The organism is Methanohalobium sp., assembly GCF_018609725.1.
Classification (GTDB): Archaea; Halobacteriota; Methanosarcinia; order Methanosarcinales; family Methanosarcinaceae; genus Methanohalobium.
Genome location: NZ_JAHENT010000021.1, coordinates 1 through 44,031 on the forward strand (window position 1 = coordinate 1; position 44,031 = coordinate 44,031).

Annotated in this window: 49 protein-coding genes, 1 tRNA gene and 1 pseudogene; 18 read left to right on the forward strand and 33 right to left on the reverse strand. The window is 37.7% G+C overall.

The annotated features are described in order from the left end of the window. The 10 genes and pseudogenes from QZ276_RS00750 to QZ276_RS00795 all read right to left on the reverse strand — a co-directional run. On the reverse strand, window positions 1–108 hold a 108-nt coding region (locus QZ276_RS00750; protein ID WP_292484465.1), incomplete at its 3' end, for a hypothetical protein. A 22-nt stretch (window positions 109–130) separates the two neighbouring features. Continuing rightward, a complete protein-coding gene (mtbC, locus tag QZ276_RS00755) occupies window positions 131–784 on the reverse strand; it encodes a dimethylamine corrinoid protein MtbC (protein WP_292484374.1) in 654 nt (217 codons plus the stop codon). 173 nt (window positions 785–957) lie between these two features. Next, entirely contained in the window at window positions 958–1,098 is a 141-nt protein-coding gene (locus QZ276_RS00760) for a hypothetical protein (protein ID WP_292484376.1), read from the reverse strand. Continuing rightward, on the reverse strand, window positions 1,099–1,431 hold the full coding sequence (locus tag QZ276_RS00765; RefSeq protein ID WP_292484379.1) for a hypothetical protein: 333 nt from the start codon (window positions 1,429–1,431) through the stop codon (window positions 1,099–1,101). A gap of 13 nt (window positions 1,432–1,444) precedes the next feature. Then, window positions 1,445–2,494: a DMT family transporter gene (locus QZ276_RS00770; RefSeq protein WP_292484381.1), complete on the reverse strand. Its 1,050-nt coding sequence runs from the start codon at window positions 2,492–2,494 to the stop codon at window positions 1,445–1,447. 81 nt (window positions 2,495–2,575) lie between these two features. Beyond that, complete coding sequence (locus tag QZ276_RS00775; protein ID WP_292484384.1) at window positions 2,576–3,229, reverse strand: B12-binding domain-containing protein; 654 nt, start codon at window positions 3,227–3,229, stop codon at window positions 2,576–2,578. 30 nt (window positions 3,230–3,259) lie between these two features. Further along, window positions 3,260–4,747, reverse strand: a pseudogene (gene mttB / locus QZ276_RS00780) ([trimethylamine--corrinoid protein] Co-methyltransferase). Then, window positions 4,711–4,959 carry a hypothetical protein gene (locus QZ276_RS00785; RefSeq protein WP_292484386.1) on the reverse strand — a complete coding sequence of 83 codons (249 nt, stop codon included), beginning with the start codon at window positions 4,957–4,959 and terminating at the stop codon, window positions 4,711–4,713. The pseudogene mttB and the gene QZ276_RS00785 overlap by 37 nt, the downstream one beginning before the upstream one ends. Before the next feature lie 581 nt (window positions 4,960–5,540). After that, window positions 5,541–7,166: a methylamine methyltransferase corrinoid protein reductive activase gene (locus QZ276_RS00790; protein ID WP_292484388.1), complete on the reverse strand. Its 1,626-nt coding sequence runs from the start codon at window positions 7,164–7,166 to the stop codon at window positions 5,541–5,543. Between the two features lie 178 nt (window positions 7,167–7,344). After that, window positions 7,345–7,920, reverse strand: coding sequence for a hypothetical protein (locus QZ276_RS00795; RefSeq protein WP_292484390.1), 576 nt, complete (start codon window positions 7,918–7,920; stop codon window positions 7,345–7,347). 151 nt (window positions 7,921–8,071) lie between these two features. Between QZ276_RS00795 and QZ276_RS00800 the strand changes: the two genes are divergently transcribed. Beyond that, window positions 8,072–8,392, forward strand: coding sequence for a hypothetical protein (locus tag QZ276_RS00800; protein ID WP_292484391.1), 321 nt, complete (start codon window positions 8,072–8,074; stop codon window positions 8,390–8,392). 2 nt (window positions 8,393–8,394) lie between these two features. Here QZ276_RS00800 and QZ276_RS00805 read toward each other — a convergent pair whose 3' ends face one another. Together QZ276_RS00805 and QZ276_RS00810 are read right to left on the reverse strand one after the other, a co-directional pair. Next, window positions 8,395–9,261, reverse strand: coding sequence for an RPA family protein (locus tag QZ276_RS00805; RefSeq protein ID WP_292484393.1), 867 nt, complete (start codon window positions 9,259–9,261; stop codon window positions 8,395–8,397). Further along, entirely contained in the window at window positions 9,254–10,561 is a 1,308-nt protein-coding gene (locus tag QZ276_RS00810; RefSeq protein ID WP_292484395.1) for a Single-stranded DNA binding protein, read from the reverse strand. Before QZ276_RS00810 ends, QZ276_RS00805 begins: the two co-directional genes overlap by 8 nt. A 173-nt stretch (window positions 10,562–10,734) precedes the next feature. On the opposite strand from QZ276_RS00810, the gene QZ276_RS00815 reads away from it, so the two are divergent. Further along, on the forward strand, window positions 10,735–10,983 hold the full coding sequence (locus QZ276_RS00815) for a histone family protein (RefSeq protein WP_292484397.1): 249 nt from the start codon (window positions 10,735–10,737) through the stop codon (window positions 10,981–10,983). Window positions 10,984–11,002: 19 nt separating this feature from the next. Here QZ276_RS00815 and QZ276_RS00820 read toward each other — a convergent pair whose 3' ends face one another. The 12 genes from QZ276_RS00820 to QZ276_RS00875 form a co-directional block, all read right to left on the reverse strand. Then, window positions 11,003–11,269, reverse strand: a complete 267-nt coding sequence (locus QZ276_RS00820) for a 4Fe-4S dicluster domain-containing protein (RefSeq protein ID WP_292484398.1) — start codon at window positions 11,267–11,269, stop codon at window positions 11,003–11,005. 81 nt (window positions 11,270–11,350) lie between these two features. Beyond that, window positions 11,351–11,857 (reverse strand): small multi-drug export protein, encoded by a 507-nt coding sequence (locus tag QZ276_RS00825; RefSeq protein ID WP_292484399.1) that lies wholly within the window; start codon window positions 11,855–11,857, stop codon window positions 11,351–11,353. 1 nt (window position 11,858) lies between these two features. Beyond that, window positions 11,859–12,815: a replication factor C small subunit gene (locus QZ276_RS00830; protein ID WP_292484467.1), complete on the reverse strand. Its 957-nt coding sequence runs from the start codon at window positions 12,813–12,815 to the stop codon at window positions 11,859–11,861. Window positions 12,816–12,872: 57 nt separating this feature from the next. Beyond that, entirely contained in the window at window positions 12,873–13,205 is a 333-nt protein-coding gene (locus QZ276_RS00835) for a DUF4870 domain-containing protein (protein WP_013195357.1), read from the reverse strand. 39 nt (window positions 13,206–13,244) lie between these two features. After that, complete coding sequence (locus QZ276_RS00840) at window positions 13,245–14,117, reverse strand: Fe-S cluster domain-containing protein (RefSeq protein ID WP_292484405.1); 873 nt, start codon at window positions 14,115–14,117, stop codon at window positions 13,245–13,247. An 80-nt stretch (window positions 14,118–14,197) separates the two neighbouring features. Further along, window positions 14,198–14,791 carry an Rnf electron transport complex subunit RnfA gene (rnfA, locus tag QZ276_RS00845; protein WP_292484407.1) on the reverse strand — a complete coding sequence of 198 codons (594 nt, stop codon included), beginning with the start codon at window positions 14,789–14,791 and terminating at the stop codon, window positions 14,198–14,200. 2 nt (window positions 14,792–14,793) lie between these two features. After that, the gene (gene rnfE / locus QZ276_RS00850; RefSeq protein WP_292484408.1) at window positions 14,794–15,405 is read right to left on the reverse strand and encodes an Rnf electron transport complex subunit RnfE; all 612 of its coding nucleotides are present in this window, start codon (window positions 15,403–15,405) and stop codon (window positions 14,794–14,796) included. Between the two features lie 18 nt (window positions 15,406–15,423). Further along, window positions 15,424–15,981 (reverse strand): Rnf electron transport complex subunit RnfG, encoded by a 558-nt coding sequence (rnfG, locus tag QZ276_RS00855; RefSeq protein WP_292484410.1) that lies wholly within the window; start codon window positions 15,979–15,981, stop codon window positions 15,424–15,426. Then, window positions 15,965–16,900 carry an Rnf electron transport complex subunit RnfD gene (gene rnfD / locus QZ276_RS00860; RefSeq protein ID WP_292484412.1) on the reverse strand — a complete coding sequence of 312 codons (936 nt, stop codon included), beginning with the start codon at window positions 16,898–16,900 and terminating at the stop codon, window positions 15,965–15,967. The genes rnfG and rnfD overlap by 17 nt, the downstream gene beginning before the upstream one ends. Before the next feature lie 2 nt (window positions 16,901–16,902). Next, complete coding sequence (locus QZ276_RS00865; RefSeq protein WP_292484414.1) at window positions 16,903–18,264, reverse strand: 4Fe-4S dicluster domain-containing protein; 1,362 nt, start codon at window positions 18,262–18,264, stop codon at window positions 16,903–16,905. Between the two features lie 12 nt (window positions 18,265–18,276). After that, on the reverse strand, window positions 18,277–19,836 hold the full coding sequence (mmcA, locus tag QZ276_RS00870; RefSeq protein WP_292484415.1) for a methanogenesis multiheme c-type cytochrome: 1,560 nt from the start codon (window positions 19,834–19,836) through the stop codon (window positions 18,277–18,279). 11 nt (window positions 19,837–19,847) lie between these two features. Continuing rightward, on the reverse strand, window positions 19,848–20,255 hold the full coding sequence (locus QZ276_RS00875; protein WP_292484417.1) for a hypothetical protein: 408 nt from the start codon (window positions 20,253–20,255) through the stop codon (window positions 19,848–19,850). Window positions 20,256–20,365: 110 nt separating this feature from the next. On the opposite strand from QZ276_RS00875, the gene QZ276_RS00880 reads away from it, so the two are divergent. After that, window positions 20,366–21,391, forward strand: coding sequence for an FAD:protein FMN transferase (locus QZ276_RS00880; protein ID WP_292484419.1), 1,026 nt, complete (start codon window positions 20,366–20,368; stop codon window positions 21,389–21,391). 29 nt (window positions 21,392–21,420) lie between these two features. Here the strand turns inward: QZ276_RS00880 and thpR are convergent, their stop codons facing one another. Next, a complete protein-coding gene (gene thpR / locus QZ276_RS00885) occupies window positions 21,421–21,966 on the reverse strand; it encodes an RNA 2',3'-cyclic phosphodiesterase (protein WP_292484421.1) in 546 nt (181 codons plus the stop codon). A gap of 135 nt (window positions 21,967–22,101) precedes the next feature. Here thpR and QZ276_RS00890 point away from each other — a divergent pair, with 135 nt between their 5' ends. The 3 genes from QZ276_RS00890 to QZ276_RS00900 all read left to right on the forward strand — a co-directional run bounded on the left by QZ276_RS00890 (window position 22,102) and on the right by QZ276_RS00900 (window position 24,489). Then, window positions 22,102–22,986: a diadenylate cyclase gene (locus QZ276_RS00890; protein WP_292484423.1), complete on the forward strand. Its 885-nt coding sequence runs from the start codon at window positions 22,102–22,104 to the stop codon at window positions 22,984–22,986. 117 nt (window positions 22,987–23,103) lie between these two features. After that, complete coding sequence (locus QZ276_RS00895) at window positions 23,104–23,757, forward strand: flavodoxin family protein (RefSeq protein WP_292484425.1); 654 nt, start codon at window positions 23,104–23,106, stop codon at window positions 23,755–23,757. A 75-nt stretch (window positions 23,758–23,832) separates the two neighbouring features. Beyond that, complete coding sequence (locus tag QZ276_RS00900) at window positions 23,833–24,489, forward strand: flavodoxin family protein (RefSeq protein ID WP_292484427.1); 657 nt, start codon at window positions 23,833–23,835, stop codon at window positions 24,487–24,489. A gap of 13 nt (window positions 24,490–24,502) precedes the next feature. Here QZ276_RS00900 and QZ276_RS00905 read toward each other — a convergent pair whose 3' ends face one another. Together QZ276_RS00905 and rqcH are read right to left on the reverse strand one after the other, a co-directional pair. After that, on the reverse strand, window positions 24,503–25,549 hold the full coding sequence (locus QZ276_RS00905) for an mRNA surveillance protein pelota (protein WP_292484429.1): 1,047 nt from the start codon (window positions 25,547–25,549) through the stop codon (window positions 24,503–24,505). A gap of 22 nt (window positions 25,550–25,571) precedes the next feature. Further along, window positions 25,572–27,584, reverse strand: coding sequence for a ribosome rescue protein RqcH (gene rqcH / locus QZ276_RS00910; RefSeq protein WP_292484431.1), 2,013 nt, complete (start codon window positions 27,582–27,584; stop codon window positions 25,572–25,574). Between the two features lie 143 nt (window positions 27,585–27,727). On the opposite strand from rqcH, the gene priS reads away from it, so the two are divergent. The 9 genes from priS to QZ276_RS00955 all read left to right on the forward strand — a co-directional run bounded on the left by priS (window position 27,728) and on the right by QZ276_RS00955 (window position 33,396). After that, the gene (gene priS, locus QZ276_RS00915) at window positions 27,728–28,903 is read left to right on the forward strand and encodes a DNA primase catalytic subunit PriS (protein WP_292484433.1); all 1,176 of its coding nucleotides are present in this window, start codon (window positions 27,728–27,730) and stop codon (window positions 28,901–28,903) included. Next, on the forward strand, window positions 28,881–29,618 hold the full coding sequence (locus QZ276_RS00920) for a hypothetical protein (RefSeq protein ID WP_292484435.1): 738 nt from the start codon (window positions 28,881–28,883) through the stop codon (window positions 29,616–29,618). Before priS ends, QZ276_RS00920 begins: the two co-directional genes overlap by 23 nt. Window positions 29,619–29,648: 30 nt before the next feature. Beyond that, complete coding sequence (locus QZ276_RS00925) at window positions 29,649–29,927, forward strand: 50S ribosomal protein L44e (protein ID WP_292484437.1); 279 nt, start codon at window positions 29,649–29,651, stop codon at window positions 29,925–29,927. A 21-nt stretch (window positions 29,928–29,948) separates the two neighbouring features. Further along, window positions 29,949–30,134 (forward strand): 30S ribosomal protein S27e, encoded by a 186-nt coding sequence (locus tag QZ276_RS00930; protein ID WP_292484438.1) that lies wholly within the window; start codon window positions 29,949–29,951, stop codon window positions 30,132–30,134. A 32-nt stretch (window positions 30,135–30,166) separates the two neighbouring features. Beyond that, window positions 30,167–30,982 (forward strand): translation initiation factor IF-2 subunit alpha, encoded by an 816-nt coding sequence (locus QZ276_RS00935; RefSeq protein WP_292484440.1) that lies wholly within the window; start codon window positions 30,167–30,169, stop codon window positions 30,980–30,982. Between the two features lie 28 nt (window positions 30,983–31,010). Further along, window positions 31,011–31,178: an RNA-protein complex protein Nop10 gene (locus tag QZ276_RS00940; RefSeq protein ID WP_292484442.1), complete on the forward strand. Its 168-nt coding sequence runs from the start codon at window positions 31,011–31,013 to the stop codon at window positions 31,176–31,178. Further along, a complete protein-coding gene (locus QZ276_RS00945) occupies window positions 31,175–31,945 on the forward strand; it encodes a proteasome assembly chaperone family protein (RefSeq protein ID WP_292484444.1) in 771 nt (256 codons plus the stop codon). The genes QZ276_RS00940 and QZ276_RS00945 overlap by 4 nt, the downstream gene beginning before the upstream one ends. A 13-nt stretch (window positions 31,946–31,958) precedes the next feature. Next, entirely contained in the window at window positions 31,959–33,200 is a 1,242-nt protein-coding gene (locus QZ276_RS00950) for a TIGR00375 family protein (RefSeq protein ID WP_292484446.1), read from the forward strand. Window positions 33,201–33,272: 72 nt separating this feature from the next. After that, window positions 33,273–33,396 (forward strand) — tRNA-Ser (locus QZ276_RS00955). 91 nt (window positions 33,397–33,487) lie between these two features. On the opposite strand, the gene arsM is transcribed toward QZ276_RS00955, so the two are convergent. Continuing rightward, window positions 33,488–35,758 (reverse strand): arsenite methyltransferase, encoded by a 2,271-nt coding sequence (arsM, locus tag QZ276_RS00960; protein WP_292484448.1) that lies wholly within the window; start codon window positions 35,756–35,758, stop codon window positions 33,488–33,490. Window positions 35,759–35,859: 101 nt separating this feature from the next. On the opposite strand from arsM, the gene QZ276_RS00965 reads away from it, so the two are divergent. Together QZ276_RS00965 and QZ276_RS00970 are read left to right on the forward strand one after the other, a co-directional pair. Further along, on the forward strand, window positions 35,860–36,756 hold the full coding sequence (locus QZ276_RS00965; RefSeq protein WP_292484450.1) for an RsmB/NOP family class I SAM-dependent RNA methyltransferase: 897 nt from the start codon (window positions 35,860–35,862) through the stop codon (window positions 36,754–36,756). After that, the gene (locus tag QZ276_RS00970; protein ID WP_292484451.1) at window positions 36,731–37,198 is read left to right on the forward strand and encodes a hypothetical protein; all 468 of its coding nucleotides are present in this window, start codon (window positions 36,731–36,733) and stop codon (window positions 37,196–37,198) included. The genes QZ276_RS00965 and QZ276_RS00970 overlap by 26 nt, the downstream gene beginning before the upstream one ends. On the opposite strand, the gene QZ276_RS00975 is transcribed toward QZ276_RS00970, so the two are convergent. From QZ276_RS00975 to QZ276_RS00995, 5 genes are all read right to left on the reverse strand, one after another. Further along, window positions 37,177–38,181, reverse strand: coding sequence for a hypothetical protein (locus tag QZ276_RS00975; protein WP_292484453.1), 1,005 nt, complete (start codon window positions 38,179–38,181; stop codon window positions 37,177–37,179). The two genes, QZ276_RS00970 and QZ276_RS00975, sit on opposite strands and share 22 nt — an antisense overlap. Window positions 38,182–38,200: 19 nt before the next feature. Beyond that, window positions 38,201–39,400, reverse strand: coding sequence for an ABC transporter permease (locus QZ276_RS00980; protein WP_292484455.1), 1,200 nt, complete (start codon window positions 39,398–39,400; stop codon window positions 38,201–38,203). Between the two features lie 85 nt (window positions 39,401–39,485). Continuing rightward, the gene (locus QZ276_RS00985) at window positions 39,486–40,700 is read right to left on the reverse strand and encodes an ABC transporter permease (protein ID WP_292484457.1); all 1,215 of its coding nucleotides are present in this window, start codon (window positions 40,698–40,700) and stop codon (window positions 39,486–39,488) included. A 24-nt stretch (window positions 40,701–40,724) separates the two neighbouring features. Continuing rightward, window positions 40,725–41,960: a COG1361 S-layer family protein gene (locus QZ276_RS00990; protein ID WP_292484459.1), complete on the reverse strand. Its 1,236-nt coding sequence runs from the start codon at window positions 41,958–41,960 to the stop codon at window positions 40,725–40,727. Window positions 41,961–41,972: 12 nt separating this feature from the next. After that, window positions 41,973–42,689 carry an ABC transporter ATP-binding protein gene (locus tag QZ276_RS00995; RefSeq protein ID WP_292484461.1) on the reverse strand — a complete coding sequence of 239 codons (717 nt, stop codon included), beginning with the start codon at window positions 42,687–42,689 and terminating at the stop codon, window positions 41,973–41,975. A 492-nt stretch (window positions 42,690–43,181) separates the two neighbouring features. Here QZ276_RS00995 and QZ276_RS01000 point away from each other — a divergent pair. Then, on the forward strand, window positions 43,182–44,031 hold an 850-nt coding region (locus tag QZ276_RS01000; protein WP_292484463.1), incomplete at its 3' end, for a transposase.

Below are 44,031 nucleotides of genomic sequence, written 5' to 3' on the forward strand. Positions count from 1 at the left end.
AAGTTCAGCAGCATCGTTTGTACCTGCTTCGATGTCTTCCATTATCCTGTCTTTGGAATGGTATTCTGTGGTAGAATCTCCCATTCTTATTCTGTATCCTTTTGCCATTGTTTACAATCCCCCTGTCAATTTATTTGGATGCACCGAGTTTTTCTTTGGTCTTGTTTACTGCTATGCTTGCGTTTTCTGCATAGATGTCGGCACCTATCTTGTCTGCCCATGCCTGGGTTGCTGGTGCTCCACCGACCATAACAACGATATCGTCTCTCATACCGGATTCTTTGAGAAGCTCGATAATGTCCTTCTGTCCCTGAAGTGTTGTGGTCATGAGTGCAGAGATTCCGACTACATCGGCGTTGTATTCTTTTATCTTGTCGATGAAATCCTGTGCAGGTACATCCCTTCCGATGTCATAGACTTCAAATCCGGATGCCTGCAGCATTGTGGACACGATGGATTTACCGATGTCGTGTACATCTCCTTCTACTGTACCATTGATAACTACACCAAGTGGTTTGCCTCTGGATTCCTGAGGCATGTCCTCTTCGAGTGTTTTGACGGCATCTGTCATGGCTTCGGCTGCCATCATTACGTGCGGTAAGAACAGTTTACCTCTCTCAAACCGCATTCCGACTTCGTTCATGCCGGCTGCAAGGCCGTTTTCTATGATGTCTGAAGCCTCGAGGTCGTCTCTGGCTTTGTTTACCGCTTCCAGTACGTTATCCTTCTTGCAGGATATTATAGCATCTGATATTTCTTTTAACAGTTCTTCTCTCTCTGCCATAAAAATCTCCTTTTTTAAACTTTTTTGTAGTATATATAAAATCGGGGTTAGTTAATAATAGGCATTGATTAAATCAACACCTTGTAAACATGAAATTATTTTTTTTATAAAAAGATATGGGAAAGAAGAGAATTTTGGTAATAATATCAAAATTCTCTATACAGATTTTGATGTTAGAGGCGCTTCGCAAATACTCTTGCCTGCCAAAGTGCAATTGCAGCAAACAGTAAAATCACTAACATCCATGTATACTCTGGGAAGGGGAATACTCCATTTTCAAAGTTGCCTATTAATGTTTCCCATTGTGTTGCCATTCAAATCTCTCCTGCTTCTCTTTTCTTTTTAAGTCCTATATCAGGTCCGAGACAGGCATCCTGTGCTCTTGCTTTTCCATAGTCTGTTATGACGTATTTGTGTAGCAATGCACCTTTTAACCAAACGCCTTCATCATCGACTTTTTGCTCTATATCCTGAAGGAAGCCGAAAGCTGCAAGTTCAATAAGGTCGAAGTTGAGAGTCTCCTTCATGAATTTGTTGTTTTCAGCTCCGTATTCTTTAGCGACCTGATTTACAAGATCATTATTCCAGTGTGGCTCTTCATCAGTACATAGTTCGAGGAGCCTGAATTTGAAAGGTCTTTTAGCCATTTGTATCCACCTCTTAACCTCTTAATGTTTCTATTTCCAAAGACTCTTCTGTAAACATTATGAATGCACCTGCAATACACAGGAGACCACCCACAAACACTGTCCATGCTGGTGTAGATCCAAGGAACAGGAACAGGAATATAATCGACATCAAACCGTACAAGTTTGCAACTCCCTGTCCACGTCCTACACCAATTAATGGGAAAGACTTGTACCATGAAACATAACAGAAACCGAATGTGATTCCCGCAAATACCATTACCAACAACGGAATTGGCTGGAATACCTGTATTGCATACTCATACATTGGGAAACCTGCTATTGCAAGTGCCGGGATAATGATTATCCACCAGAGTAGAAGCTCGAATACAAACCTTGCTGTAAGACCGGTATCAGATTCTGAAACTTCAAGTCCTACACCAGCAATTGCACCTTCAAGACCCCATCCAAGGGCTGCCATGGCACCTCCAAGATATCCAAGCCAAGCAACTCCTTCTGCACTCTGAATATCATTGATAAGACCACCACCAAAGATTGTGACACCACCGGCGATAATCACCAGAATACCCACTGCTGCGCGTTTGGTGATTTTCTCACCATACCAGAGGTTAGCTGTGATGGAACCAACTCCTGGGTACAATAGACCGGCTACTGCTGCGAATGCTCCTCCAATAAATGCCATTGCCATAAATGAACCAAAGATTGCAATCGGACCTCCACAGACAGATCCTATAAGGAACCATTTGGAACAAGGTTTAAATTCTCTTAAAGTCCTACCAAGCTCTGGTAACCTGAGAAGTGTTCCGTTCCATACCATAAGGGCAATTATAACTGTTAAAGCGTTAAACGCTGTAACCAACGCTGCGACAATAACTAAAGGACCATCACCAGATATCATACCTGATACTTCTTCCAGCATTCCGGTAAATGGCTCGATAGTCCAGACAACAGTTCCCGGGATATACCATAATCCCCAGAGTACTGCACAGAAGAGGGCCCACATATACCCACTTCTAATTCTGTTTTCATGTTCCTTTATCCTCATTTGCTCTGTATCTACCATATTACTCCTCCATGATATTCCATGTAATAACAAACATAATTAAAATCAGGTGTGCAAATCGCACACCTGTAAATCATTTATTTATTTCACCGCTTCTTTTGCTTTCTTTACAGCATCTGCTGCATTTTCAGCATAGATGTCTGCACCAATTTCATCAGCCCATTTCTGACTGACTGGTGCACCACCAATCATGGTTTTCACATTATCGCGGATGCCTGCTTCCTTGAGCTGTTCTTCAAGGGTGAGCTGTTCGGTCATTGTTGGTGTCATCAGTGCTGATGATGCAACAATGTCAGCATCTACTTCTTTTGCTTTGTTTACATAGGTTTCAATTGCAACATCTCTTCCGAGATCATATAATTCGAAACCTGCAATTTTGAGCATTGTTGCTACAATATCTTTACCTATAGTGTGGATGTCACCTGCAATTGTTCCGATGACAACTCCACCATGTTTCTCTTCAGCACCGCCTCTCTGTTCTTCAAGAACAGGTGTTATAATATCAACTGCTGCAGACATTGCTTCAGAAGCTGCAATTACATGTGGAAGGAACAATGATCCTTCTTCGAATTGGTCTCCTACTTCAGTCATTGCAGCAGTAAAACCATCTTCGATGAGTTTTACAAGGTCTACATTGGAATCTACTCCTTCCTGTGCTACTTCTCTGGCAGCATCCTCGTCAAACTCTTTGATGGCATTCTTTGCTTTTGGTATTAATTCCTCTAAACTCGCCATAAATTCACTCTCCTTTTTTATAAATTATAATTACTGACCCATTACTTCTTTGTCAGCTCTGTCCATGACAGCTTTCATATCCTTCTGGATATCGGAATCGATTGGCTCTACTTCATAGTTCTTCAGGATATCTTCGACTTTTTCATGTGCAACATCGATGATGTCCTTGGAACCATCTTTCTCCCAGTCACCAAACATTCTTCTGTCAACAAACATTGGGTCGGATGGCAGCTCGATCTTCTGTCTGGTATCTTTCAATGCGAGGAAGTTGTTACCGATTCCAACTTTACGGATATTGTCGATATTCATTGTCTCATCGGTGACTTCGATACCTTCCATTGCCTTCTTGGTCATTGATATCATGTCGTTATCGAATAACAACTGTTCAAGTGAGAAGGTCATACCAAGTTCAAGCATACCTGAGCCATACAGGGTGTTTGCACCTGAGAGTGCTGGGAGAAGTGTTGTCATTGTCTTCTCGTGACCTGCCTGGCCATCAGGTACCTTGGAGTCTGCCTATGAGCCTGCTACATAGGATGGGAGACCATAGTAATGACCGAGTTTTCCTACAGCTCCACTAATAAGTCCGAGTTCTGGTGAACCGACAGGTGCTGTTCCTCTCTTCAGGTCAAAGGTTGTGGTAGAACTACCGTACCATACTCTGGCTCCTGGCTGGGTGATCTGGGCAAGTACAATTCCTGAAAGTACCTCAGCATTGTGGGTCACAAGGGTTCCAGCAAGGTCAACTGGTGAAGAACCGCCAGCCATTGCCATACTGAGCACGTTGAGTGGTATTCCGTAGCGTGCTCCTTTCATGATGACCTGACATGCGTTGTCACCAAGCTCTAATGGACTGGTTGGACACAGAAGTGCAGAGAATAGTGGTTTGTTGCGTGCTTCTTCTTCATCTCCACCGTAGAACGCTTTGCAGATGTCGAAGTAGTATTCCATTGAATCTCCGACTGGGTCAATGTGCTGGAAGTGCTTTGCTGTGTTTACAAGTGGTGTGTAGGTCTCATGAACATCCTGTGCTCCTTTTATTGCCCAGTCCCTTGCGGATACTGGCAGTGAGAAGTAGTCGATGTTTTCTGCCCAGTCACATACCTTTGCACAGTCTGCAATATCCTGTTCCACTGAATCTTCGGTTTTGAATTTACCGTGTCCTTCATAACGGCACATTTTGATACCGGTACCAAAGCAGGTCCAGTGTACCTGTCCTTTATGGGACTGTTTGAATGTGTTTTCTTTGGTTCTACCGTAGAGATTGAAGCTTGATGGTGCGAGCTGTAGTGCTCTGTTTACCAGATATTCTGGTATTTTTACAACATGTGTGTTCTCGTCTACATCACAGCCATTCTCTTTGAATAACTGTCTTGCTTCAGGATCTTCTACTCGAATTCCTGGATCCTGGAACAGTTCCATGGTTGCACGGTGGATTTCACCGAGCTCTCCTTCACTGAAAAGTTCCAGATTTACTCCGTTTAATTTATCCTGTCCTGGATAGAAGTGTTTTCCCATTGTATCACTCCTTTATTTTTTGTTGTAGATAGTAGACCTTGGCCTACTTTATAGTGGAATGAAGCCGTGATAGAGCCTATTCCACTTGCAGAGGTTGTACCGACATGGGGTGCACTGGCACTATAAAAACTCCTCAAATAAATATTGACTAATTTGTTTACACCCTTTTGTTCAAAAATGTACATATTAACAGGTGTAAACCATTTATCCATGCCAGATACCCCCAATTGACTGGATAACTGTTTACGGAAACTACGGCTGCAATGATTTTGCAGTTCTGGGAGTATTATATTTTTCGTCGTATTTTTACTATATGACACTAATTTATTAATAATACCTCTTAATCCGGTCCCTATCTAGGAGGGGGATAGTTTGGTTTTATTCCATACAGTTTCGCTCACTCCCATATTGCAAGGTTTTGCAGCAACCGAATATTCCTCAGATAACTTATTGTAGCCCGTATGTACAACCTCCGTAATTTTCAACAGTCCTTGGTGAATTATAAATACATTGTATTTTGCTTCACCTCCTGTTAATTACGTAAGATGGGTTTTTATTACAAAAATATAAATTTATCGGATTTATTTCAGGATGAATAATTAACATTTATACAATTGCTTGCTATAAAATAGGTTTTAACCTGCTAATATAGCAAATAAGTGTCGACATTCAAAAACAAACCAATATATTTAAATATCAGATTTTAAAATGGATTGTTTTAATAAACATGTATAAATAAAAATATTAGATAAATTTATATACTAGTTCTATACCCAAATTTTTTAAAATAATATCACTGTTTTTTAATCTCTACATCTTCATATTTAATTGCATTCACTGGACAAATACCTACACAACGTCTGCAACTTGTACCGAGACACCTTTGAGCATTATAATTTGCTATCAAGCCTTCATCTGTATCAAGAATAGTTATCGCATCTTCAGGACATTCCTCTTCACATTTATGGCAAAATATACATCCATCAGTGATTTCTTCCAGTGTTATTCCTACATTACCAATTGCTTCTAATCCTTCTTCACCCACATTTGCAATATCTTTTTCTGCCCTTTTTTCTATAACAGGGTTCTTGACCATTTCAGGTAATTTGGGCAGATTATAAAAACCTAGCATTTCATTATAGGTTTCTATAGGCATTCCCTGTGTCCAGTACGACAATTCAAATATATAGAAATTTTTGAATGTTTCACTGGTTGCCATCATCATATGGTCAGCTGTTATTGTATGTGCAAATTCTGTAATTTCATCGAGTTTGTTATCATCAAAAACAAGGTCTCTTGCAAGTGATATAGATGTATTACCAAATTGAACAATTCTTTTTCCAAAGTTGGGACAGGTACCCAATCTTCTTGCTTTTTCAGAATCAACGTAAGTACCTGAAGCCCCTGACATGTAGATATTTTCTAAATCTTCATATTTTAGACCTGATTCAACAATCAAAGTAAGATGTGCAGCCCTTATAGCACCTATAGCTTTCCCTGCCTCTTCTATATCATTATTGTTCAATACAAGGTCATCACCAAGTATAATTTTACCATTAGGTAATTGTGGAAGTTTTTCAATTAAACCAGTATCAAGGGCTACTGAAAGTACTGATATCATTCCAGTTCCAGTTATTCCTATGGTTTTAACGCCTGACTCTTCAACTACTTTACCTGTAACAGGTTCTATAAGGTCACCTTTCTTTTCGGACATATTGTCATCAAGAACAGTGAGTCTCCAGTATTCACCTTCAGGGTTTACGTCCGTTATCGCCCCTGGGCTTGCAAGCATACCGCAACCAATTCCCTGACCCTCTATAGCAGGACCTGCTGCAGCGCTTCCAGTAACAATTTTATCGCCTACCTTAAGTGCCATCTCCGCATTTGTACCATAATCGGTTACAAGAGAAGGTTCAGTTTGACTCAAAAACTCGGTTTTAAGCATCATTGCAAGTGCATCAGCTCCTATTTCATGTTTAATCGCTGGAGGAACAATAACATTGCAATTTGGCATATCCAGAATATCTCCAAAAATATAATTAGCAGAGACAACTCTTGAATCTCTTTTTACATGCTCTACCCCCAACCTTGCCTGTTTATTTCTTCCCGCATAGGCAAGGTCACGGATTTCTATATTCTGGAAAAGAGATAATTGTATAGGGTTACCACATATAGCTATTTTTTTGACTTCTGAAAGATTAACATTAAAAGCACTGATGATTCTTTTTACTGCATTAAGAATTATGCCATTTGCTATATCTTCACCAAGTTCAATAGCAAAATCAAGGTGGTCTATGACATTGCCACCAGGCAACGGATGGCCCATTGTAATTACTGTTTTTATTGTTTCTTCCCTATCAAGGTCTATGAGCTGTGCCCTATAACCGCTCGTCCCAAGGTCCAATGCGATTCCATACATATTTATATCTCCAATCATGGTACAATGCTAAATTATTTGAATTACATTTAATACACGTTTCGTTTATTATTTGCCTTTAATAAAAACCTCAAAGAATATATAAATAAATTGTGTATGGTTTTTTACCTACCATACAAAACCAATCCACGGGGTTTATTAATAACAATTAAAAGAGGCTTTAGTTGACATTAAAGCCCAACAAAAATGTCCCCATACCTGATTCACATACTGCTTCTATTCTATCCTTGAGATATTCATCTGTTGGAGGCGATGGTGAACCCAGGACTACATCACTGATTTCAGAAACCTCTTCAACAGTTGGACATTCTTTGGGAGGCATTACTACTACAAGAGGTTTAGAAGTACCTGTCAGAGATGATATTGATGACTTATCATAGATCACAATATTTCCTATTACAAGAGCATCTCCTGTTTCTTCATATTCTTTAAGTTTCTCAGTATCATCCATGTCTTCACCAATTTTTTCACCCTCTTTCATAAGTATCACTTGAGGGCTACAAGGCCATTCAAACTCCTCGTTTGTGATAAACACCATCACAACATCACGATTGATAACCTCTTTTACACCCTGATTGTCACCTTTTCCAAGTCCCATCAGAGTCATATCTTCTGCCTTTTTCTCTTGTTCTTTAATATACTCAAGGTCATCAGCATTAAGGGTAAATACACCACAAACACCCTTCATCTCCATTACTTTATTTTTAACTTTCTCAATTACTTCTTCATTTTCCATATTAATCCTCTATTAGTAGTTAAATAAAATAAATATAAACAATTGTTCTACAAGTTTAAATTAAATGGCTTTGTTTACTTAACAATATCGGATAATTTAACCCGGATAAAAGCTTTATTAAAAAATAACATTCTAATATATAGGAGATAAAATGACAAAACTAACTGTACATTCAAATGTCTGTGATTACATTCACAAAATACATAGTGAACAAAAAGGAAAGAATGTTTTAATCAATATAGATACATCCTGTAAAAAAGTGAAAAACCTTTCAGGCATAGAAGTTCCAAAAATGGAAATATTTAATATCAAAGATAATTTTGTCATGCAAAAATCACAGGAATCAGGATGCTGCGCTACCTGTATTGTCCCTTCAGGTATTATCCATGCCTGCTGGATTGAATCAGGATTCATGGCAGAATCAATGGCCAAAGATGCACGCAATATTTGTATAGAATTTGATGAAGAATAATATCAGGATACAATCTTTATTATCCCAATTTTTGGCTCATAGCATTTACCATTTGACAGCATAGAACTGACCGCATCCTCTACTGTCTGTTCAGAAACACCTTTCTCCTGTGCAAGGTCTATCAATTCTCCATAATCCACACCTTTTCCTTCATCAAGATCTTTCATAATTTCTATCAAAAATTCTTCTATGTCGGGTTCATCTGATGATGTTTCAAAAGATTCAACATCTATTGATTCAAGACAATCCTTAATCGCTGTCTTTAATTCTTCAATATAATCCTCACCAGTATGATAATATCCAAGTGATAGAGTGATACCTTCTGCAAAATCAAAAGGTACATTGTTTTGTACCAGATAATCATACAGGTCTGAACCTTTTAATTCCGTAGAAATAGCCTTTGAATATGTATCGATCCTATCCAATGTTAGTTCAGCAGTATCTACAAGCCACTGGTCGCGAATATATGATTCAACTACATTGATTTCTTCTGGTCGTATTGAAACATAAACATTTCCATCTTCTGGGATATATGCTCTGGCTTTGCCTACAAGTGCTACATAGGCAGGGATTTCAACCGTTGACAAAAAAATTGACGCTTCCGGCTGATATTGACCTGCATATACTACAAATGCCCCTGTTGGATCTACTATCCGAGCCCTCCAGATATTATTATCTGTTCCTATATTATCAACTTCTGTAACAACACCAACCACAAATACTCTATTTACTTTTGTACCAATCGGAGTAATGAGAAAATTGGGTGTGTAAATACTGTTATTATCAACCTGCTTCCCTGGATCTATATTAAGCGTTGAATCATTGAATTCTTTTGCAAATATCCTTTGAGCAACTTCACGCTCAACCATAGTTCACACCTTCCAGACGTTTTAAGAGGTTGTGCACACGGTCATCCAGTGAACCGTCTGGAACCCATACAGATTTGGCAACAAGTGTTGGACCAAAATCTGTGTTTGATGAATTTCCACATACACCCAGATATTTACCTATTAATCTACGACGCATGTCTTCATATACTGCATCCTGAGACAGTGTATTTTGGATTATATCTTCAGCTTCATACATACTGCTACCGTATACTATTTCTGAAAGTTCTCTATTAAGAATTACTGTTATTGCACTGGTACCATCATCCAGTATTGCTTTAATACGCATATCGTGATAACCTTCCACAGTTCCATGTGCACGGCATTTGTTTTTGAAAATTACACGGTTACAGGTTGGACAGCGTGTGATTATTCCCGAACCAGACCTTAATGAAATAATATTACCTTCTATAGATACTTCAAACATACCGTCTTTGTTTAAAATATTTTTAATAGGTACAGGTTTTGATGTGTCAGAAGCTGTTTCATAAGTAAACGGCAGGTTTTCTGTTGAGTCTACAATTTCCAAAGATGTTGATTCATTAATATTTATAGAGGGCACCCCTTTGAATGTCTGCACAAAAGCCCCTTCAAATTGTATAACTTTTCCAATATCCACACCCTCCAGAGGTGTCCATGATGTGAAAGGTAGTTTTCCGGTTTCGTCCGCAAGTACACCTTCTAAAACGGTCGTTTTTCTGTTTTTAACATTTACTTCTCTGTGGTAAAGCTCTACAACAATAGCTATTGAATTAACATAAATATCAGAAAAAGATATATCAAACAATTTCTTTTTGTTTTGTCTGGTTATTTCATCTACAGATGGTAATGATTCATCAGATAGGTAAGTTATTTCTGAGCGGTTACCAATGTTGAGTTGGACACGATTTTGCCATTTACGCGTATATGCATTTTTAATTTTTAAAGCATCACCTATGTTAAGTGACATGTCTTCCCACAATGTAAAATAACATGCACCTGTAGAATCAGCAATAATTCCTGATGAGATGGGTACATTTTCACCTTTTACATTAACAGTCTTGTTCTGGATGTCTATAATGCGGCCGTTGATTTCCAATCCCTTGGAATTAGCCTTCAAATTTCCGATATTTTTTGGATACAATACATTGGATTTATATTTTCTAAGAATAGTACGTTTTGCCTCTTCAACTGGCACCCGGTAACTCAACAGTTTTTCTAATTCGTTTTTTATAAGATTTTCATCTACATTCTCAAGCGCCCTTGTTAATTCGTCTAAATGAGGCGCTAAATTGTTATCCATGAAACGTCACCTTTATTAAACCATGACCCGATATTAATCTACAGTATATCTACTGTACCTACATTTTTATTTATAAATCTGGATTTTACATTAATTTAATGTTATCTGTTATCTTTATACAATAAAGGCAATAAAAAATTATATATATCTATTCCTTGATTTTAGAGATAAAAATGATTGAATATCTATTCAAAGACTATCTGGAGGTGAAACTTTTGACAATTCTACCACTTGCTCCTGTAGAACGCGTAATAAGAAGTGCAGGAGCAGAAAGAGTCAGTGAATCAGCAGGAAATGCCCTTACAGAGATACTGGAAGAATATGGACAGGATATCTCCAAAGAAGCGGTAAAATTGGCAGAACATGCTGGCAGAAAAACTGTAAAAGAAGAAGATATAAAATTAGCAAAAGAAATGTTGTAAATACAGCATTTCTATTTTTTTAAGCTTCTGCAGATTCCAATTTTTTAACTGAAAGTACACCTATAGGACAATGTTTTGGGCAGGTTCCGCACACAATACAGGTTTCTTCATTTATTAATGCCTTGCCGTTAACAACCCTGATGGCAAGATTTTCATCATCCGGGTCAAATTCATCCTTTTTCTCAAGCTTAGCATTTATAGGACACACTGAAAAACAGATGCCACAACCTATACAGTGACTTTCTTCTATTTCCAGAATTTTATTACTCTTTTTCCCTTTTGCCATATTTATTACCTCGGTTATTATGATATATAGTAGTGTTGCCACGTCTTATATACATTACCAGATATGAACGTTTCGAATCATTCAGTTAACAATACCTACTACACCTATACCTGAAAGAATCAGTGATGTTACAATTATCCCTGAAATCAAAACTCCTGATAATATAGCCAGCAACGCATGCCTGAATTTTATACCAAAAACAAATGAAGCAATGCATCCCGTCCATGCACCTGTAACAGGTAATGGTATTGAAACAAACATTACCAGTGCAAGAGTTCCATATTTTTCAAATTTTTCTGAATGACGCTTATGCGTTCTTTCAAACAGCCATGTGAAAAAATAGTCCCATAACCTGAACCTTCGCAAACTATTGGACACCGGACCCAAAAACAGCAATATGGGAACTACTGGAAGCATGTTACCAAGTACTGCCATTAAATATGCCAGTACAGGATTCATTTCATATATTACCAGTGCCACTGGTATCGAACCCCTGAGCTCTGAAAAAGGAAGTGCACTCAAAAAAAATGTCGACATCCAGGGCGGCATTACATTAAAAGCTTCGACCAGAAATTCTCTGAATACCATATTATTCGTACTGGGATAATGTAAAGTGGGCAAGCAGTGCCTCTAACTGTATACGTTCATTAGCTCCTTCAGTGAGCCTGAAATCCGTTTCGCCTATTTTATCGACAAGTTCCACCATCAACTTTTCAGGAATATCCAGATTAAATATCGCCCGATAAATCTGGCCTACTACATCTTCTCCTGAAAGTCCCTGTTCTGACATGAGTTTTTCCATTGTTTTACGAGCCACTTTGAAATTCCCATCAAGTGCTTTTTGTACCAATTCCTCAATTTCTTCAGGATGAGCAGTTGCAGTTATCTTATAAATTGTATCCTTATCAATAACATCATCTATAAGGGCTGACGCCTGTAGAGCATTTATTGCTTTTCTCATGTCACCCTGAGATACATATTTGATGGCTTCAACCCCATCTTCTGAAATCTGTAGCCCTTCCTGTTCTGCTATATATCGAACCCTCTTTTCCACCGCCTCATAAGATAATGAGCGGAATCTGTAAACTGCACATCTGGATTGTATGGGTTCAATTATTTTTGATGAATAATTACATGACAAAATAAAACGGCAATTGTTTGTATAACGCTCCATCGTTCTCCTGAGGGCTGATTGTGCATCAGGTGTTAGTGCATCAGCTTCATCGAGAAAAATGATTTTAAAATCCGCCCCTCCTATAGGAGATGTTTTTGAGAAATCTTTTATTTTTGTCCGCACTACATCAATCCCACGCTCATCAGAAGCGTTAAGTTCTGTAAAATTCTGATGCCATACATCTCCGAATAATTCTTTGGCTATTGCCACCGCAGCAGCAGTTTTTCCGACACCCGGTGGTCCTGAAAACAACAGATGCGGAAGATTATTTGCACTTATATATGACTTTAACCGTTTTATAGCCTCACCCTGACCGACGATGTCATCAAGCTTGAACGGCCTGTATTTTTCTATCCAGATTTCTTCTTTTATAACAAACCCTCCACAACATAACTAAAAAATATGGTAGGTCACAATACTGATTCTATTTTATTTGTAGATGTAATTATAAGCTATATTTCCAACATAGGGCAATCTGAATTTCAAACCACGATATGCCTGAATTGCCAGTATAAGCATAAGGAAAAGTGCCATGAAACCTACAAAATCCGCAAGTAACCATCCTACAAAAGGCAACCATCCTATTAAAAACACTAACAAAGATAGTGGGAGAAATGTCAAAAATGATTGAAGTGCATGAAAACGTACAAACTTATTGTTGTTTTCAATAAGCAAAAAAAGAACTCCTGTTAACCAGAAACCCGGATAACATAAAAGTCCTACAATGTTTTCATTTAATTTTATAGCAGTCCTGTATGTCATTATTATCCTACCCTCTTAATTTTATGATTAAAGAAAAAATTAACCTGCATCTGCTTCTGCTGTTTCTGAAGAGTCGGCACTCTGTTTTGTGCTTTTTTTGGTTTTTTCTCCAGTTTCTTTCATTTCAATTGTACCCTGAGGACATTTTTCAACACATATTCCACAGGCAGTACATTTCTCCTGATCGATTTCAGCAAGGAAATTATTTACCTTTATGGCATCTTCAGGACAATTCTTTTCACATATTTTGCATCCGATACACCCAGTTGTACAAACTGCTTTTACAGCTTTTGGTTTATCATGTGAACGGCAGCGTACATGTACTTTTTCGGATTCCTTACCGAAGACCAATATATCATTGGGACAAGACTCGATACAAAGACCGCAACTTGTACACAGGTTTTTGTTAATATGAGGGAGCCGGTCTTCACCAATTGTTATTGCACCGAAAGGACAGGCTCTTACACAGGTTCCTCTACCCATACACCCATAACTGCAACCTTTTTCACCTTCTGAAAGCATCATTACCGCATTACAGTCCTGGACGCCTACATAATCGAACCTGTTTACACAGTTCACACCACCTTTACATCTAACAACTGGATACTGTTTTTCACCCTGGGAAACCTCCTTTCCAAGTATACCACCTATTTGCTGTGCTAGTTCAAATCCACCTACGGGACAACCATCGATGGGTGCATCTTCACTGACAACTGCTTCAGCAAATGTACTGCATCCTGCATACCCACAGGCACCACAGTTTGCTCCTGGTAGCGCTTCAAGCACTTCCTCTACTAGTGGGTCTGTCTCAACATGAAATATTCTTGAAGCCGCAATTAGCATTATACCAATTGCAAAACCAAGTCCTCCAAGGACTGCAACTGATTGAATTATGACATTAATGAAGTCCATTTATAAGTTCACCTCTATAGGCACGGTAAGATAACAGATTATAATATTAACTATGAAATATATATATCATACGATAGAATTTAACCACCCAAAGGAATTACCTCAAAGTAGTTTACAAATGCCATTGATAACAAGGTAGCAAAGAAAAATGCATGTGGAACTCCCTTAACAGACGAGTGAACATGCACAAAGCTTGAACGCTCCCTTAAACCTGCCATTATAAGCAATACAATTGTAAATCCGATTCCTGCTGCCAACCCAAATGTTACACTCTGTGCAAAATCATAACCAGCTCTGATATTTAAAAGAACTGAACCAAGTACTGCACAATTAGTTGTAATTAAAGGCAAATATATTCCAAGAGACCTGTAAATAGCAGGTGACATTTTTCTTAATACAAACTCTACAAGCTGTACAAGGGAAGCTATCACAACAATGAAGCTAATAATTCTTAAAAACTGCAATCCCATTGGATCAAGCAAGAATGTATAGATAAGGTATGTAGCCACAGATGCCATTGTTACTACAAAAATAACCGCCAATGACATCCCTGCAGAACTCTTGGTATCTTTAGTAACACCGATAAATGGGCATAATCCAAGGAACTGTATCAGGATGAGATTCTGTACAAAAACACCCTGCATCAACACAGATAATATTGATTCTTCTGCCAATTTTATTCACCTCTTTCAAGTTTCTTGGCTTTATAATGATTTACAAACATCATCAAAACACCTATTGTTAGAAATGCACCTGGTGGAAATATCATATAATCTACCGGGTCAATTGGAACACTTATTAATTGATAGCCAAATGTAACAATTTCACCTGTTCCAAGCAGTTCTCTGATAGACCCCATGACACCAAGTGCAACAAGGAAACCTGCTGATATACCCAATGCATCAATAAACGAGTACAAAGTATTATTTCTGCTTGCATAAGCTTCAGCTCTTCCCATGATTACACAATTAACCACAATAAGTGAAAGGAATACTCCAAGTGCAGCAAACATAGATGGGAAATACGCTTCCATTACCATACTGATAATTGTCACAAAAGTTGCAATGGTCATAATAAATATAGGAATTCTTACAACAGCAGGAATCTGTTTTCTAAAAGTTGATATTAGTACATTCGAGCATATCAAAACAAAAGCAGTTGCTGCCGACATACCTATAGCGTTTTCCAGTGTTGTTGTTACTGCTAATGTGGGGCATAAACCAAGCACAAGCCCAAATATAGGGTTGTCTCTGGTTATTCCCCGTAAAAATTCATCCCAAACACCCATAGTATCACCATATTGTTATTAATTTATTTCTTGTTCGATTTGCTCTATTTTATTATTTAAACCAGTAACTACCGCACTTGAGGATACTGTCGCTCCTGATATAGCATCTACATTACCACTGTTTTGTGACAACGCAAGACCGTCCAAAGGCAAATTATTAAACTGGTTTTTAAACTCTGCATTTGTTATTTTGGAACCTTTACCAGGTGTTTCAGCTTGCCTGAGAACTTCCATCCCATACATTTTTTCAAGGTTTGTACCAACAGCCGCTGCCATTTTTATATCATCATCATATCCGGCTTGCTCCGTCACAAACCCATATCCTATAAGATTTCCATCCGAATCATATGCTTGATAGTAAAGAACTTCTTCTTCATTTTCACCTGAATAAACTGGTTCGAATTCTTCAGCCTCTGGCATAAGCTGTGAAAGAGTCTCCTGGGTTTGTCTTTGTTCGGCAATCCTTAATTGTTCTTGAGTGGGTACATAAGTAGCTCCCAGCACCGCTGAAGCCACTGCAGAAATCAATACCAGTTTGGCTATGATTACAATGATTTCCTTATTGAGTCCTTTCATCTTTTAACACCTTTGTATAATAAACATTACCCAACTTATCTGACAGTTTGTTAATTTTTAATCTGAAAAATGAATCTACACCAAAGGGTTTAGGATAGGTATTATTTTCTATAAACGCAGAAAAAGCGTTTGCCAATAATAACCCATAGAATGTTCCTGCTACATAATCCGAAAAGAATCCGTAGATAAATACAAGAACACCTGCTATAAAACCATAAATTATCCTACCGTGTTTGGTAATTGGTGATGTTGCAGTATCAGTAATAAGGAAAAATCCACCAAGTACCAATGCTCCTGTGAAAGCATAGGGTAAATGACCGGCCAGATAAGCCAAAGCAAATATTGTCACAAAAAAGCTTAATGGAACTCTCCACTCTATATATTTTCTCATAACAAGATAAATTCCAGGAATTAATATCAATAGAGGAGATACACCTATTGGATAACCTGCTCCTGTTTCTAGTATCAAATCGGAAAGTACACCTAATTGAGGTACTGAAATCGGTGTCATATAAGACGAATAAGCAAGGCTCAGAAATACCCAGGCTACAAGTACTGGATTAAAAGAGTAAGACCCGATACCTCCGAATATGTGTTTACCAAAACCTACAGCAAAAGCTGCTCCAAGCATCGGCAACCACCATGGTGCCCCTGAAGGAATAACCAACGCTGTTATCATCCCAATAAAAACCACATCTCCATCGCTTACAGTAATCTTCTGGTCAAGGACTCTTAGAATTACAACCTCTATTGCTACTGCTGCTAATATACCTGCTATTAGATGGCTCAACACAGACAATCCAAAAAAGTATATGGAAACAATAACAAGAGGTATAAGTGCAAATATTTTGTACCAGATGAGGTTTTGTACACCAAATGATGTTTTTTTATGTGGGGGCGGTGATACTGTAAATGGCATGTTTATCGACCTCCTCCACATGAACATCCAAGTGTAACATTGGATGATTCTTCTTTTGGCTGATAATCTTCATAGGATCTCCTTATAGCTTCCTTTGCATATTGGTTCAGTTGTAAAAGGTGCCTTTTTGATGGACAAATGGCTGCGCATCGTCCACATTCTATACAATTCATAACATGCATTTCACGGCATTCATCAAAACGACCCTGATCTGCCAGTATAGCCAATCTGCTTGGCACAAGCTCCATGGGACAGATATCCACACACTTTGTGCAGTGAATACATGGATACGTATCATATACTGGAAGTTCATCTTCGGTCTGTATTGTTATACCTGTAGTAGTTTTTATTACAGGTACCTTGTCTGTATACTGGGCAGTACCAGTCATTGTACCATTTGCTATTAGTTTAACCGAGTTTTCTCTATATCCACCAAGATGCTCTATAACATCTTTAAACAAAGTACCAACTTTTACTAACACCTTTTGTGGATTGGCATTACCAACGCCCGAAACTGAGATAACTGTTTCAAAAGAAGGTTTACCCTCATATATTGCATCATATAGAGCTTTTGCCGATTTTACACTGCAGATTGCAATTCCTGCATCATTAGGATGTTTATCAGGTGAAAGTTTGCATCCTGTTGCAAAATAAGTAAAAAGGTTTTGTGTATTCTTTCCGTATATCCTGTCCTGTGAAACTACTACCCTGTCTGAATCCATGTCCTCCAAATAATAATCAATTGTTCTTTTTCCAACAAGAGGACCTACATGTACAGGGTTTCCATCAACAGTTGTCCTTTCAAAAGCATCGATAGATTCTTCATCATCATTAGAAAGTACAATAGCTCCTTTTGATGCTCCTGACGCTTGCATTAAAAGTTTCAACATCTCAAGTAATTGTTCTGGTGAATTAGAAACTGATTTGAAATGACCATACATCCACTCCGAACATGTGGCATTTATGATTACTGTGTGTATCTCATTATTTTCCGGTTGCAGAATAGAATGTATCGGTTCACCAGTATAATCCACCACTCCTGCATCTTTAATACGGGATATTAATTGCGATTGAGTAGGGTTTTCAAGAGGTGAATAATTAATTGATTCCTCACTGTCATTGGGTTTTATAATTATACTTTTGATTTTGGAACCATCTGGATGGTGTGAATCCTGTATAGCTGTTACTTCACCACATACACTGGAATGTACAGGAACATTACTATATGATTTCGCCTCTCCTATTTTCTGACCTGTAATTACAGTATCTCCAACGTCTACTAATGGTTCACAGATTTCACCTGCATGCTGTTTTAATGGGATAACCATTTTTTCTGGTAATATGTTTAATGTTTCAATTTCCAATATAACCACTCCTTAAAAGGCTGGGTCTTGTTCCACTTCATCAGGTCTTTCACCTGGAACGGTCACACTGATATTTATATCCGAGAAGTTGGTTGGTGGGTCGGTCTTTGCAGGATCTTCATCATATCCAAGTGCTGCCCAATCCATTGCAGGTTTTTTATCATGGCAGGTTGTACAGTCTCTGCTTTGGTTGAAATGTATATTATGCAGTGCGTTTGTTCTGGAAACCCCATGACAGTCATCACATTCAAGAGGTTCAGATAATCCTACATCAGAACTGGCTATATTATGGTTTATTGGATAGTACAGGTCTACATGTCTTAACACCGCATTTGGATAATCAGGACCTTCTCCATCACTGCTGAAAGAACGCATTTCTTTTTGAGTAACATTTCCATCACCATTGGAGTCTGCTTGCCTAACATGAGACGGGGATATAGGATCGCCTACCTTTGTACTGTTATTGGGGTTTGCTGCAACTTCCTCATTAGTTCCTGCATCCCACCAGACTCCTGTGACTACATTATAAGTACTCAGTTCTGCATTTTCATCATCCTTATCTGCTACATGTGGGAGCTTATCTGTACTCTGTAATGATTGATTAGTTGTCCACTCAAAGGTAGGTTTGAAATTTGCTTCCCTAATTGTATCTCCCCGGGTTCCGTTTTTCCACGTGAATTCTTTAAGAGGTGCTCCTCCTGACGATTCACCACCCGGCATTTCAGTTACATGGCATGACTTGCAATCGAGGAATTCAAGATGAGCGTCAACTGTTCCACCGTGAGATATCCCTTCATGGCATCCTGATGATTGACAACTCTGTACTTCCGCGCCTACTTCCTGTGCAGCTGGCATGGTACTGCTACCTATCTGATGTTCTATGGTTTCATGACACTCCATACAGCTTTCTTCTGCATGAACATCGCACTCTGAATAATCTTCATCCGCCCAGTTAACACCGGTTTTTACAACCTGATCCGAATGACAGTGTTCCTCACACGAATTCCGTTGTGGAGGTCCATTTATCGGGTCGTGAATCTCTGTAACGATTGGTAGAGGTGTCAAAATATCGAGCATATAACTGCCAACGTAATGAGGTTCCTGACGTAGCTCGTGTTTTGCTTCTTCCCAAGCCGCTTCATTGGCTTTTTCAAAATTACCGTTTCTAATCATTTCAGCCCTTTCATCAAAATTGTATTCACCTGTCTGATCATGGCAAACCATACAATCAAGGTCTACCCCATACTCTTTAAGGGGACCTCCACCTGGGTGCTGGGGTCCAAATTCTTTTACCCATGCTTCTTTGCCTTGTTCAGATAGGTGGAAATTATCCCGTGGATTCCATTTATCCGTATCTGTCTGCACATGGTAAGATTGTTCTGCATCATTTGCCAGAGGGTTTAAATCGGCATTGTAATGGCAACCTCCACATACACTTTCTGACCATCTACCATCAATCATGTAATGTTTATCAAGTACATCACTGCCACTGTATCCTACATAAGCGTAAATACCCGATATAAAAAACATAAACAACGTTATTCCCAGAATAATTGCTTTCAGTTTTTTCATAAAAAACACCGTTATTTTTTACCTGCAGCATCTTCTAATTCTCTTAAAACAATTCCGATGACATTTCTAAGACGCTGTTCATTTAAAATACTTCCATCATCTGCTACGTATTTCGCTAACTCAAATTTTTTAGGAATCTCATAGGTGTTAAGGTCAAAAATCTTATCCAGGATGTTTCTCTTTGCAAATCGACCTAAAAAATTAACACTTAGACGAGTACCCAATACCTGAGCTTTTAATTCTATTTTTTCAAGATTAGAATCAGATTTTACATAAATAATAAGGTCGTATTGCGAACCTATATGTTTTTCAATCCCTCTCCATCCATATTCTTCCATTATTTGATGAATAGCTACAATTAAATGCTTGTGTTTATCAGAACCTTTCGGAGAAACAGTTCCCGGGTTTATACCGCTCATAATTATACATCCGTAACACGGTTATAACAAATATAATTCTTTAAAGGTAAATCATCCATACTTATAATTTTCGAGTTAAATTTAATATTAAACAATCCTCCTAACCAATCATGAACTATAAAATTGTCGCAGTTTTTCTATTAATACTTACTGTATCTATTGTTTCAATTTCCCTCTCAACCAATAATAACCAGACAGTTGTTGAAAATAATGATACATTACAATCGTTCCAAGAATCCAGAAATTTAATGGATACTACAGTTACAATCCATCTAAAGGATAATAATAAAACTCACGCAAAAAAAGTTATTGATGAAGCTTTCAGCGAAATAAATTCTGTTGACAAAATGATGAGTTCGTATAAAAACGATAGCCAACTCAGTAAATTAAATAATAATGGATTTGTTAAAAACGCCAGCCCTGACTTTTTGCACGTAATTAAAAAATCCAAGCAATATTACAACGTAAGCAACGGTGCTTTTGATATTACAGTAAAACCCATACTTAATCTTTGGGAGAAAAAATTCGCCCCCGGAGGACCCCAAAAACCCCCATCTGAAAAAGAAATAAACAAAAACCTAATACTTGTTAATAATTCAAACATTACCATTGAAAACAGCAACATATCCATCAAAAAGGATATGGGTATTGCTCTTGGAGGAGTTGCTAAAGGGTTTGCTGTTGATGAAGCCATTAAATCCCTAAAAAATAATGGTATAGAAAACGGTTTTGTAAACGCTGGTGGGGATGGTAAGTACATAGGCTATAAAAATGAAAATAAACCATGGAAAGTTGGATTAAGAAATCCAAACAAAACAGGTGACGCAATTACAGTAATGAACATAAATAATATGGCTGTTGCTACAAGTGGGAATTATGAACGCTATTATAATAAATCCGCATCGGTTTCCCACATATCAGACCCAAGAACTGGTTACCCTTCAAGCAAAATAATAAGTTCCACTGTTATTGCAGAGACAGCAATGGATGCTGATGCCTATTCAACTGCAGTTTTTGTTCTGGGAGAAGATAAAGGACTTGAAATGATTGAACAACTGGACAACGTAGAGTGTCTTATAATCACATCCAACAGAAATATAATAAGGTCCAGTGGTTTTGATAAATATGAAGAGTAAAATAAATTGTGGATTTATATTTCCACTTATTATTTTAGTTTAACTTCATGAAGGGTTTCATAGACAGGACCCTGAGGGGTTAACGTACTCTTTTTAAGTTTCACAGTATCCACCCACATAGTACCTATCTCTATACCCTCTAATTCTTCAAGTGTTTTTAAAAATAAATCCTTGTCATTTTTGGATAAGTGTTTAACTCTTGCTATTGTGGCATGTGCTGAAAATTTTTTATTATCTTCCTTGAAATTAAAATCTTTCAAAACAGAGTTTACATTATCATGCAGTGTTTTAAAGTCCCCTTCAGCCCCAAGCCATACCACTTTGGGATATTTGGGTTTTGGGAATACTCCTATATTTGCAATTGTAGCATTAAATGGTTCGCAATTGATATTATCCAGTGATTTTGCTATTTCCTGAATCTGGTTATCCTCAACATCACCAAGGAATTTTAAAGTTATATGCACAAGTTCTGGTTTTATCAGTTTCACTTTAAAATCCCTAAATCTGGATTGTACTTCAGCAATTTTTTCGTGATATTCTTCAGGAAGGTCTACAGATATGAAAGCTCTAACCATATAATTTCACCAGTAAATAGATACAATTTCCTATTACATATTATTATGACTATACCTAAGTTTTTATAAATTATGGATTTCATTATACCAAATAGAGAATGGATTAACCAATAACGGAGAATCACGGGCGATTAAATGGTGATTAAAAAAACTATTGTAAAAACGGCTCTCGACCTTGCAGAAAAACTTGAGGCAGAAGCAATAATTGTATCGGGAGACATCGAAATTAAAGACCTTACTACAAGCCTACCTGTATATTTTGCTCATCGAAGACCGAAAAGCATAATTGATTATCTGGTATCGACCAGTTCAGAACAACAGGAACGCGGTAAAGAAATTGCCGACAAAATTACACAAGAAGTAGCTGGTAATACAAAAAATGTGGAAAATGTTGCCGCTATAGAACATCTTCTGGGAGAACTGAAAAGGGGTGTTGTTGTAGGTATTGTTGAGACACGGGACTCAAGCTCGATAATCGTCCATGATTTGAGTGAAAGCCCGCTAATAAAGGCAATGAGGGAATGCGAAGAAAGAGTCTCACCTGAAGTGATGCGTGCTGTACTTACAATAGCCTTTGATATTGCGGCTACCGGTAGAGAAGGGAGTCAAATCGGAACTGCATTTATCATCGGTGATGTAGATGAAGTCAAGTCAAGGTCGCACCAGATGATATTAAACCCTTATGCAGGACATTCTAAACCAAACCGGGACATTTTGAACAAGCAAAACTGGGAATCCATAAAAGAATTCTCCCAGCTTGACGGTGTTTTTGTGGTTTCTGAAGAAGGTATTATAGAAGCAGCCGGCAAATATCTGGATGTTGATGCAAAAGACCTTGTAATAAACAAAGGACTTGGAGGGAGACATGTATCTGCAGCCGCTATTACAAGAGACACTGTCGCTATTGCAATCACTGTATCCGAATCCGGAGGAATTGTCCGTGTATATAAAGACGGAAAGGAAACTCTGTGTATAGAATCCACAAAAAGAGCTTTTAAACAGATGCTTCCTGAACAATAATTTCTTAAAAAATATATTTGGTTATTAAAATATACCGCAACTTTAGTTGATACATTCTTATAACGCTTAACTATATAAACCTAACCAAACCAAACATCACTTAAGGAGTAGATAATAATGAAAGTTCTCGGTGTCTCAGGTTCACCTATCGATGATGGTAATACAGACAGGGCTTTAAAGACTGTCCTGGATACCACAGGGATGGATACTGAATTTGTAAAATTGAAAAATTATGACATCGAACCCTGTAGAGCATGTCTTAAGTGTGTAAATACAAACGTTTGTGTAATCAATGATGACGGTAATACCTTAGCACAAAAAGCAAAGGATGCAGATGCACTGGTTGTTGCAGGATATACACCCTATTCATCACTTGATGCCCGCACAAAATCATTTATCGAGCGGCTTTATCCTCTGCACCATAAATATGGTTTTATGCAGAATAAACCGGGTGGTGCTGTCATAACCTGTGCAATTCCTAAAACATATGAAATGTTGCCTGATTCCTGTAGCAATGGAGAAAATGCTGTTATGTATCATATGATGGGAGAAGGTATGAATTTTGTAGGTTCTTCAAAAGTACTTGGTAATGTTCCATGCTTTAGTTGTGGATATGAAAGTGAATGCGATACAAGCGGGCTAAAAATGATATACGGGCAAGATGCAACACTTGAATCCGTAGGAGTTAATAATTTTGAAGAACAATCAGAAGCCATTGAAAATGCAAAAAATCTGGGAATTAAAATCGCAGAAACCTTAAATTCAGAGTAATCTACAACATATAATTTTGGGAGTGGTTTTTAATATCATGCTTCCAATAATTGAATTAACAGGAGTGAATCAGAAATGAAAGTACTGGGAGTGTCGGGGTCACCGATTGAAAATGGTAATGCAGATAGAGCTCTTCAAACAGCACTTGAAGCAACAGGTATGGAAACTGAATTTGTAAGATTGAGAAATTATAGCATCGAACCCTGTATTGCATGTCTAAAATGTGTAAACACCAATGTTTGCATATTCGAAGACGGAGGCAATGTACTGGCGGAAAAAGCCAAAAATGCTGATGCTTTGATTGTTGCCGGATATACACCCTACTCTACACTGGATTCCCGCTCAAAAGCGTTTATAGAAAGATTATATCCCCTCAGGCACAAATACGGGTTCATGCAGGGCAAACCCGGTGGAGCAGTTATTACATGTGCAGTGCCCGGGTCATGCGAAATGTTGCCTCCTGCATGTGATAACGGTGTCAATGCTGTTATGTATTATATGATGGAAGAGGGTATGAATTTTGTAGGGTCTGCCACAGTGTTGGGGAATCTTCCATGTATAAAATGTGGTTACGGCGATGAATGTGACCTCACCGGTATAAAAATGATGTATGGTACTGAGGCTACTGTGGAATCAGTAGGGGTTAACAGTTTTGAAGACCAGCCCGAAGCAGTTGAGGCCGCCAAAACACTGGGTAAAAATATCGCTGAAGCATTAAAATCAAACGAATAATTCTGTTTGGGATTTATACCTTAAATCTAAGTAGTGCCGCTATTCCACCCAGAGAATCCAGTTTCTTACCGGGCTCAAATTCGGTACTGAAAACAACTACTTTCCCCTGTGCCTGTTCCACAGATTGTAAAAGGGTATCTATATCAATTTCTTCTTTTTCTCTTTCCTGCCTCAGCATTTCATCTGTTATTAAAAGCGTTTCTACCGCGCCAAAATAGATAGCATTTTCCACTTCTTCAATTCCGTATTCTGCTTTGCCATCTGTAGCCATTTCCTTTAAAAGTTCATCCATTAAAGAAGATTCCCTGGCTATCCGGGATTGTTCCATAATCCTATCTACTGCGCCTCTTTTCAGAACTTCCTGATATCCGCTCATACCAATAGATGAAGTATCCTCTATAACCGCACTTGATGCTATCTCGGGTTCTTTATTTTTGAAAAAATCCATGAAATCTTCCTTGGTAAAACCTGGTCCAGCCACAACAATAGCTTCAGAACCAGGAGCTGCATGTTTTAACTGGTCCAGGATGTTTTCAAAAAAGACTTCTCTTAATGTACCCTCACCTTTACCCGATGACTGGGTGATATGAGAATATTGTTCAATTCCATAATGACGTACTAACCCTATGTCCGCATCTCCTTCCTCAATCGCAACAATAACAACTTTCGGTTTCTTGGATGCCGCTTCTGCTTCATCGATTCTTTCAAGCTGGTCTTTTTTCCAAGTTTTAATTATGGAAACATCTGTCCCGTCCTCGATATTGAGAGTATGGTAATATCCCTGATCCATCCCCTGTTCAATCAAACCATTTATCCTTAAACGGTTGGAAAATTTGTGAAATTCAAGTGAATCCACTCTTATACCAAGTCTTGTGGTTTTTTTCTCGGATTTTTCAGGTCGAAGTTTATCAGTATCAGAATCTGCCTTTCTTTTGGTTAGTGCAAATATAAAGTCTCCTTTTTCAATTATATACTTCAGATGCCACAGGTCGTCCAATGTTTCTGGTATTAGCGAGATTTCACCTTCCCTGCCTTTTAAGTTACGTTTTGTCACCCTCATATATACAGTTCTCTCCGTTTAATTAAAAGTCCTTTCTATCCTTGATGTCGGATTCTCCGGGTGGAAGCATATTAGATATCTGGTCAGGTGAGGCTATGTTTTTTACAAAATGAACGTCTTTTAACTGCTCCATATATAGTTTGTATATTTTCTTTGCCAAATCACTCTGGCTATACTTCCCAGGCATTAATTCGATTATGTATTTTCCATTCTTTTTCACTGCATCTAATGGTCCACCTATAACCCTTGTTTCATTTTCAAGTTCAAGTCCTATCGCCACACTCACGGGAACGTTTTTAAAGTAATTACGAGCGCCTCTGATTATAAATGACCCTTTTTTCAGAAATTCTCCGGATTCTGGAGTTTTTGAAACCTGATTGGGATACACCCAGTAACAATCACCACTGAACTGTCCCGATTTCCAGATGCTTGAATATGACACAACAAATTGTGCCACCTCATACATAGTCTGCTCAGGAACATTATAACGTTTTGATTTGACAATCGCCAGTGGCGCTCCTGGAACCTGTGTATGGAGCACAATATCCTGCTTTTCCATGTATTTTTTAAATATCTCTTCATTGGTATCCGCGTCTCTCCCACCAACAACGAGAAATCCATCGGATGATATAAACCATCTAAAGCGTGTATACCAGTGTTTTTTACGTATTACTTTACGTTTTCTTGTCTGTTGCTGAGGTTTATCCCTGTTTTCCATAATTCGTTTTGTTTCTTCTATTGCACGGAGAGCCCCTTCACGCTTTTTCATAACCCGTTTGGCCTTTTCATAATATGTCTGTGCATTCTGTGGAACTGAATAACGGATATCAAGAGTTGTTTTTGTACCGTCAAGGTCCATTACAATTGTTCCTGATTTGGGGTCTATACTCTGGATTAATTTTGCAGAAGGGATATTATCCGCTTCTCTAAGTTTGGATTTTATATCATCCCATGAATACCCACTTTTACGGGCATTGGTCAAAACAGTGAGCACTTCTTCAACAAGCGGGTAATGTGCATATATTGCTTCTGCTATCGAATTGTATTTGTTGACTTCTTTTTCAAATTTTTCAATAGCTGCCTGCTGCTGCTGAAGCCGTCTCTGATATATATCCACTTTTTCTTTTTTGGCAGATTCCTGGATTTTTCTTTCAGCTTCTACAACCTCTTTTCCGAAGAATTCGTCCAGAGCCTTGTTGAACGAATCAAAATATTCTTTTTCATAATTCTTGTATTGTTCAAGCTCAAAAGGAAGCACATCAACATGTTCTGATTGATTATTTGTTTTCTGTTTTATTATACAGGGGTTAAGTTCACCGGTAACAATCGGGGTAAATACATCTTTTAAAGAATCAGTAAGTTTGGATATTTCATCTAAAGTAACATCATCTACTGGTTTATTTTTATCTACCCCAGCCCTTGCACATACCTCTTCTGCAAGCAGTCCTCCAAGATTGAAACTGGTTGCTATTGTGCGTACTACATCATCTTCACTGGAAGAAAACGCCTGTTCAAGGTCATCTTTTTCTGCCTCAAGTGGGCTAATCTGGGATTCAGGGTATTCATATATCTCACCGCCCTGAATTTTACGACCTCTGAATGTTCTGGGCTTCATAGGGAGAATGATTTTGCGTTCATTGTTAAGAAGAATAACATTACCCTGTGAGAAGAATTCAGCAATCAGTATCGTATCGACATCTCCCTTTGAGATACCTATCTCCACAATCCTGTCAAAATCGTATTGCCTGATAAAAGTGATTCGACCGCCCATTATATGTTTTCTAAGAAGCATGGGGAATGGACCCGGCATTTTAGGATTAGAGCGGAGGTGCTTGCTTAAATGTATCCGTTTTCCTGACTCGATAACCAGATTATCCCTGCCAAAACGGGGTATATAAATGTTTATTCTGACTTCATCAGGTGTTGGCTGGTATATCTTGTTGATTTTTGAATCAACTATAGAATTAGAACCTTCTGATAATTCTGATATAAGGGCGGATATATCAGCACTTGACATCTCTTGTTTCTTTTTCATAGTCGACAGAAAATGTCAGATTCTACTATAAGGTTTATCCTTAAAAATAGGGCAAAAATAAAGTATAAAATAAAATCCATAATAATAAGTATAGAATACAATCTGTACTCCCTTATCAACAAGACAGGACAAAAACCAACAACATGAACGATAAAACACTGCGTTTTCTAAAAAAAAGGTTTCAGGATTATTATCAGGATGCACATATACATTTACCTCCTGAATATACATCCCGTGAATGGGGATTCATCCTCTTTGATGATATGCCAAAAACTGTGATGCGCCGCCACATGGCTTTCGGATCATCAGGTGAACTACAGGACTATTTTTCATGGACAGTTCCAGCACACGCTTATTATTCTGTAGCGTATTATGAATACCCCAATGCATCCAATATGAAAGATAAGAACTGGTTACAATCGGATTTAATATTTGACCTTGATGCAGACCACCTCCCCCATGTACCCGATTCATATCCCGAAATGCTGGAGAATGTAAAACAGGAAGCTTTGAAACTTTACGATTTTCTATCTGATGATTTTGGGTTTGGAGAAGATGATATAAACATCGTATTTTCAGGCGGTAGAGGTTATCACTTTCATATATCTCATCCATCTGTAAGGTCGCTGGGCAGTGCTGAAAGACGTGAAATCGTAGATTATATCAGTGGCAGGGGTCTTGATATAAGCCAGATAATAGGGAAAAGTTATGTTAGCGGTGATTCAGGGAGACGCGATGCAAGTATGTTTGTATTTCCTTCGGAAAACGATGGAGGATGGGGAGCAAAAATTAACCGCTATATCATATCCTACATTTCAAACATAGTTAACAGTAACAAACCTATTAAAAAACTGACAGATTTTAGCGGTGTTGGCAAAACAACCGCTGAAAAACTAGTCAACATTTTCAATGATGAAAAACAACTTTCATTGTTGAAAAAAGGCAAAATCGATATGGTATCAAATACTTCAAAAAATTTATTTGAACACTTGGGAAAACAGGCTGTTGATAATTTAATTGCCAATGTAGATGAACCGGTTACTGCTGATGTAAAACGTCTTATAAGAGTTCCGGGTTCACTTCATGGTGGTTCAGGTTTAAGGGTGACAACCCTTTCAGCTTCAGAACTGGAAGACTTCAAACCTCTCGAAAATGCTGTCGTTTTCAAAGATAATCCAATTACAGTAAATGTAACCCAGCCTTCTATTATAGAAATGAAAGGTAATAAATACCATGTGGATGAGGGTGTACAGGATTTGCCCGAATATGCAGCAATCTATTTAATGTGCAGAGGGGGTGCTGAATACGGATCGAACTGAACTCAAGAATAAACTAAGGGAAGAACGAAACCCTTCTATTAACAAAATCCCGCCTGATTTTTACAAAAGGGTCCAGGACTACATAATAGAACTGGAAAACGAAATTAAAAACATAAACAACCCCCGTTCTGTAGAATCCAAAATGCTTGAAGATGAACTGGAAAGTGCCATCATTGATGTAGAAAATATATTCATCTACAGAATCAAAAAAATTACCTCATATGCTAAATCCCATGCTTTTTCCAAAAATCCATCAAAAAACGACCTTGACAAACTTCTGTCTGAAGAAAGAAAGGTGTACGATTCCATACTTTCTGCCATCCATACATCCCATAAGGAGCTAATTGAACCCATAATAAATCCTGAAGTAAGGGATAAAAGTAGCAGTCAAACTGAAAATACAGATGCAGAACCAGAGCAGCCGATAGAAGAAGTTAAAAATCCACAGGAAACCACTGCCGCTCCATCAAACAGTGATACCGAAAAATCCGAAAAAAGTGAAATAGATAAAAACGAATCTAAAACCAGTTCCAATAGCAAAAATGATATAAATGAAGAGTACGTTGTTGTCCGAGCATTGAAAGATATACCTACATTCAAAGCTGTAGACAGTCGTAATTATAAACTAAATTCCGAAGATGTTGTTGTTTTACCAGCTCCCAATGCCAACGGACTTGTTAAGCGAAACGCAGCACAACTCATTAAAATCAATTAAAATTTATCGAAGTAATAAAAGGTGTTTATCATGAAATTTCCAAAAAAGATGAGGACACATTGCCCTTTCTGTAAAATGCATACAGAACATAAAATCGAAAAGGCGAAAAAAGGTAAAGAATCATCAATGACCCACATCACAAGACAGAAAAAACGCAGATCAGGTATTGGTAACGATGGAAAGTTCTCAAAGGTACCTGGTGGAGATAAACCTACAAAAAAGGTGAGAATTAAATACAGCTGTACCAAATGTGGGAAATCACATCAGAGACCAGGTTTTAGAACCAAACGATTTGAATTCAAAGAATAATCAAAACACAGAGGGACGAATATGAATAGTACTAACTGGCCAAAAAGCCGATTCTTGCGTGTAAAATGCAACGACTGTGAAAATGAACAGATAATATTTGGTAGTGCAAGCAGAGAAATTACCTGTACTATGTGCGGTAGAACTCTTGCCGAACCGACCGGTGGTAAATCAACCATCAAAACACACATCATAGAAGTTCTTGAATAAAAAGTAAATAAAAAGAGAACTAATAGTGGTATATGATGGACAAAAATAATAACGAATGGCCAAATGTAGGCGATTTTGTAGTATGCACCGTGAAAAATGTGACTGATTTTGGTGCATACGTCACCCTTGATGAGTATGGAGATAAAGAGGGCTTTATCCATATTTCTGAAATCAAAGCCGGCTGGGTAAAATACGTCCGTGATTATGTACGTGAAGGACAGAAAATTGTCTGTAAGGTTTTGAAAGTAGACCCTAACAGACGGCATATAGACCTTTCATTAAAAGATGTCAATGAGCATCAAAAACGTGAAAAAATCCAGCAGTGGAAAAACGAACAGAAAGCATCCAAATGGTTACAGTTTGTTGCAGAAGAAACAGGTACAGATGAAAAAACACTGAGTAACCTGAAATCTATATTTACTGACGAATTTGGAAGCCCCTATGCGGCATTTGAAGAAGCCGCGATGTATGGGGAGGATGCTTTTGAAAACATAAAAATTGACAAATCACTGGAAGAAAAAATAACCAAAATCGCCCAGGATAATATAAAAATACCGTATGTAGAAATTGCTGGATATGTAGACCTTACAAGCAACGCACCAGACGGTATAGAAAATATTAAAAAAGCCCTCAAAGATGCTGACAGTACAAAGGAAAACTACAGCAGCAATGTAAAAATTGATATCAGTTATACCGGTGCCCCCAGATATCGTATCAAAGTCAATGCCCCGGATTATAAAACCGCAGAAAATGCACTGAAAAATGCTGCTGAAACTGCTACAAACACCATCAGAGATTTGGGTGGAAAAGGTGAATTCTACAGACACATTGAAGCAACCAGTGCATAATTTTTTTTATTAATTTTTATTGATTGCAATGGGATATAAAATACGCAAATGCAAACAATGCAGTAGGTATACACTGGAAGAATCCTGTCCATATTGTGGTGATAAAACAGTTAACCCGTGTCCAGCTCGTTTTTCTCCTGCTGACAGATATGGAAAATACCGAAGACAAAATAAGCAAACCGAGGACACAGTATGAAGGAAACAGAAATAATCCGCTTAAAAGATGACGTCCAGTTGAACAATCCCATAATGTTTGTAGGACTTCCTGGAGTAGGTCATGTTGGAAAACTTGTAGTGGAACACCTGATAGAAAATCTGGAAGGTGAGAAAGTTATAGAAATATATTCTCCATACTTCCCGCCACAAGTACTGGTAAACAATGACAATACTATAAAGCTTGTAAACAATGAAATCTATGCCTGTAATATCAATGGTCAGGATATACTGATATTAGCCGGAGACCATCAGAGTTCAACAAATGAAGGGCATTATGAACTTGGCAGCCTTTATCTCGACCTTGCCGAAGAATTCGGTGTATCAAAAATATATACCCTGGGCGGATTTCCTACAGGTGAATTCAACCACAATGAAGGCGTAATTGGCGCTGTAAACAATATCAATCTTGTAGAAGAACTTGAAGGCTACGGGGTAGAATTCAGAGAAAATGAACCCGGTAATGGTATTGTTGGTGCATCAGGCTTAATTCTTGGCCTTTGTGATTTCAGAAATATTGATGCTGCCTGTCTTATGGGATTAACATCAGGATACATAGTAGACCCAAAAAGTGCACAATCCATACTGCGTGTAATTGACAGGATACTGGATATCGAAATCGATGAGGAAGAACTGGAAAAAAGAGCCAAAGAAATGGAAAAAGTTGTCGAGAAAATTAAGACAATGAAAGAACAACAGGATTCAGGAAACCTACCACAAAAGGATGAAGATATAAACTACATCATCTGAAAGGAGCTTTTTTATGCAAATCAATGCCGACCTCCACCTACATTCTAAGTATTCAATGGCTACTTCTCAAAAAATGAATTTACCGACAATGGCAGAGGAGGCAGGCAAGAAAGGGATCGACCTTGTTGGTACAGGTGACTGCACTCATCCCAAATGGCTGCAGGAGATTAAAAAAGCCTCATTAGATGATGAAAACATCCAGATTAACGATACCCATTTTTCGCTTACAACCGAAATCGAGGATAAAAATCGAGTTCACCATGTATTGATTCTTCCATCAATATCAAAGGCTGAAGAACTTGCCGAAATCATCGGCAAACATGGTGACATTGAATCAGACGGAAGACCTTCCGTCAGAATGGATGGATGTGATATCGCTGAAGCCGCAAGAGATACAGGTGCATTAATCGGCCCATCTCATGCATTCACTCCATGGACTGCCATCTATGCTGCTCATGATTCACTTGAAGACTGTTATGGTGACATGACCGATTACATATCCTTTGTGGAATTAGGGTTAAGCGCGGATAGTGATTATGCAGACAGAATTAAGGAACTGCACCGACTAACCTTTCTTACCAATTCTGATGCTCATTCCCCTTGGTCGAACAAGCTTGCCAGAGAATTTACACGGTTTGAAGTAACCGATATCAGTTTTGAAGGAATCGAGAAAGCCATATTAAGAAAAGAAGGCTATAATGCCACACTTAATGTTGGTTTCTTCCCACAAGAAGGTAAATACAACGAATCCGCCTGTGTAAGCTCCAAATGTTTGAATCACTATAATTACGAGAAAGCAAGTTCATTAAACTGGAAGTGTCCATGCGGTGGCAGAATTAAAAAAGGTGTATATGACAGGGTAAATGAGCTTGCCAATTTTGATAATCCCCAACATCCAGACTACAGGCCGGAATACATCCACCTTATACCGCTTGCAGAAATCATTATGAAAGCACTGGGACACTCCAGCATCAATACAAAAGGCGTGGCAAGAGCCTGGAATACACTGATTAAAGAATTTGGTAGTGAAATAGCAGTCCTTGTGGATGCAGAACTTGAAGCTCTTGACGTGGATGAAAGAATAATCGATGCCATTGTTGCATTCAGGAAGGGGGATGTAATACTTCACCCAGGTGGTGGAGGGCAATACGGATGGATTGAACTGCCAGAAAAAACGGTTAACAAATCACAATCCAGATCTGTTTCAGAAAATAAATCCAGTCCAAATGGTCAGAGTTCACTTCTGGATTATTAATTCTCGATACTTATATAATGGATAAAAACGTTGTAAACCAGTTACTTGAAAATGAACAAATTCAATAACTATGCCGGGGTGGCAGAGCGGACAAATCCAACGGTGTAACTATATATCTGCCGTGGAGTCTATACGCGGCAGGCTCGAGACCTGTTGTCCCTTTTGGGACTCCTGGGTTCGAATCCCAGCCCCGGCGTTTATTTAATTTTTAAACAAATAAAAAGTTAGTCGTATTCATCGCTTTCTTGGAGTCTGGTTAGTAAATATTCTTTATTAAACCCGAATTATTATTTTTTACCTTCTATCCTGATGCTTATAACTTTATCAATAAGGCTTTTTACATTACCATAACTTAAATTAAAATCATCCATCACCTTTTTTTGTTCCTGCTCAGGAATAATTGCATCTATAACATCAATAGGAATTTTTGATTCGTCTATCAAACTTACTTTACTAAATCCAGTATTCATTATTATATCCAGATAATGTCTTTTTAGTATTGCACCCGAGATACAACCCACATAAGCCTGAACAGAATCCTTTATCTTTTCAGGTATTTCCTGTAAAAGAACAATATCTGACACTATGAATTTTCCTTCTGGTTTCAACACCCGGTAAATCTCATCAAACACCTTTCCTTTTTCAGGTGAAAGATTGATTACACAATTGGATAATACAACATCAACACTATTGTCATTTACTGGTAAATTCTCAATCTCACCCTGCCTGAACTCTACATTAGAATACCCTCTTTTTCGGGAGTTTTCCTTTGCCTTTTCAAGCATTTCAGGTGTCATATCCACACCTATTATCCAACCATTTTCACCAACTTTATCCGATGCCAGAAAACAATCAAAACCCGCTCCACAACCAAGGTCAAGAACTGTATCCCCTTTGTTTAAAGATGCCAGTGCAACAGGATTACCACAACCCAGACCGAGGTTAGAACTTTCAGGTACTTTACATATATCCTTCTCTGTATAACCTAAAAGTTTGCTGACATCATCAGGTGTCTTTTTGCTACTGTAAATTGTACCGTATAACTCGCCCTTTTTTGCAATTCTGGAATAATTATATTTTACAATCTCTTTTATGCCGTTGTCACCCTTTCTGGGTATAGTCTTGATATCACATTGTTTGTGTAAACTCTTTCTGTAGAGTATGTTATATACACAAAACGGTATCATCCGTCCATCTGGGAGAATTTGTGTTACACAGCATTTTTTCGCTCTTTTTAAATCAAAATTATACTCATCCATAAATGCATGTACCGATACCAGTGTGATGTTATCAACCATATTCGCTGAATCAGGTATTGATTTTTGACACAATGTACACAGAGATTTTACCGAATTTTCAGACCCCAATAACGAGGACATTGACAGGAGCGAGTCTATAGCGTTTATACATTTTTCCAGTTGTGATGTGAATTCAAGGTCAGGCAGTGCACGATTTAAGATATATTTTTCATAACTGGATTTATCAAACATCCGGGTAAGTACAATATGATTACCCGTAATTTTATCATTATAAATATAGGAACATACTGAACAGGTCGGATAGGGACAGGGTATATTGAGAAAATCCTTTTTATTTAACAATCCACCTGATTGTTTCTCTATTTTTTCAAGTATATCCGGAATTGTCAGGTGTTTATCCAGGAGTTTGTTCCTGCCTGTAAAAGTCGCGGGCTGAAAATTGACCATTTTTATATTATCATCGTCAAAAGCCGTTTCCAGTATAGCTCCTATTTCATCATCATTTACTCCTTCTATAATAGTAGGAACAAGTGCAACATTCATACCCAGTTTTCTGCAATTTTCAAGTGCATCCATTTTGATATTAAAAAGTGGTCGCCCTCTAAGACTTACGTATGTCTCATCCGATAGACCATCAAACTGTAGGTAAATAACAGGGTTTCCTATACCATTCATACAGCTGTTACGGATTGTTCGGGATATTTTTTCAGCAAAATCTCTATCAGCAAGTTTAATACCATTTGTATTCAAAACAGGGTAAGTAATTCCCTTTTCGCCGGCATATTTTAAAATATCAAAGATATCAGGATGAAGGGTCGGCTCGCCCCCACTTATCTGTAATACTTCTGGATTCCCCTCACATTTTACATAAAGGTCAATCATTTCTTTAATCTTTGAAAGCGGTAAAGTATAAGTATCGCTGGAATCCGCAAAACATACAGGGCAATGAAGGTTGCACATATCTGTTATTTCAATAATTCCCACACAGGTATGCTGTCGATGTTCTTCACATAAACCACAATCATTGGGACAACCCTCTGAAACTGAACTTTGATGATGTAGAGGTTTAGAGCCTAATTTGTTGTATCTGGTCGCGTTGATGTAGTCTTTAGCATCTGAATAAATCAAAACATTGAAAGAACCATGTAAAGGACAGGTTTTACGTAAATAAACTCTGCCATTAAAAAAAATTATGTTACAATCTATTAATTCCAGACAGATGGGACATACTGACTTTGAGTTTTCTATGGTTTCGTTATTTTCAAATATACCTTTTAGATTTAGTCTGTCCTCCCCCATTAATACCACCAGAAATACCTTTGGATAAGGTAAATACTGTATCTATTAATTAATATATCAAACTGCTTGTTATCCAAATATTAAAAAACAAACTTTTAAACATGATTAAGAGGAATACCATGGAGAGGTACAGGAACATTATCCCCGAGTTTAAAAGGTTTAAAAAGTTAATCCATTCTCCACAACCCTATGATATAAGAATCAATACAATCAAAGCTACTGTTCCTGAAATTAAAAGTTTATTAACACAAAATGGATTCAGTTTTGAACAGAGAGATTGGAACAATGAATTTTTAAAAGTTGGTTTTGAACCGGGAAAAAGCATCCTGCACTGGCTTGGTAAGTACCATGTTCAGGAGTCTGTATCCGGTATTCCTCCTTTGGCTCTAAACCCCAGACCCTATGATAGAGTACTTGATATGTGTGCTGCCCCTGGAAGTAAAACTTCTCAAATGTCAGCCCTTATGGACAATACAGGAGAAATACTGGCAAATGACATATCTAAAAACAGAATCCGTAGTCTGCTTTCCAATGTATCGCGTCTTGGATGTGTAAATGTACAGGTTTTTGAAAGAGACGGAAGAAATATTCCGGAAAAATCAAAATTTGACAGAGTTCTTTTAGATGCCCCATGTTCAGCCGAAGGAAACGCAAGAAAAAATAATGACCTTTTAAATGGTGCTGACACTGAAACAATTACAAGAATTTCTGAATTACAGACAAGTTTACTCAAAAAAGCATTCAGATTATGTAAAACAGGAGGCACTATTGTCTACTCTACCTGTACATTTGCACCCGAAGAAAATGAAATAGTGGTATCCAAGCTTTTAAAACATGGGAAACTGGAAAAACCAGATTTAAATTTACCACATTCTCTGGGAATCACCGAGTGGAACGATACAAAACTTGGAAAAGAACTGGAAAATTGTATCAGAGTTTATCCCCACCAACTGGATTCTGGAGGGATTTTTGTTGCTAAATTTAAAAAAACGGCTTGAGATTTATTTCTCAGGAAGGTTCGGAGTGGACAGCGATTTCTGGAAAAATTACAATGTGTACCTGTTAGGAAACAGTATCTGGTTAACTTCGTACAATCTTGAACCAAAGTATAAAAACATCTCATGCGGGCTACGGGCTTTAAGAATAAAGGATTCAGAACTTAAAGGTTTGAAACCCACGACCTACATACTACAATATCTTGATAATCATATCAAAACTAATATTGTAGATGTGGGCAAAGACGATTTAAAAAAACTTTTTAATGGAGAATATCTGGAAAACAATAGTTTGGATAATGGTTATGTAGCTCTTAGATATAAAGGTTACATCATCGGATGTGGAATGAAAAATTCATCAGGTGTTAAAAACCAGATACCGAAAAAAAGAGCCAAACAACTTGAAAAAATAATAGATAAAAATTACCAGACTGAAGACCGGTAATCAAATTCGAATTCATCTACTTTTTCTGGCGACAACCCTATATTATCAAACATGTTTTTAAAAACCTGTATATATTCTTCTTCAGGTATTTGTTCTCCTGCATCCAGTTCTATTTCTAAATTCACTCCACCCATTTTATCAATCTGGATGTTATATTCAGCCCCTCCAACAAGATTGATAATTTTCATGTTTGGTACCACATAATCAATAGAACTTGATTTGTTTCCATCAGTGTAAAATGTCTGTGTTGTCCAACCACCACCATGGGTAGGAGAAAATGTGATATTGCTACTTTTGTTTTGATAAGATTTATAGACAGAATTAATATCAGGAGTTTTCTGGATTGTAATACCTACAGAAGTTTTGTTAACGTTTCTAATTTTATCCTTTAACTGGTTCAGATAATCTTGTGATTGGTTTTTATCAATATCAAATAGTAACATAAAACGGTCTATAATCCATTCATCATCAGGAAGATTTTCTTTTTTAAATGAGGAAAAATGTGGGTCAGTTTGGGATCCATTAAAAAATGTTACCTTTGTCCCACTCTCATCTCTGGGAAATCTCAATTCAAAAAATGTATCCTGTGTATAATAGCCATTAATAGCTACTACCCAATAATCCTTTCCAAATTGCTGTTCCAGTTCAGATAAAGGTGAATACAATCCATTTGCGTTTTCAATTTCACTATTTACAAAATATGGACCATTTACAGTATATCTTGACTCTCGGGCATTGTTGATAACTTTATCATAATCCACTTCATCCAGATTTAGTCCATCCGTTGAATAATAAGCTTGGTCTGAAGATATCAGCACATATGCAAACGAACCAAAAACTCCTGCAATTAAAACCACTATAATCAATAGGCTTAATATCGACTTTTTCAGAGTTGAAAGATTACTGTTTTTCCAGAGCCATATCATCAATACCACTAAAACAATACCTGCAACCAAAGCTATTAAACCAAAAATTCCTACCATGATTTTTTACCTCTATCAATTATTCATATCTTAAGGCTTCAACAGGGTCCATTTTGGCAGCTTTGCTTGCAGGATATACACCAGCTATCACTCCTACTAAAACAGCAACACCAAAACCTATTATTATCAATTCAACAGGGAATACATTCGGCAAATCGAGAAACGTATTTGCACCATATGCACCCAATAAACCCATAATTGTACCTATAATACCTCCAAAAAGTCCTATAACCACAGATTCTACAATAAACAATATCAAAACATCATAATAGGTGTATCCTACCGCCTTCATCAGCCCGATTTCACGGGTACGCTCGGTTACCGTTACAAGCATGATGTTCATAATTCCAATAGACCCAACAACAAGCGATATCAGTGCCACAGAAATAAGTAAAGCACTTAGACCCGCTGATATCTGACCTACCTGATCAAGTATCTCTGCCTGATTGAAAATCGTATAGGGTTTAACATCTTCGTTATCAAGCTGTCGTTCAGGAACACCGAGACTTCTTGCCAGACGCTTATCTACATCATCAGAAATCTCTCTTATATTTTCCAGACTAGATGCTGTAAGAGCGAATCCTCCATAATCTTCTCTATTTAGCATATCCTGCATAGTAGATATAGGTATAAAGATACGTTCCTCTGGATTTGGACCTCCCCCTACAAAAGATGGGTCTCTATCTTCGGTTATCCCTTTGACCCTGAAAGTTTCAGTTCTTTCAGTACCATCATTTCTTCTGAATGTTATATCAATTGAATTCCTGTTGGATATGTCCCTGTCAAACTTGCCATTTGCAATTTCATAGCCAAGAACCGCAACATATCTATCGTTATCGCTTAAAAAATTTCCTGATTCCAGATTGATGTTACCTACTCGTTCATAACCTTCTGTAGTTCCAAACATCTCAATACTTCGCTCACTGGAACCGTATTCAACTGTTGCTGGCTTTTGAATGACAGGTGATGCTCCAACTATTCCAGGTGTATTTCTTAACAAATCAAATTGATTGTCAGAAAAAACATTAACATCATTACTGAAGATAACAATGAAATTATCTCCTGAAGCACCTATCTCATCTTCAAAAAACTGGCTAAAACTTGCTCCCAGTGAAACATTAGCAATAACTGCTGCAACTCCTATTACGATCCCCAGTGTTGTCAGCATTGACCTTAGTTTAGAACTGCTTATGCTTCCAACTGCAATCTTGAAAGCCATTCCTATATTTAAAATATTATATCCCCCTTAACTTAATCATAATTAAATTATAGACTAATATTCCAAACATCTAATTACTCCCGATTCATTCAAATTTTATAGCTACAACCGAATCCATCTTTGCTGCTTTGCTTGCTGGATAAACTCCCGCAATCAATCCTACAAGGACAGCGATACTAAAACCTGCGATTATCAATTCAACAGGGAAAACATTCGGCAGATTCAATAGATTATTAACAGCTAATGCTCCTGAAACCCCGAAAACTGTTCCCAGAATACCTCCCAGTATACCAACAATTATGGATTCTACTATGAACAACATCAAAACATCATAGTAGGTGAATCCTATTGATTTCATCAGCCCGATTTCACGGGTACGCTCGGTTACCGTTACAAGCATTATGTTCATGATGCCAATTGATCCTACTATCAATGATATCAGAGCAACCGACACAAGAAGAGCACTCAAAGCTCCGGATAACTGTCCCACCTGATCCAGTATTTCCAGCTGGTCAAAGATTGTGTAGGGTTTAACATCTTCATTATCTATATCTCTTGTAGATACACCTAGGCTGCGGGCAAGGCGTTCATCTATACTTTCCGATACTTTACGCACTTCTTCAAGACTGACAGCCTGTACAAAAAAACCACCATAGTAATCTCTGCCAAGCATTTCATTCATGGTGGATATAGGGATGAATATACGCTCGTCCGGTTCAATACTGGACTGTACAAAGGTGGTTTCAGGACTTTTTATTATGCCCTTCACTTTGAAAGTACGGGTTATTTCTGTACCGTCATTCTTTCGAAGTGTAATATCAATTGAATTCTTATTAGCCAGCCTGCGATCAAATTTATCATTTGATACACTTTCCCCGATTACAGCTGTATATTTATCCTTATCAGATAGGAAATTTCCCACTGCCATATCGAAGTTAGCCACTTCCTCATAATCTCTGGTAACCCCCTGAACGTTCACCTGTCTGGTACTGGACAAATATTGTACCTTCCCCGATTGCTGAACAACAGGTGATACACCTACAACACCCTGAGCATTTTTTATGGTTTCCAGTTCCTTATCATGGAATATATTAACATCCTGACTATAGACTCCAATGAAATTATTACCTACTGCACCTACCTCATCGTCAAAATACTGACCGAAACTTGCACCCAGTGATACATTGGCTATTACAGCAGCCACTCCTATTATTATTCCAAGCGTTGTAAGTGAAGACCTTAATTTAGAACTGTTAATACTTCCAATTGCAATTCGAAACGCTTCCAGAGGATTCAACATGATCCTTACCTTTTACCCCTTAGTTTACTGGTTTTTATTTTTCCTTCTTCTGTAAATCACAAAGGCTACTGCACCGGCTATAATTACCAATACCCCACCTATCGCTGCAATATTACCTGACTGTTCATCATTGGTTACCAGTTTGAGTTCCCTGGTAGCAACCACATTTTCATGTTCGTTCATTCCGTTTCGGTAATTTGCTGTAATCATTAATTCCCGTGTACCTGTAATATTATCAGATATAACACTGGTATCTACCTCAATGGTGAACAATTCATCTGGGTTCATGGTACCAATGAAATATGGTGAAGGCGAAAACTCTACTCCCTCAGCCTGCAGTTCAACGTTTACTGAAGACAGGGCATTTGGACGTATATTAGCTACATCGAACTCAAGCGTACCTTCCCCATTTTCAATCCTTAACTGTTCAGAAGGAATTACCTTTACACTGGATGATTCAATCGTAACAGGTATTCTCCAGTTATTGTTGTAGGCATGAGTACTTCCCCGCATAGAAAGATCAAGATAGCATGTTCCTACTTCTGCATTTTCATCCACATTTATATTATAACTGATTTCCATGGAATCTCCCGGACCAAGTAAACCCCCTCCTTGATAGGATTCTGATTCTACATCTATCCTGTCGCAACCTTGGAGTGTAGCTCTCTGAATTCGAACGTTATTTTCAAATATCTCATCGCCTATCTTTACTGTTCTCTGTGAAGCTGCATTTTTCAAAGTAAAACTTATTGTACCTTTATCACCGGGCATCATAACTTCAGGCTCAGTCTGGACATTTTCAAGCTGGACAATACCGATATTATCATAAGTATCAGTACCTATAGATATATCAAATTCCTGTTCTATCCATGACTCGCTTTCTCCACGATAACGAATTGTTATCTCACTTGTGCTAGGTTTTGCATTTTCATCAACATACAACCGATATTTATGTTCCACCGAACTGTCAGGGTTAACAACCCCAAATTTTTTCACAGAATTTTTAGGAGTGTCAAGTGAAAGAGGATATTCAGGAACAATTTCTATAGAAACATCTTCTACTTTACCCGAACCCACATTATCAACTTTTACCCAAACATCAACATATTCACCTATTTGAGCTGGCGAAGGATTGTATTTTGAAATACTAACATCTAACCAGTTAGGCTGGAATGCCGATACTGAAGCTGTTGACATTGAGAAAAGGGACGTTAAAACAATTAACGAGATGAACAAACTAACATATTTTCTTAAATTCATACCATAACACCTTTAACCTTCTATTATACCATCTTTTAAGTGTACAACTCTGCCTGCATATTCAGATACATCAGGCTCATGAGTAATCATAACAATAGTTCGACCCTTGTCGTTAAGGTCGGTTAAAATCTTCATTATCTCATCGCTTGTTTGTGAATCCAGATTTCCTGTTGGTTCATCTGCCAATATTAGCGAAGGGTCGTTTATCAGTGCACGGGCTACCGCCACCCTCTGGGATTGTCCTCCAGATAGCTTATTGGGTTTGTAGTGCATACGTTCTTCCAGCCTTACCATTTTAAGTAAATCTCTGGCTCTTTTATCAAAGTCCATGTCTCCCTTGCTATTAGCATAAGTTGGAAGTTTTACATTTTCCAGTGCTGTTAAACGTGGCACCAGATTGTAGGACTGGAACACAAAACCTATAACCATACCTCTGACCCTTGCAAGTTCATCATCCGGCATCTTGCTGATATCTCTACCTTCAACAAAAAGCGTGCCACAGGTTGGTCTATCAAGGCATCCTATTATATTCATAAGTGTACTCTTTCCAGAACCTGATGGACCCATTATGGCTACAAATTCACCCTCTTTAACATCGAGATTGATGTTTTTAAGAATCTGTAATTCCATATCCCCCACTCGGTAGCTTTTACAGATATTGTTAAGTGTGATTATAGATTTGTCTCTAACATCAATTTCCAACGCATTGGTATTTTGTACTTCATTCATATTAAATTCCTGCCCCCAAATCGGATAAATGACTGGAGTTTTTTTATCTCCTCTATCTTTTTGACCATATCTTCAAGAATATCATCAATTTTTAGGAGATCGTTGTAATACCCCCTCATAATCGTTATCTTTTGTTTCTGGGATTCATTAAGATTTTCACTATTGTAATGTTCAATTATGGACGGAATTTCGGATTTTGCTTTTTTTTCATTAGTTCGTACATTGGATATTTGTTCTATAACAACATCAAGAATCTCTTTACTTCCATAAAGATAGACTTTTTTGTTCCCGGTTTTTTACTGCGTACTACATATCCAGATGTTTCCAGAAACCTTATTTTATAAATGAAGCGTAAAACCCCGATGTATTTAGTATCACATCAAATTGTAGATTTTAATGCGAGTTCCATTTCTTTGAAATGAAACACGGGTATGTAAGCGTCTAACACATAACGTAACATTTAAATGGTTTAATTATAAAAAATATAATAAAATGTATTTCACCCAGAAAAACCATATCAAAGCGGATAAGCAGAAATATGAAGTCCTGAAAAGGATTACTAAATTGTCTAAAAACCTGTACAATTTCACGCTGTACACCACAAGGCAATACTATTTTGAAAATAGAAAGTACCTGAAAAATGAATCCGCTTACCATCTGGTAAAAGACAATGAGAATTACAAAATGCTGCCATCACAGGTTGCACAGCAGACCATGAAGGTAGTGGATAGGAATATGAAATCGTTTTTCAGGATTCTGGGTGAGAGAAAAAAGGGTAACTACAATCGACCTGTTAAAATGCCTGAATACCTGGCCAAAGACGGTAAGTTTGTATGTATATTTCCAAAAGATATGTTCAAAATCGATGATGATAATATCAGGCTGTCTATGGGCAGGGATTTCTACAAAAATTATGGTGTTAAATATCTGTATTTCAAGTTACCTGAAAATATAATAGGTAAACACATAAAAGAAGTACGGATAATCCCGAAGTATAACGGACAGTGGTTTGAGATAGAATACGTTTACAGAGATAATGGAGAAAAAGTCGATGTAGACTACAATAAACATCTATCTATTGATTTAGGGGTAAACAATTTCGCAACCTGTGTGGATACCAATGGGACTGCCTTCATCATAAAAGGCAGGGGTTTAAAGTCTTATAACCGCTGGTGGAACAAAGTCAAAAGCAGGTTGCAATCTGTATATGATAAACAGGGTATAAAATCAGGTCAGAAACTGAAATGGTTGTTTGAGAAAAGGAAGAACAAACTCAACGATTTCATGAATCAGAGTGTTAATTATATCATAAAACACTGTATAGATAATAACATCGGCAACA

Coding starts and splice junctions, on each gene's coding strand:
- arsM (WP_292484448.1), bottom strand. CDS start 35,758: ATGGGGGAGGACAGACTAAATCTAAAAGGTATATTTGAAAATAACGAA.
- QZ276_RS00900 (WP_292484427.1), top strand. CDS start 23,833: ATGAAAGTACTGGGAGTGTCGGGGTCACCGATTGAAAATGGTAATGCA.
- rnfE (WP_292484408.1), bottom strand. CDS start 15,405: ATGGGTGTTTGGGATGAATTTTTACGGGGAATAACCAGAGACAACCCT.
- QZ276_RS00820 (WP_292484398.1), bottom strand. CDS start 11,269: ATGGCAAAAGGGAAAAAGAGTAATAAAATTCTGGAAATAGAAGAAAGT.
- QZ276_RS00935 (WP_292484440.1), top strand. CDS start 30,167: ATGATGGACAAAAATAATAACGAATGGCCAAATGTAGGCGATTTTGTA.
- priS (WP_292484433.1), top strand. CDS start 27,728: ATGAACGATAAAACACTGCGTTTTCTAAAAAAAAGGTTTCAGGATTAT.
- QZ276_RS00995 (WP_292484461.1), bottom strand. CDS start 42,689: ATGAATGAAGTACAAAATACCAATGCGTTGGAAATTGATGTTAGAGAC.
- rnfG (WP_292484410.1), bottom strand. CDS start 15,981: ATGAAAGGACTCAATAAGGAAATCATTGTAATCATAGCCAAACTGGTA.
- QZ276_RS00940 (WP_292484442.1), top strand. CDS start 31,011: ATGGGATATAAAATACGCAAATGCAAACAATGCAGTAGGTATACACTG.
- QZ276_RS00770 (WP_292484381.1), bottom strand. CDS start 2,494: ATGGTAGATACAGAGCAAATGAGGATAAAGGAACATGAAAACAGAATT.
- QZ276_RS00840 (WP_292484405.1), bottom strand. CDS start 14,117: ATGGACTTCATTAATGTCATAATTCAATCAGTTGCAGTCCTTGGAGGA.
- QZ276_RS00890 (WP_292484423.1), top strand. CDS start 22,102: ATGGTGATTAAAAAAACTATTGTAAAAACGGCTCTCGACCTTGCAGAA.
- QZ276_RS00905 (WP_292484429.1), bottom strand. CDS start 25,549: ATGAGGGTGACAAAACGTAACTTAAAAGGCAGGGAAGGTGAAATCTCG.
- QZ276_RS00810 (WP_292484395.1), bottom strand. CDS start 10,561: ATGGATAACAATTTAGCGCCTCATTTAGACGAATTAACAAGGGCGCTT.
- QZ276_RS00930 (WP_292484438.1), top strand. CDS start 29,949: ATGAATAGTACTAACTGGCCAAAAAGCCGATTCTTGCGTGTAAAATGC.
- QZ276_RS00875 (WP_292484417.1), bottom strand. CDS start 20,255: ATGAGCGGTATAAACCCGGGAACTGTTTCTCCGAAAGGTTCTGATAAA.
- QZ276_RS00895 (WP_292484425.1), top strand. CDS start 23,104: ATGAAAGTTCTCGGTGTCTCAGGTTCACCTATCGATGATGGTAATACA.
- QZ276_RS00775 (WP_292484384.1), bottom strand. CDS start 3,229: ATGGCGAGTTTAGAGGAATTAATACCAAAAGCAAAGAATGCCATCAAA.
- mmcA (WP_292484415.1), bottom strand. CDS start 19,836: ATGAAAAAACTGAAAGCAATTATTCTGGGAATAACGTTGTTTATGTTT.
- QZ276_RS00800 (WP_292484391.1), top strand. CDS start 8,072: ATGACAAAACTAACTGTACATTCAAATGTCTGTGATTACATTCACAAA.
- QZ276_RS00805 (WP_292484393.1), bottom strand. CDS start 9,261: ATGGTTGAGCGTGAAGTTGCTCAAAGGATATTTGCAAAAGAATTCAAT.
- thpR (WP_292484421.1), bottom strand. CDS start 21,966: ATGGTTAGAGCTTTCATATCTGTAGACCTTCCTGAAGAATATCACGAA.
- rnfD (WP_292484412.1), bottom strand. CDS start 16,900: ATGCCATTTACAGTATCACCGCCCCCACATAAAAAAACATCATTTGGT.
- QZ276_RS00790 (WP_292484388.1), bottom strand. CDS start 7,166: ATGTATGGAATCGCATTGGACCTTGGGACGAGCGGTTATAGGGCACAG.
- QZ276_RS00825 (WP_292484399.1), bottom strand. CDS start 11,857: ATGGTATTCAGAGAATTTCTGGTCGAAGCTTTTAATGTAATGCCGCCC.
- QZ276_RS00835 (WP_013195357.1), bottom strand. CDS start 13,205: ATGACATACAGGACTGCTATAAAATTAAATGAAAACATTGTAGGACTT.
- QZ276_RS00925 (WP_292484437.1), top strand. CDS start 29,649: ATGAAATTTCCAAAAAAGATGAGGACACATTGCCCTTTCTGTAAAATG.
- QZ276_RS00945 (WP_292484444.1), top strand. CDS start 31,175: ATGAAGGAAACAGAAATAATCCGCTTAAAAGATGACGTCCAGTTGAAC.
- rqcH (WP_292484431.1), bottom strand. CDS start 27,584: ATGAAAAAGAAACAAGAGATGTCAAGTGCTGATATATCCGCCCTTATA.
- QZ276_RS00980 (WP_292484455.1), bottom strand. CDS start 39,400: ATGGCTTTCAAGATTGCAGTTGGAAGCATAAGCAGTTCTAAACTAAGG.
- QZ276_RS00990 (WP_292484459.1), bottom strand. CDS start 41,960: ATGAATTTAAGAAAATATGTTAGTTTGTTCATCTCGTTAATTGTTTTA.
- QZ276_RS00950 (WP_292484446.1), top strand. CDS start 31,959: ATGCAAATCAATGCCGACCTCCACCTACATTCTAAGTATTCAATGGCT.
- QZ276_RS00815 (WP_292484397.1), top strand. CDS start 10,735: ATGATTGAATATCTATTCAAAGACTATCTGGAGGTGAAACTTTTGACA.
- mtbC (WP_292484374.1), bottom strand. CDS start 784: ATGGCAGAGAGAGAAGAACTGTTAAAAGAAATATCAGATGCTATAATA.
- QZ276_RS00985 (WP_292484457.1), bottom strand. CDS start 40,700: ATGTTGAATCCTCTGGAAGCGTTTCGAATTGCAATTGGAAGTATTAAC.
- QZ276_RS00880 (WP_292484419.1), top strand. CDS start 20,366: ATGAACTATAAAATTGTCGCAGTTTTTCTATTAATACTTACTGTATCT.
- QZ276_RS00760 (WP_292484376.1), bottom strand. CDS start 1,098: ATGGCAACACAATGGGAAACATTAATAGGCAACTTTGAAAATGGAGTA.
- QZ276_RS00975 (WP_292484453.1), bottom strand. CDS start 38,181: ATGGTAGGAATTTTTGGTTTAATAGCTTTGGTTGCAGGTATTGTTTTA.
- QZ276_RS00785 (WP_292484386.1), bottom strand. CDS start 4,959: ATGGATAAATGGTTTACACCTGTTAATATGTACATTTTTGAACAAAAG.
- QZ276_RS00965 (WP_292484450.1), top strand. CDS start 35,860: ATGATTAAGAGGAATACCATGGAGAGGTACAGGAACATTATCCCCGAG.
- QZ276_RS00765 (WP_292484379.1), bottom strand. CDS start 1,431: ATGGCTAAAAGACCTTTCAAATTCAGGCTCCTCGAACTATGTACTGAT.
- QZ276_RS00795 (WP_292484390.1), bottom strand. CDS start 7,920: ATGGAAAATGAAGAAGTAATTGAGAAAGTTAAAAATAAAGTAATGGAG.